Annotated in this window: 44 protein-coding genes, 7 tRNA genes, 6 rRNA genes and 1 riboswitch (2 of these 58 cut by a window edge); of the genes, 18 read left to right on the top strand and 39 right to left on the bottom strand. The window is 49.5% G+C overall.

The window, feature by feature from the left end:
- Window positions 1–304, bottom strand: the start of a protein-coding gene (locus CEQ48_RS19765; protein WP_089072355.1) for a sugar ABC transporter ATP-binding protein. The gene continues 1,178 nt to the left of window position 1, outside the view; the window shows 304 of its 1,482 coding nt (coding positions 1–304); its start codon is at window positions 302–304; its stop codon lies off the left edge, out of view.
- A 63-nt stretch (window positions 305–367) separates the two neighbouring features.
- Entirely contained in the window at window positions 368–1,447 is a 1,080-nt protein-coding gene (locus CEQ48_RS19760; protein WP_089072354.1) for a substrate-binding domain-containing protein, read from the bottom strand.
- 287 nt (window positions 1,448–1,734) lie between these two features.
- Here CEQ48_RS19760 and CEQ48_RS19755 point away from each other — a divergent pair, with 287 nt between their 5' ends.
- Window positions 1,735–2,523, top strand: coding sequence for a helix-turn-helix domain-containing protein (locus CEQ48_RS19755; protein ID WP_089072353.1), 789 nt, complete (start codon window positions 1,735–1,737; stop codon window positions 2,521–2,523).
- A 41-nt stretch (window positions 2,524–2,564) separates the two neighbouring features.
- Here the strand turns inward: CEQ48_RS19755 and greB are convergent, their stop codons facing one another.
- On the bottom strand, window positions 2,565–3,047 hold the full coding sequence (gene greB, locus CEQ48_RS19750; RefSeq protein ID WP_000850497.1) for a transcription elongation factor GreB: 483 nt from the start codon (window positions 3,045–3,047) through the stop codon (window positions 2,565–2,567).
- A gap of 242 nt (window positions 3,048–3,289) precedes the next feature.
- Here greB and CEQ48_RS19745 point away from each other — a divergent pair, with 242 nt between their 5' ends.
- Window positions 3,290–5,611 (top strand): Tex family protein, encoded by a 2,322-nt coding sequence (locus CEQ48_RS19745; protein ID WP_089072352.1) that lies wholly within the window; start codon window positions 3,290–3,292, stop codon window positions 5,609–5,611.
- A 94-nt stretch (window positions 5,612–5,705) separates the two neighbouring features.
- Here CEQ48_RS19745 and CEQ48_RS19740 read toward each other — a convergent pair whose 3' ends face one another.
- Together CEQ48_RS19740 and bioH are read right to left on the bottom strand one after the other, a co-directional pair.
- Complete coding sequence (locus CEQ48_RS19740; protein WP_185835476.1) at window positions 5,706–6,176, bottom strand: ATP-dependent Lon protease; 471 nt, start codon at window positions 6,174–6,176, stop codon at window positions 5,706–5,708.
- A 161-nt stretch (window positions 6,177–6,337) separates the two neighbouring features.
- Window positions 6,338–7,099: a pimeloyl-ACP methyl ester esterase BioH gene (gene bioH / locus CEQ48_RS19735; RefSeq protein ID WP_181713439.1), complete on the bottom strand. Its 762-nt coding sequence runs from the start codon at window positions 7,097–7,099 to the stop codon at window positions 6,338–6,340.
- On the opposite strand from bioH, the gene CEQ48_RS20545 reads away from it, so the two are divergent.
- From CEQ48_RS20545 to cysQ, 4 genes are all read left to right on the top strand, one after another.
- The gene (locus tag CEQ48_RS20545) at window positions 7,035–7,895 is read left to right on the top strand and encodes a ComF family protein (protein ID WP_089072402.1); all 861 of its coding nucleotides are present in this window, start codon (window positions 7,035–7,037) and stop codon (window positions 7,893–7,895) included. The genes bioH and CEQ48_RS20545 overlap by 65 nt on opposite strands.
- An 87-nt stretch (window positions 7,896–7,982) precedes the next feature.
- Complete coding sequence (gene nfuA / locus CEQ48_RS19725; protein ID WP_089072349.1) at window positions 7,983–8,570, top strand: Fe-S biogenesis protein NfuA; 588 nt, start codon at window positions 7,983–7,985, stop codon at window positions 8,568–8,570.
- Between the two features lie 142 nt (window positions 8,571–8,712).
- Window positions 8,713–9,261 (top strand): ADP compounds hydrolase NudE, encoded by a 549-nt coding sequence (gene nudE / locus CEQ48_RS19720; protein ID WP_089072348.1) that lies wholly within the window; start codon window positions 8,713–8,715, stop codon window positions 9,259–9,261.
- Window positions 9,262–9,283: 22 nt separating this feature from the next.
- Complete coding sequence (gene cysQ, locus CEQ48_RS19715) at window positions 9,284–10,111, top strand: 3'(2'),5'-bisphosphate nucleotidase CysQ (protein ID WP_000106799.1); 828 nt, start codon at window positions 9,284–9,286, stop codon at window positions 10,109–10,111.
- Window positions 10,112–10,162: 51 nt separating this feature from the next.
- Here the strand turns inward: cysQ and CEQ48_RS19710 are convergent, their stop codons facing one another.
- The 12 genes from CEQ48_RS19710 to gspC are packed head-to-tail and all read right to left on the bottom strand — an operon-like array spanning window position 10,163 to window position 21,422.
- Window positions 10,163–10,921: a type II secretion system protein N gene (locus CEQ48_RS19710; RefSeq protein WP_089072347.1), complete on the bottom strand. Its 759-nt coding sequence runs from the start codon at window positions 10,919–10,921 to the stop codon at window positions 10,163–10,165.
- Between the two features lies 1 nt (window position 10,922).
- Window positions 10,923–11,420 carry a type II secretion system protein M gene (locus tag CEQ48_RS19705; RefSeq protein WP_198301311.1) on the bottom strand — a complete coding sequence of 166 codons (498 nt, stop codon included), beginning with the start codon at window positions 11,418–11,420 and terminating at the stop codon, window positions 10,923–10,925.
- Between the two features lie 9 nt (window positions 11,421–11,429).
- Window positions 11,430–12,641, bottom strand: a complete 1,212-nt coding sequence (gene gspL / locus CEQ48_RS19700; protein ID WP_182910824.1) for a type II secretion system protein GspL — start codon at window positions 12,639–12,641, stop codon at window positions 11,430–11,432.
- Window positions 12,610–13,620, bottom strand: coding sequence for a type II secretion system minor pseudopilin GspK (gene gspK, locus CEQ48_RS19695; RefSeq protein ID WP_001201883.1), 1,011 nt, complete (start codon window positions 13,618–13,620; stop codon window positions 12,610–12,612). Before gspK ends, gspL begins: the two co-directional genes overlap by 32 nt.
- The gene (gene gspJ / locus CEQ48_RS19690) at window positions 13,610–14,275 is read right to left on the bottom strand and encodes a type II secretion system minor pseudopilin GspJ (protein WP_000269337.1); all 666 of its coding nucleotides are present in this window, start codon (window positions 14,273–14,275) and stop codon (window positions 13,610–13,612) included. The genes gspK and gspJ overlap by 11 nt, the downstream gene beginning before the upstream one ends.
- Window positions 14,262–14,615, bottom strand: a complete 354-nt coding sequence (gene gspI / locus CEQ48_RS19685; RefSeq protein WP_000837699.1) for a type II secretion system minor pseudopilin GspI — start codon at window positions 14,613–14,615, stop codon at window positions 14,262–14,264. The genes gspJ and gspI overlap by 14 nt, the downstream gene beginning before the upstream one ends.
- Window positions 14,605–15,189, bottom strand: a complete 585-nt coding sequence (gspH, locus tag CEQ48_RS19680; protein WP_089072344.1) for a type II secretion system minor pseudopilin GspH — start codon at window positions 15,187–15,189, stop codon at window positions 14,605–14,607. The genes gspI and gspH overlap by 11 nt, the downstream gene beginning before the upstream one ends.
- 33 nt (window positions 15,190–15,222) lie before the next feature.
- A complete protein-coding gene (gene gspG, locus CEQ48_RS19675) occupies window positions 15,223–15,663 on the bottom strand; it encodes a type II secretion system major pseudopilin GspG (protein ID WP_089072343.1) in 441 nt (146 codons plus the stop codon).
- A gap of 40 nt (window positions 15,664–15,703) precedes the next feature.
- Entirely contained in the window at window positions 15,704–16,924 is a 1,221-nt protein-coding gene (gspF, locus tag CEQ48_RS19670) for a type II secretion system inner membrane protein GspF (protein WP_000718698.1), read from the bottom strand.
- The gene (gene gspE, locus CEQ48_RS19665; RefSeq protein ID WP_089072342.1) at window positions 16,924–18,435 is read right to left on the bottom strand and encodes a type II secretion system ATPase GspE; all 1,512 of its coding nucleotides are present in this window, start codon (window positions 18,433–18,435) and stop codon (window positions 16,924–16,926) included. The genes gspF and gspE overlap by 1 nt, the downstream gene beginning before the upstream one ends.
- Window positions 18,432–20,459 (bottom strand): type II secretion system secretin GspD, encoded by a 2,028-nt coding sequence (gene gspD, locus CEQ48_RS19660; RefSeq protein WP_089072341.1) that lies wholly within the window; start codon window positions 20,457–20,459, stop codon window positions 18,432–18,434. Before gspD ends, gspE begins: the two co-directional genes overlap by 4 nt.
- A 45-nt stretch (window positions 20,460–20,504) precedes the next feature.
- Window positions 20,505–21,422: a type II secretion system protein GspC gene (gspC, locus tag CEQ48_RS19655; RefSeq protein WP_089072340.1), complete on the bottom strand. Its 918-nt coding sequence runs from the start codon at window positions 21,420–21,422 to the stop codon at window positions 20,505–20,507.
- 229 nt (window positions 21,423–21,651) lie between these two features.
- Here gspC and hslR point away from each other — a divergent pair, with 229 nt between their 5' ends.
- The 4 genes from hslR (at window position 21,652) to CEQ48_RS19635 (ending at window position 26,976) form a co-directional block, all read left to right on the top strand.
- Window positions 21,652–22,029 carry a ribosome-associated heat shock protein Hsp15 gene (gene hslR / locus CEQ48_RS19650; protein WP_089072339.1) on the top strand — a complete coding sequence of 126 codons (378 nt, stop codon included), beginning with the start codon at window positions 21,652–21,654 and terminating at the stop codon, window positions 22,027–22,029.
- A gap of 33 nt (window positions 22,030–22,062) precedes the next feature.
- Window positions 22,063–22,938, top strand: a complete 876-nt coding sequence (hslO, locus tag CEQ48_RS19645; protein ID WP_198301310.1) for an Hsp33 family molecular chaperone HslO — start codon at window positions 22,063–22,065, stop codon at window positions 22,936–22,938.
- Window positions 22,939–23,274: 336 nt separating this feature from the next.
- Window positions 23,275–24,903: a phosphoenolpyruvate carboxykinase (ATP) gene (gene pckA / locus CEQ48_RS19640; RefSeq protein WP_089072337.1), complete on the top strand. Its 1,629-nt coding sequence runs from the start codon at window positions 23,275–23,277 to the stop codon at window positions 24,901–24,903.
- A gap of 186 nt (window positions 24,904–25,089) precedes the next feature.
- Window positions 25,090–26,976: an AsmA family protein gene (locus tag CEQ48_RS19635; protein ID WP_089072336.1), complete on the top strand. Its 1,887-nt coding sequence runs from the start codon at window positions 25,090–25,092 to the stop codon at window positions 26,974–26,976.
- A gap of 41 nt (window positions 26,977–27,017) precedes the next feature.
- Here the strand turns inward: CEQ48_RS19635 and CEQ48_RS19630 are convergent, their stop codons facing one another.
- From CEQ48_RS19630 to CEQ48_RS19605, 6 genes are all read right to left on the bottom strand, one after another.
- Entirely contained in the window at window positions 27,018–27,944 is a 927-nt protein-coding gene (locus CEQ48_RS19630) for a bifunctional GNAT family N-acetyltransferase/hotdog fold thioesterase (protein WP_000475471.1), read from the bottom strand.
- 72 nt (window positions 27,945–28,016) lie between these two features.
- A complete protein-coding gene (gene dtd, locus CEQ48_RS19625; RefSeq protein ID WP_089072335.1) occupies window positions 28,017–28,451 on the bottom strand; it encodes a D-aminoacyl-tRNA deacylase in 435 nt (144 codons plus the stop codon).
- Window positions 28,423–29,352: a virulence factor BrkB family protein gene (locus tag CEQ48_RS19620; protein WP_089072334.1), complete on the bottom strand. Its 930-nt coding sequence runs from the start codon at window positions 29,350–29,352 to the stop codon at window positions 28,423–28,425. Before CEQ48_RS19620 ends, dtd begins: the two co-directional genes overlap by 29 nt.
- A 26-nt stretch (window positions 29,353–29,378) precedes the next feature.
- Window positions 29,379–29,909 (bottom strand): AAA family ATPase, encoded by a 531-nt coding sequence (locus CEQ48_RS19615; protein ID WP_198301214.1) that lies wholly within the window; start codon window positions 29,907–29,909, stop codon window positions 29,379–29,381.
- A 110-nt stretch (window positions 29,910–30,019) separates the two neighbouring features.
- On the bottom strand, window positions 30,020–31,849 hold the full coding sequence (typA, locus tag CEQ48_RS19610; RefSeq protein ID WP_000211151.1) for a translational GTPase TypA: 1,830 nt from the start codon (window positions 31,847–31,849) through the stop codon (window positions 30,020–30,022).
- Window positions 31,850–31,867: 18 nt separating this feature from the next.
- Window positions 31,868–32,191, bottom strand: coding sequence for a hypothetical protein (locus CEQ48_RS19605; RefSeq protein ID WP_089072332.1), 324 nt, complete (start codon window positions 32,189–32,191; stop codon window positions 31,868–31,870).
- A gap of 144 nt (window positions 32,192–32,335) precedes the next feature.
- Between CEQ48_RS19605 and glnA the strand changes: the two genes are divergently transcribed.
- From glnA to add, 6 genes are all read left to right on the top strand, one after another.
- Window positions 32,336–33,745, top strand: coding sequence for a glutamate--ammonia ligase (gene glnA, locus CEQ48_RS19600; RefSeq protein WP_000110149.1), 1,410 nt, complete (start codon window positions 32,336–32,338; stop codon window positions 33,743–33,745).
- A 177-nt stretch (window positions 33,746–33,922) separates the two neighbouring features.
- Window positions 33,923–34,513, top strand: coding sequence for a DUF4124 domain-containing protein (locus tag CEQ48_RS19595; RefSeq protein ID WP_089072331.1), 591 nt, complete (start codon window positions 33,923–33,925; stop codon window positions 34,511–34,513).
- 137 nt (window positions 34,514–34,650) lie between these two features.
- A complete protein-coding gene (gene glnL / locus CEQ48_RS19590; RefSeq protein ID WP_181710730.1) occupies window positions 34,651–35,709 on the top strand; it encodes a nitrogen regulation protein NR(II) in 1,059 nt (352 codons plus the stop codon).
- 9 nt (window positions 35,710–35,718) lie between these two features.
- Window positions 35,719–37,119 (top strand): nitrogen regulation protein NR(I), encoded by a 1,401-nt coding sequence (gene glnG, locus CEQ48_RS19585; RefSeq protein ID WP_089072329.1) that lies wholly within the window; start codon window positions 35,719–35,721, stop codon window positions 37,117–37,119.
- A 58-nt stretch (window positions 37,120–37,177) separates the two neighbouring features.
- Entirely contained in the window at window positions 37,178–39,709 is a 2,532-nt protein-coding gene (gene gepA, locus CEQ48_RS19580; RefSeq protein WP_181716680.1) for a phosphodiesterase GepA, read from the top strand.
- Between the two features lie 91 nt (window positions 39,710–39,800).
- The gene (gene add, locus CEQ48_RS19575; RefSeq protein WP_089072328.1) at window positions 39,801–40,805 is read left to right on the top strand and encodes an adenosine deaminase; all 1,005 of its coding nucleotides are present in this window, start codon (window positions 39,801–39,803) and stop codon (window positions 40,803–40,805) included.
- A gap of 285 nt (window positions 40,806–41,090) precedes the next feature.
- Here the strand turns inward: add and CEQ48_RS19570 are convergent.
- The 13 genes from CEQ48_RS19570 to CEQ48_RS19505 form a co-directional block, all read right to left on the bottom strand.
- Window positions 41,091–41,167, bottom strand: a tRNA-Asp gene (locus CEQ48_RS19570).
- Window positions 41,168–41,242: 75 nt separating this feature from the next.
- Window positions 41,243–41,358, bottom strand: a 5S ribosomal RNA gene (gene rrf, locus CEQ48_RS19565).
- Between the two features lie 129 nt (window positions 41,359–41,487).
- Window positions 41,488–44,374 (bottom strand): 23S ribosomal RNA (locus tag CEQ48_RS19560).
- A gap of 288 nt (window positions 44,375–44,662) precedes the next feature.
- Window positions 44,663–44,738: transfer RNA gene (locus CEQ48_RS19555), tRNA-Ala, on the bottom strand.
- A gap of 8 nt (window positions 44,739–44,746) precedes the next feature.
- A tRNA-Val gene (locus CEQ48_RS19550) sits at window positions 44,747–44,822 on the bottom strand.
- A gap of 30 nt (window positions 44,823–44,852) precedes the next feature.
- Window positions 44,853–44,927: transfer RNA gene (locus CEQ48_RS19545), tRNA-Lys, on the bottom strand.
- A gap of 19 nt (window positions 44,928–44,946) precedes the next feature.
- Window positions 44,947–45,022 (bottom strand) — tRNA-Glu (locus CEQ48_RS19540).
- Window positions 45,023–45,090: 68 nt separating this feature from the next.
- A 16S ribosomal RNA gene (locus CEQ48_RS19535) occupies window positions 45,091–46,633 on the bottom strand.
- A 360-nt stretch (window positions 46,634–46,993) separates the two neighbouring features.
- Window positions 46,994–47,109: ribosomal RNA gene (gene rrf, locus CEQ48_RS19525) — 5S ribosomal RNA — on the bottom strand.
- Between the two features lie 129 nt (window positions 47,110–47,238).
- Window positions 47,239–50,125, bottom strand: a 23S ribosomal RNA gene (locus CEQ48_RS19520).
- A gap of 288 nt (window positions 50,126–50,413) precedes the next feature.
- A tRNA-Ala gene (locus CEQ48_RS19515) sits at window positions 50,414–50,489 on the bottom strand.
- 8 nt (window positions 50,490–50,497) lie between these two features.
- Window positions 50,498–50,574 (bottom strand) — tRNA-Ile (locus tag CEQ48_RS19510).
- A gap of 62 nt (window positions 50,575–50,636) precedes the next feature.
- A 16S ribosomal RNA gene (locus CEQ48_RS19505) occupies window positions 50,637–52,179 on the bottom strand.
- The 16S, 23S and 5S rRNA genes sit together here with 7 tRNA genes alongside, the layout of an rRNA operon.
- 553 nt (window positions 52,180–52,732) lie before the next feature.
- Between CEQ48_RS19505 and CEQ48_RS19500 the strand changes: the two genes are divergently transcribed.
- Window positions 52,733–53,185, top strand: coding sequence for an RNA recognition motif domain-containing protein (locus CEQ48_RS19500; protein WP_089072327.1), 453 nt, complete (start codon window positions 52,733–52,735; stop codon window positions 53,183–53,185).
- Here the strand turns inward: CEQ48_RS19500 and murI are convergent.
- The 3 genes from murI to CEQ48_RS19485 are packed head-to-tail and all read right to left on the bottom strand — an operon-like array spanning window position 53,157 to window position 56,552.
- Window positions 53,157–53,954: a glutamate racemase gene (murI, locus tag CEQ48_RS19495; protein ID WP_089072326.1), complete on the bottom strand. Its 798-nt coding sequence runs from the start codon at window positions 53,952–53,954 to the stop codon at window positions 53,157–53,159. The genes CEQ48_RS19500 and murI overlap by 29 nt on opposite strands.
- Before the next feature lie 53 nt (window positions 53,955–54,007).
- The gene (locus tag CEQ48_RS19490) at window positions 54,008–54,676 is read right to left on the bottom strand and encodes a Dph6-related ATP pyrophosphatase (RefSeq protein ID WP_089072325.1); all 669 of its coding nucleotides are present in this window, start codon (window positions 54,674–54,676) and stop codon (window positions 54,008–54,010) included.
- Between the two features lie 43 nt (window positions 54,677–54,719).
- A complete protein-coding gene (locus CEQ48_RS19485; protein WP_089072324.1) occupies window positions 54,720–56,552 on the bottom strand; it encodes a TonB-dependent receptor domain-containing protein in 1,833 nt (610 codons plus the stop codon).
- A 44-nt stretch (window positions 56,553–56,596) separates the two neighbouring features.
- Window positions 56,597–56,799, bottom strand: a riboswitch (cobalamin riboswitch).
- A gap of 150 nt (window positions 56,800–56,949) precedes the next feature.
- Here CEQ48_RS19485 and trmA point away from each other — a divergent pair.
- Window positions 56,950–57,671, top strand: partial view of a tRNA (uridine(54)-C5)-methyltransferase TrmA gene (gene trmA / locus CEQ48_RS19480; protein WP_089072323.1) — the 5' portion only. It continues 388 nt past the right edge of the window; the window shows 722 of its 1,110 coding nt (coding positions 1–722); it begins with the start codon at window positions 56,950–56,952; the stop codon falls past the right edge of the window.

Below are 57,671 nucleotides of genomic sequence, written 5' to 3'. Positions count from 1 at the left end.
GAAAAATGTTGTCGGCGATGCTCAACGTCGGAACGAGGCTGAGATCCTGATAAACCATCGCAATCCCCGCCGCCTGCGCCGCTTTCGGTGATGAAAAGGTCACCGCTTGCCCAAAGAGACGAATTTCACCACCATCACGAGCATGGAAACCATTAATCAGCTTCACTAGGGTGGATTTCCCTGCTCCGTTTTGCCCCACTAGCGCATGGACTTCCCCCTGTTTTAAGGTGAAATCGACACCTTTCAAAACCGGAGTACCATCAAACCCTTTTTTAACGCCGCGGGCTTCAATTGCATTGCTCACATCGTCTCTCCCTGCCTTGAGTCAAACGCGGTCTGTCAGTAATCTGGCAGACCGCTGGTACACTTACTGCTTCAGCGCTTTTTGCACCGCTTCTGGCGCAGGACGACGCAGAGCCTGCTGCCAAGCCTCCAACAAGTTGTCACGCGTTACCGCACTCGCTCCTACGGTCACAAATGGTGGTGTGGGTTGTTCGAGCTTTGCTAATGCACCCATGCGCGCCAAGGTTTGGCCTAAGTCATAAGGCAAGTCAGTCACAATGCCCGCCACATTACGTTGCTTAGCCATGTCCAGCGCATTGGCTGCCCCTAAATCCATGGTGATCACTTTGATGTCTTTACGACCTGCTGCGCGAGTCGCCGCGACCACCCCTTCAGCAATGCTGTCCCAAGGGGCATAAATCGCTTTAATGTCAGGATATTGAGTAATCATGGCCGAGGCGATGACTTCGCCGTCGTTGGCGTTAGCAATGCCGCGTTTTGCGACCACTTCGATGTTCGGGTAACTCTGTTGCAAATTGGCCAATGCCGCTTGGTCACGTTGATTGGTCACGTAGTAGTTCGCTTCGTGGTAGATAAAACCGACTTTGCCTTTTTCATCCACCGCATCCGCGATGAGATCCGCCGCGATTTTGCCCATTTGCGATAAATCGTCGGTCACGATACCGGCGTAATCTTTGCCATGCTCAAAACCACTTGGCAGGTTACTGATCAGCACTAACTTACTGCCTTGCTCCACTGCCGGACGAAATGCCGCAGCACCGGAGACCGGATCCACCACTAAGGAGATCAAAATATCCGGCTTCATGGCCATCGTGGTTTCTACATCGGTTTTTTGTTTGTTGGCATTAAATTCCGCATCGGTCACCGCCACGACTTTAATGTTGAGATCGGCGAATTTGTCCTTAGCACCTTCAATCAACGCGCTCGACCAATCCGACGTACTGTGCATCAAAATCGCTGCGGTATAACCTGCCGCGCGCACTTGCTGCTCTTGTTCCGTCGATAACACCACATCGGTATACGGCGTTGCCGCTTCCCCCTTAGGGCCTTTGGTTTCTGTCACCGCCAGCGCATTGCTGCTTAACGCCATTAACAGACTGATACTTGCGACTCGACAGGTATTAACGATTGCTTGTTTGTTCATCTCTCTTCACCTTATTTAGGTATTAGGTGAGTATTAATATAGGTATTTTGTAGGTATTTAGTGCGATCAAGATCGCGACATGAAACGATCACAAAGTGATAACAATCACAACCCTGAGTAATAATTGAGCATTTTGTTGTTTGGACGCGGAGTATCAGCATGATGAATGGAATCACACCCCAAGCACTCAGAGTGAAAATCACAAAGCGCAAAAAGAAAGATGCTGACTAGGTAAAAGATAGGTATTATTTGCCAAGTCCCCTCACCCACAGAGACTATTTCGGTTTATGAGCGCCCTTGAAGTACAACGCATAAGTCTGACCAGCAGTATGTATCATCAACTGCTCGCGCAGCATGACATCTATTTTGTCGCGTTTGATGCCAAGGAGCAGATCGTTGCCAGCAACTACCCTGTCGCAACCTTAACCTTGGAAAGTCTGGATGATTTGGTGTTCTTGGTTGGCCCCATGTACAGCGCGCAAATTCGTGCTTTTTTGCGCCATGAGCGTGAAACACTGGAGTTTGATGTGGCCAATTTGCACTTCAGCATGTGCAAACTGAGTGATGCAGGACACCCCTTAATCTACTGCCTACAGATTGAGGCCAAAGAGAAACAGCCTATTGAACCGAAGCTCTCGGCGATCGAACAGGATTATCAGATCATCCATGAGCTTTCCGAGTCACTCAACCTGCTCAGTCAGGCCGGAGAAACTCAGCTTCCTGAGCATGTGCAGCAGGAAATTCGCGATAAACATTTGCCGGAAGTCGAAAAGCGCTGGCAACAGTTGCAGGATCCCAGCCTCAAGCTGTGCTTGGAAATCGTCAAATCCAATATGGAAAACTTGCTGGATGACCACAGCGGCATGAGCAGTCGTCTTCTGGAAGTTTTGACCCCATCCGAGCTGCAAGTGGCTGAATTTATTCGCAGTGGCATGTCGAGCCAAGAGATCGCCAGCACGCTCAATGTGGCGCGGAAAACGGTCGAAAATCATCGCAATAGTCTGCGTAATAAGCTGGGCATCACCAATCGCGGAGTGAACTTACGTAACTACCTACTGAGTCTGGAAAAGCGTTAATTACGCCTTTAACCTCTCAGCACACAAAAGAAAAAGGGGAATCACTCCCCTTTCTCGTACTCAATCGAATTGATAAACCACTCTTTCATGCCCGTTGGGGTGTGCACCTGAAACTCTTCATCCACTTGCTTTTTGAGTAGCGCACGCGCCATTGGGGAATCAATCGAGATGTAATCTTTGGCATCGCCGTAAATCTCTTCGGGGCCGACAATGCGAAACTTCTTCACTTCTCCGGCTTCGTTTTCAATTTCCACCCAAGCACCGAAAAACACTTTGCCTTCTTGCTGCGGTGAATAATCAACGATTTTCAGCTCTGGCAGCAACTTACTCAGGAAGCGTACACGACGATCAATCTGGCGTAGCAGGCGTTTGTTATAGGTGTAATCAGCGTTTTCTGAGCGATCGCCAAGGCTCGCCGCCCAAGAGACTTTTTGGGTGATCTCGGGACGTTGTTCTTTCCATAAATAGTCGAGTTCTTGCTTGAGCTTGTTATAGCCAGCTCGGGTAATCAACTTAGTTTTCACACGGGATTCTCAACAAAATAGGGTTGCGCGAAAAGTACCGATTTTTCGCGCGCTTTGCCAGTCAGGGCAAAAGATTTGACTGAAAGCTCTCAAAAGCCAGCGGTAGACATGGTATTAATAGCCGCCTGCTGCGCGCAGAGCGTGATCCATGGCTCAAACTCCTCGTCCATTCGAGCTTTGAGCTGGAGTCAGGCGTAACTGCCCCCATATAAACCGAAAATGTCAAAAAGAGACCACCACGGATGAGCAAAGCTATCTGCCACCAGATTGCTCAAGAACTGAATGTTCGCCCTGAGCAAGTTATCGCTGCCGTCACCCTGATCGACGATGGCAATACCGTTCCTTTTATCGCCCGTTACCGTAAAGAGGTGACGGGAGGATTGGATGATACCCAACTGCGCAACTTAGATAGCCGTCTTGCCTATCTGCGTGAGATGGATGACCGTCGCCAAACCATCCTCAAATCGATTCAAGAACAAGGCAAACTCACCCCTGAGCTGGAGCAGGCGATTTTAAGTGCCGACAGCAAAAACCGCCTTGAAGATCTCTATCTGCCTTACAAACCGAAACGCCGCACCAAAGGCCAAATCGCGATTGAAGCGGGTCTTGAGCCGCTGGCCGATACACTCTGGACGCAGCCTAACACTGACCCTGAAAGCGAAGCAGCAAAATACATTAATGCCGAGAAAGGCGTCGCCGACAGCAAAGCCGCACTGGATGGTGCACGCGCTATCGTGATGGAACGCATCGCGGAAGATGCCAACCTACTGGAAAAAATCCGCCAACATCTCAATCGCAACGCGGAAATTGTGTCGCGCGTGGTCGAAGGCAAGGAGCAAGCAGGCGAGAAATTTAAAGATTACTTTGATCACCGCGAACCGATCAGCAAAGCACCTTCGCATCGCGCATTGGCTATGCTGCGTGGCCGTAATGAGGGCTTCTTAACCCTGACGTTGAATGCCGATCCTGAATTGGAAGAGAGTGCGCGCCAATCTTACTGCGAAACTCTGATTGCCGAGCATTACGGCATTCATTTGAGCCAAGCAACGGCCGATGCGTGGCGCAAGCAGGTGATCAGTTGGGCATGGAAAATAAAAATCTCCATGCACATGGAAACCGAACTGATGAGCGCGATGAAAGAGCGCGCGGAAATCGAAGCGATTGAAGTCTTCGCCACCAACTTAAAAGATCTGCTGATGGCGGCACCGGCTGGCCCTCGTGCGACATTAGGCCTCGATCCGGGTCTGCGCACTGGCTGTAAAGTCGCCGTGGTTGATGCAACCGGTAAAGTGCTGGCAACTGACACCATTTACCCACATGCACCACAGCATCAGTACGATCGAGCTATGCAGTCCATCGCTCTGCTGGTGAAAAAGTTCAACGTGGATCTGATTGCGATTGGTAATGGTACGGCGTCGCGTGAAACCGATGCTTTTGCGGCGGATTTAATCAAGCGCGGCAACCTCAAAGTACAAAAGATCATGGTCAGCGAAGCGGGAGCATCGGTCTATTCGGCTTCAGAACTGGCGGCGAAAGAGTTCCCGAATCTGGATGTGTCACTGCGTGGCGCAGTCTCTATCGCGCGTCGTCTGCAAGACCCACTCGCAGAATTAGTGAAGATCGACCCGAAATCGATCGGGGTTGGCCAGTATCAACACGATGTGAGCCAAACCCTGCTCGCGAAACGTCTGGATGCGATTGTTGAGGACTGTGTAAACGCCGTCGGTGTGGATGTGAATACCGCCTCGGCAGCGCTACTGACTCGTGTTGCGGGCTTGTCTGCAGCACTCGCGCAAAACATTGTGGATTATCGTGATGAAAACGGTCGTTTTGAGTCGCGCAGCGCACTGAAAAAAGTGCCGCGTTTGGGGCCTAAAGCGTTTGAACAGTGTGCCGGCTTCCTGCGCATTATGGATGGCAAAAACCCGCTCGACGCTTCAGCGGTGCACCCAGAAGCGTATCCGGTGGTGAAAACTATCGCTGAGAAGAACAGCAAAGATCTGAAAGCGCTGATTGGCAATACCGAGTTCCTACGCACTCTGCGCGCGGTCGATTACACCGATGAAAACTTTGGTGTCCCCACCGTGACCGACATCATCAAGGAGCTGGATAAACCGGGGCGTGACCCGCGTCCGGAATTCAAAACCGCAACCTTTGCTGAAGGCATCCATGAGGTGTCGGATCTGGAAGTGGGTATGGTTTTGGAAGGCGTGGTCTCGAACGTCGCCAACTTTGGCGCGTTCGTGGATATCGGCGTCCATCAAGATGGCTTAGTGCACATTTCTGCGCTGACCGATCGCTTTATCTCGGATCCGCGTGAAGTGGTTAAAGCCGGTGACATCGTCAAAGTCAAAGTGATGGAAGTGGATGTACAGCGTAAGCGTATCGCCCTTTCGATGCGCTTAAACGATGAGCCGGGACAAGATAACCGCAGCCAGCGCAGCTCTGCGCCACGCGCAGGGCAAGAGCGTCGCGCTCCGCGCCGTGATGAGCCACAAGGCAATGCATTAGGCGGAGCCATGGGCGGTGCGTTCGCCGCCGCTTTCGCTAAAGCGAAGAAATAGCCAGCGATAGACACATATCATCATGACGTAACCGTTAGGCTGCATAAAAAAATCCCCACAGCTGTGGGGATTTTTATTGCGCGAGATAACTCACCTACAAAACCGCAATCACGTCTGAAGGTGTGTTGGGTGCCACTGCGTGACCATAATGGTATTTGATCACGACACGCCGGCGCGCCATTTTGCCTTCTGTTATCGCCGCATCAATGATGTGCTTAGGTAAGCGAAAACGCATCGCATAACCTTTGCCTTGCTCTTGGCTGTACGAAGCGAGTGCGAGCAGATCAAACAATCGCTCAAGCTCACTTTTCGGTTCATCGTGATGGGAGGTCTGCGCCTCCGCTTCGCCGCCGATATCATAACGTGGGTGTTCTGCTGGATCCCACGATGGTTGCTTGCGACGCTTATCATCCTCTTTGATCTTACGTTCAGCGTTCGATTTGGCCAGTTGTACGGTTGGCGTCACTGGCTCGCGAACACGATTGTCGCGTGCGGCCTGCTCCGTTTGCACGTTCACTGATGGGGCGATCAGCGGCACACTGACATTGGTCGGTGACACTAGCATAGCCGAAACCTCCTCAGCTTCGCCCACCCTCGGCTTTCACTCCGGGTTAGTCTATTTATCGACCTGTTCCGAAAATGATTGAGTCAAATGTTGGTCAGCGCGACAAAATTCACACTCCCCCAAACGACTTGGAGTGACAGCTTAAAGTAGGAAGGGGGGATCTAACGAGTCGCAAACTCGATAAGCTGCTGACAAAACGCCTCCGCCTCCGTCATAAACGGCGCATGAGAAGATTGGTCAAACATGAACGCTTCACTGTAAGGCGCTAAATGGTTCAAATCACGAGCAACTTTCGCGGGGACTAACCCATCCAACCGACCATACAAACGCAGCATGGGCACACTGATGTGTTGCAGCTCATCACGTAAATCGACTTCGGCGAGCATCGTCAGCCCCGCGAGCAATGATTGGGGATTAGGCATAGGGCGCGACAGCACCGCCTGTTTAAGCGCTTTCACATCTTGGCGTGCACTTGGGCTCCCCATGGCTTGCAGCGCCATAAAACGCTCAATGGTCAGTTGAAAATCGGCCACCAGCTGATCGGTAAACGCGGTCAGCACATCCGGTTGAATACCACGCCAGTTTCCCTGCGCCGCAAATTTAGGCGAAGAAGCGACTGTCACCAATTTGCTGACATAGTCTGAATGATGCAGCGCCATGTGCGTGGCGACTAAGCCGCCCAGTGACCAGCCCACCCAAATGGCGTTGCGCGGTGCATTCTCTAGCAAGGCTTGAGCAATCTCTTCTAAGCTCGCAGCATGTTGTTCGGCACTATGACCATAACCGGGTAAGTCCACCACATGTACTTGAAAGTGGTCACTTAAGGCTTCCGCCGTTTGCTGCCACACCGCGCCATTCATGCCCCAGCCATGTACCAATACCAGATCTTGCCCTTGTCCACTGACTTGCCAATACAACGCCATGGTCACAGTTTCTCCGTCTATTTCCATCTTCATCCACTCTGCCAATTGGCAAGATGAAGCACATTACCTTGATTCTTGGCTCGCTATGTTAACCCATTGGCTCAGAAAAACTACTGCACCGCTGCTCACCCCGGAATGTCATCTCTGCCGACTGGCACTCGATACAAATTCGCCGTTTGGCGTCTGCTCTGCCTGCCAAGCTTGGCTTGAGCACGGCTATCGCTGCGCACGCTGCGGTTTACCGACTCTTACCCCAGTTGACCAGTGCGGGCAGTGTTTGAGTCAGCCTCCGCCGTGGCGAAAACTGATGTGTGTCGGCGATTACCGCTTTCCACTCAGTGATGCGGTGCATCAACTCAAATACCAACGCCAGTTTTGGCAAGCGCCGCGCTTGGCTAAGCTGCTCACCACCCAGATTAATGAGCCAGCCCCGTTACTGTGCAGTGTACCGCTGCATTGGAGGCGACGTTGGCTACGCGGCTTTAATCAAAGCGATCTGCTGGCGCGCGAATTAGCCGATGTGCTGAACATTGAATATGACCACCAACTCTTTGCACGTCGCCGAGCCACACCGCATCAACAAGGACTCAGCAAGGCGCAGCGCATACACAACCTACGCGATGCGTTTGTGCTGAATCATCCGCCAAACCAACCACATGTTGCGATTGTGGACGATGTGGTGACCACAGGCAGTACGATCCGACATTTATGTGATTTACTGCTTGATGTCGGTGTGCAAAGCATTGATATTTACTGCATATGCCGCACTCCCGAGCCGAAAGATAGCCACGGTTGACGTTTTTTAACGCAAAAGGGCTGGATCATCGCTAACTCAGGAGTAGAATGGTGAGCAATAACCTATTCTTTTACTCAGGTATTCGTCGTGTCAAATCCAATTACTATTACTGAATCTGCCCAATCTCACTTCGCTAAGCTGCTGGCTCAGCAGCCTGAAGGCACCAATATTCGTGTGTTTGTGGTTAACCCTGGCACCCCAAATGCCGAGTGTGGCGTCTCTTACTGCCCACCGGAAGCGGTAGAAGCGACTGATACGGAATACCCTTTCAGTGGCTTTTCTGCCTATGTTGATGAACTTAGCTTGCCCTTTTTGGAAGAGGCGGTGATTGACTTTGTCACCGACAAAATGGGTTCACAACTGACCCTGAAAGCCCCTAACGCGAAAATGCGCAAAGTTTCGGACGATGCCTCGCTGATGGAGCGCGTAGAATACGCCCTGCAAACCCAAGTCAACCCTCAATTGGCCGGCCATGGTGGCCACGTTCGTCTGATCAGCATTTCGGATGATGGTGTGGCTCTGGTGCAATTTGGCGGTGGCTGTAACGGCTGCTCTATGGTCGACGTTACGCTTAAAGAAGGCATTGAGAAAGAGCTGCTGGCTCAATTTGCCGGTGAACTGACTGCGGTACGTGACTCCACCGAGCACGATCGCGGTGAGCACTCTTACTACTAACGCTCAATCTGCATAACCTTCCTATTTGATTTGAAGCTGATGTCTCCGCATCAGCTTTTTTATTGGTGTCTGCATATTGAGCGTTTCAAACTGCGATTATTTCTCATATATTAAGAAAACTTTTTTGCTCAGGAGTCTGCGTATGTCATCCAAATCTTTACCAGAAATTCTGGATCGTGAAACGGTCGCCAAATCGCGTCTGTTTACTATTGAAGCTTTGGATCTGCGTTTCTCAAACGGTGAACAAAGAACCTATGAACGCATGAAGCCGAGTGGCCGCCATGCGGTGATGATGGTGCCTGTCACCGCGCAAGGTGATTTACTCCTCGTGCGCGAATACGCCGCCGGAACGGAGCGTTACGAATTAGGCTTTCCAAAGGGCTTGGTCGATCATGGTGAAACTGCTGAACAAGCGGCCAATCGTGAGTTAAAAGAAGAAATTGGTTTTGGCGCGCACCAGTTAACCCCACTCAAAGAGGTGGTGCTGGCTCCCTCTTACTTCTCGAGCAAAATGGTTCTTTTTGTTGCTCAGGATCTATACTCAGAGCAATTAGAGGGGGATGAGCCAGAGCCGTTGGAGATCATTCGCTGGCCTTTAGCACAAGCAGAAGATCTGCTGACCCATCTCGATTTTTGTGAAGCGCGCAGCATCACAGCCTTGCTGTTGGCTCTGCGTTTTCTTCAGGCGTGAATCGCGCGCCTTCGGAGTCACTATGTCTACACCACAGGATCTCTCGCACCTACTGCCGGATGTCATTAACATCGCGCGAGCGGCAGGGCAACTTATCCTCGATATCTATCAAAATAAATCTTATGAAGCCTTCACCAAAAGTGATTCAACGCCCGTCACCAGCGCCGATTTAGCCGCACATAAGTTTCTGTGTGAGCAGTTGCGCGAGCTGACCCCTGATATTCCGATCCTCTCGGAGGAAGAAGCGAATATCGACCTTGCTACTCGCGAAACATGGCAGCGCTATTGGCTGGTGGATCCGCTGGATGGCACTCAAGAATTCATCGCACGTAGCGGCGACTTCGCGACCATCATTGCGCTCGTGGAAAATAACCATCCGGTGATGGGAGTGGTGTATGGCCCCGTTTCTGGTGTGACTTACTACGCTTACGCAGGCAAAGGGGCGTGGAAGATCCCCGACATGGCGCAGAGCCTCAAAATTCAGACTCACAAACATGAGCTGCCGAGCAGCTCGATCGCGATTGCCATCAGCCGTCGCCAAGACATCAACAAGATCACGCGCCGTTTAAGCAGTGCTTGGAATTATGACTTGGTGCCACTGGGCTCTGCAGCACTGAAAGCCTGCTTAGTGGCAGAAGGTGCAGTAGATTGCTATCTGCGCCTTGGTCCAACTGGCGAATGGGATACCGCCGCAACCCAGTGCATTGTCGAAGAAGCGGGTGGGCGCATTCTGAGCACTCAATTATCGCCCCTCTCGTACAATGAGCGGGAAACCTTGGAAAACCCGAACTTCATCGTGCTCGGTGATGCGGATTTACCTTGGAATGAGATCTTAAAAATCAAAGACTAGCCGATAAAATTTCACGCCCAGTTGGGCTTGAAATGAATGAGATAACACATCCTAGAGCTGACCTTGTTGATTGAACGGATAGCGACCTTGCCCATCAGGCTGCGGTAGCCAGCTCAACTGCTCCTTTAAACTCTCAGGAAATTCCGCTTCTGGTTTAAACCACGCTTGCGCTTGATAGCGATTGTCCGGCTGTAAACTGAGGTTAAATTCACTGCTCACCTGCGCGGTTTTTTGGCCACCTTTCAGGGTCACAACGCTCTCTTGGCAAGTAAAATCCGACACGACAGTACCAAGCTGCAGCGCACCAAGCGGCGATTCTAGCTGCGCAGCTGACCAAGCTAAGCTGCCTTCGGCTTGCTGGCAGTAAGGCTCACCAAAGCGGTACTGTTTGACAGCCATCTCCAACTGCCCTTGCGCCATCAGTGGTACGGGTAGCGGTAGCCAAGTAATGGCTTGCGCAGCCGGTAAGGAGAGTAAAAAATCATCGGCATAGGGACCACTCAAACCGATCCCCACGACACCTTTCCCTCTTAGTTGTGTGCTGCTACCGCGGCCAAAGCGGATATCCGCCTCCAACTTCCCCAACAGTAACGCCGAGAGGTGGAGATCCCAGTTGAGATCGCCTAGGTTCATGCCTTGCCAACGAACTTGCGCGGCTTGACCTTGCCACAGAGAGCCCTCTATGCCGGTGAGTTCTAAACCTTCAGGCAGAGGCAGCGGGCTAAGCGCCACTTGGGCAGGCAAATGCACGACCACGCTGGTGATTAACACGGTGGAAAATAACAGACCATAGCCAACAGCACGCTTCATATCAGCCTCCACGCTTCAGTTGCAGACGTTTCACTTCCACAACGCCGTTCACTTTACCACGGTCAATATCCATCGCATCCACGCTCACCCCTTGGCGCTCTTGCAAATACGCAATCCATGAGACCAATTGCGAAAACGGTAGCGGTTGGATCCAGACCTGCATCATTTCACCGCGCGGCTGCACGCGGATCAGCTCAATATTGAACTGACGCGTCGAGTTAGTGATCACCTGATTGAGTGGTTGATCGCTTGGCGCATCACTGCCCCCTTGCGCACGGAGCGTTACGATGTCGTTGGCGTTTTCACTCACCCAACTCAGTAGCTGTTTTTCGGTTTGTAATCGTGCTTGAGCTTGGGCGGTACGCTCACTCAAAGGCTGCCATATGCCCCAATAAACGATAGCGAGTACCGTCAGCACGCCCATGCCCATTACCATCTTTTGCTCACGAGGGGTGACACTTCGCCACCAAGCCTGCACAGGAGCCAATAATTCTTTCATCATTTCTCCTTACTTGGGCTTCACCACAAACACGCCAAACACTTGCTCGCCATTTTTATTGAGCTGCCCCTGTTCAACAGCAAAATACTGCTCAAGCTGAGTACGAGCTTGTTCAAAACTTTGGAAATCACGGCTGGTCGCTTCTAGGCGAATCTCACTACGGTTACTGTCAAATTTGATGCTTTGCAGTTGTAGATTGACCCCTTTCAAAGCCTCAGGCAACGGGCTTAGCCACTTCAAAACGCTGCCCACACTGGCACCGCCAGATAAACGCGCCATCTCATCACTCATCTGTCTTTTCAAATAAGTCACGGTCGGGATTTTCTGTTTATCAGGGAAGATACTGCGGAAAATCCGCTCACTTTCCGCACGGTAAGCGTCCGCTTGTGCTTCGTATTGATGTGCCTGAAACAGCGAATAACTGATTGAAACCGCGACAAATAGCCCAGCAGCGATCGCCACTTTGCGCCATATTTGCCAATACCGCAGCCAAGAAGACTTGAGTTTAAAACTCCCCGTCAGCAAGTTGAACTTGCTGGTTAACGCCTCCTGAGTCAGCAGTTGCATGACTAAACCGCTCGGCTCATAACGCCACACTTGGGTTTCGGCTAAGCTCAGCTCAGGAAGCGGCGTGAGCGCTTGTAAAGGCAAATACTCACTCTCATTCTGCACCCAATCGGAAGCGGCCAGTAAGCTTAACCACTGCGCGTCCACTGCCATCCCTTGCGTAGTGCTTTTACGCACTAACCACTCATCACCCAATTGCAGGGCGGCTAAACCGTGCTCTGGGCGAGGGATCGCCAGTACATCAGGCAATACGCGCTTCACATCAAAACCGCACGCTTTGAGATGATCTAGACAAGCGCGCAGCCAAAGACGATCGACACCGACCACATCCGCCGTTTCTCGTCCTTTACTCAGCACACAAAAGTGCACATCTTCCACATCTTGGGCGATTTCATCTTCTAACAAATACGGCAGCATATTTTCAAGCTGACGAGAAGCGCCGGGCGGGATCTCCACTGACGTTAAAATCAAATCACTCGCCGCCAGTAATACCACTACGCTGCGCTGATCGGCATAAGGCTCAATTTCATGCAAGGCTTCCCAGCCAGCCACTTGACCGCTGGCAATCACTTCTTGCTGCTCGGCAGACCAAACCAGCCAAGGGATATCGGCCTCTTTTTGACTACTCAGTCGAACGGTCAGAAACTCGCTCACTGATCCCTCCAAAGCGGCGGCGTATCACCGTCGCAGTTTTCTTATCGTTACTGTAAAACAGGCTGCGGATCCGCACGCGAGACGTATCGACCAGCACCTGTGCATCTAATTCAAAATAATGGCTATCTACACTGAGGTATTTCTTCGCTTCCTCACGCACCGCGTTATCCACTCCGGTGAGTGCCGATTGGGCAAGAAAATCATCCACACTCGCCCAACCATCGAAAGGTCGCCCTTCGAGCAAGGTTTTTGCGCTTTCCGTACTCAATGTTGGGCTAAACATGGCCGCCAGCAGTGCCGCTTGCTCAGCGGGTAACGTGTTCACATTCAAGCGCCATTGATCGGTTGGCAACGCACACACATAAGGTAAGGCTTTATTCATCGTTTCCCCCCCCACCTGTTGTACAGCACGCCACTCGCTCGCATCGGCCAACCAAGTATCCGCCGCCATATAGGCCGGGATCATCGATTCATAGTAACTGTCTTCCACCCCATAAGCGGTGCGTACAGAGTCATCTTTATCAATAAACTCTAACGTCGAATCGGCAATCACTTCCGCTTGATAACTCTCCACTTCCAGCCCTTCAAGCAGCGCTTGCAGCACCGTCAGCAAATACGGTTTTTTCACGCTGTCTGGCGTGAGCTTTACCCCCGCGAGTGCATTGAGATTAAAGCAAGCTTGCATATCGCGGATTTTGCCGCGCACCTGTCCGTAATCGAGCGGATAGGTTTGCTCTTTCAAAGCCCAAGGCTGGCTCAAATTGATGGTTTCACTGTCTTGGTAGCTCTGCTCAATGCCTTTTTTGGCTAGCGCTTCGACGCCAAGACTGTACCAATAAGCCTGCTGATAGTTGAGCTGATGCGTGGCACGCTGAAACTGGCTAAACAGACGTTCGGCCATGGTCGCAGCAATCGAGACCATCACCGCCAGCAGGAGCAGAATCACAATTAACGCCACGCCGCGCTGTTTAGCCCGCATTTTCAACACTCTCTTGCGTCATATTGAGTGAGCCGCCCCCTGTAAGGTATATCCGCTCAATCTCACCGTAATCTTTTAGGCGCAAGGTCACTTTCACGGCTTCAGGCAAGGCGTTAGTGGGCACCCACTCCTTACTCCATTCACCTTGCAAATAAAACTGTACTGTCCAATCTTCCACCCCAGTTAACAGCGGAGAGATCAGCCCTTGCTGCCCCGCTGGAGTATCTGGATAGCGCCACCAGACCCGCTCTAAGCGGTTTTCAAACAGGCGGTAACCGACTTTCGCCACTTCACCGCGTGGAAATTGTTGCTGTGGGTTATGCCAACCCAAGCGTACAAACAACAAACCGTGCTGATCCGAATCGAGCAGCGATTCTTTCCATTGTAGGATTTGCTCGCTCGGCGCTTCGCCATCGGTACGAAATTGGCGCAGAGCCATCTGCCGAAAATCGGCATCCATGATCACCATGGCGCGTTGCAATTCAGCCAAACGCGCGGTGCGCTCGGCAGAAATTTCATTGCTGCGTTGGACTTGATTGAGCACCTGATAGGCGCCCACACTCAAGCTCGCGAAAATCGCAATCGCCACCAACACTTCAATCAAAGTAAAGCCCGCCATATTCTGGCGAGAGGATGCTTGGTTAGTTCGCCACATAGCTGCGCACCGTCACGACTGGGGTCGCGCCTTTTTCTGTGGCGACACTGACATCAAAGGCTTTGAGCAGATTGTCGGCGGTTTTGACTGGACTCAGCTTCCAGTACCAAGTCCGTCCGGCCATCTGCTCACTTCCCTCACGCGCCGCTAAAGATTGCGGATTGAGCATCACTTGCGCCATTTGGTTATCCACGACCATGGCCGCAAACATCTTCTCTTCAAGATAATTGACCGTATTGATGTGTTGACTGACCGAGCGGATCACACTGATCGCCGCGGTAGCAAAAATTGCCAGCGCGACCAGCACTTCAAGCAAAGTAAAACCGCGTTTACTCTTCATCACTTTCTCCCGGAGCCAGTAGACGCAGAGTGCCATTTTCTTGCGCGGTCACTCGCCACTGCTCATCGGGCTCCTGCCCTTTAGGGAAAATGCTCAGCGTAAATGGGGTCACTTCGCCACTCGATAGCACAAACAGTTGCGGAGCCGGTTCCTGCTTTTGCTCTTTTTTCTCATCGGCAAACATCTCTTCATCAAACAGAGAGCCGGGATTAAACAGACGATCGTCTTTTTGCCAAGCGCCACCACCGAGTTCAAAGTCGAGCTGTAACCCTTCTTTAAGGGTGGTTTGGTTGGTCATCTTGTCGTTTTGCCACTTTTGCCAGCCTTGGTCGGCGGTCAGTTGCAAAAAAGTGAGACGGCGCGTATCGACATCGATCCGCACGCCAAAATCTTGCCCGCTGAGAATCGCTTCCTCATTGAGCAGCAACAGACGCTGATAAAAACTCTGCGCACTGATTTTGGCTTCATCTTTCACGGAAACCGGAAAGGTGGCGATGACCGCCACCGCACTGACCGAAACCAGCACCAGCACCAGCAAAATTTCCAACAAAGTAAAACCGCGTGTCGCTGTCATAAGGTTTCGTCTGTTACCGCTGCTTAGCCAAGCTTATTGAAAATCTTGGATATTCCAGTTACCGATATCGGCACCGGTACCTTCGCCACCTTCTTGACCGTCCGCACCTAAGGTGAACACGTCAATCGTACCTTTATCGCCTGGGCTCAAGTATTGGTAGTCGTTACCCCAAGGATCTTTAGGCAGACGCTTGATGTAACCACCTTCGCGATAGTTACGCGGCTCTGGATTGTTTGGCTTAGTCACTAACGCTTCCAAACCTTGATCGGTCGTCGGGTAAACGCTGTTGTCGAGCTTGTACATATCCAACGCATTTTCCAGCGCAACGATATCGGTCACCGCTTTCTGTTGATCCGCTTTCTCTTTGTTACCCAAGAGGTTGGGGACAACAAAGCTGGCCAGAATGCCCAAAATCACCACAACCACCATTACTTCGAGCAGGGTAAAGCCCGTTTGTTTACGCATTTTTTTCATAGTTACTCCACACTATGTCGTTTTCGCCGCGCGTGACGACTTAACGACTCATTAAGTTATTCATTTCCAAAATCGGCATCAGGGTCGCCATCACAATAAACAGCACCATCCCCGCCATCAAGGCAATCAAGGCCGGGGTAAAAATGCCAAGCGCGATGTTGACCGTTGATTCAAAACTGTTGTCTTGGTTATCCGCAGCGCGCGTCAACATGCCTTCCAATTCTCCACTCTGCTCACCACTGGCAATCATGTGCAGCATCATGGGAGGAAAGAGCTTGGTCTGCTCTAGCGCTTTGCGCAGGCTAGAGCCTTCGCGTACGTTTTCGGCCGCAGCCAACACTTGCTGTTTCACAAACTGATTGGTCATCACATCTACCGCAACGCGCATACCATCCAGAATCGGGATTGCACTTGAGGTACAGATCGACAGCGTACGCGCAAAGCGCGCAGTATTCAGACCGCGCGCAATCTTGCCAATCACAGGCAAGGAAATCACTCGGCGATCCCAACGCAAACGAATATCTGGCTTGGTCAGCAACCAGCGCACCAGATAAATCAGCATCAAAAGACCAACCAGCAGCGAAATCCCCCAATGTTGCAGGAAATCGCTGGCATCAAGCAGAAACTGAGTCGATGCCGGCAGGGCTTGCCCCATTTGCACAAACTGCCCCACGATTTTCGGTACTACCGCTGCCAACAAAAACGCCACGATACCGACTGCAAACACCACCAGCACCACAGGGTAAATCATGGCCTGTTGCAGTTTCGAGCGCATTTTCTGGCGGTTTTCGGCGTAATCCGCTAAACGTTCGAGAACGGAATCGAGGTGGCCAGACTTTTCGCCCGCCGCAACCATAGAGCGAAACAGCTCATCAAACACGTGCGGATAATCGCCAAGACTATCAGAGAGGGTGTAACCTTCGGTCACTTTAGCGCGCACCGCCACCAACATGGTGCGAATTCGCGGTTTTTCCGACTGCTCGGCAACCGCGCGTAAACACTCTTCCAGTGGCATACCCGATTGCACCAAGGTCGATAATTGGCGAGTGATCAGCGCCAGATCCGGCGTACTGATCCCGCGCTTAAACGCAAAACCTTGACTGCGACTGCGTGCGGCTTTGACTTGAGTCTCCACCACTTCCATCGGCACTAGGCCTTGCTCTTTCAGGCGCTGACGCACCTGACGTGCATTATCGCCCTCAATTACGCCTTTTTTATGGCGTCCTTTGGCATCCAGCGCTTTGTATTCAAACGCGGCCATTAGGACTCCTTAGTCACCCGCATCACTTCTTCTAGCGAAGTAATGCCTTGGCGCACCTTATCTAGACCATCATCACGAATGCTCGGCGTGGTCGCGCGAATGTGTTTCTCCATCGCCTGTTCGCCCGCCTCGCTATGGATCAGCTCCTGCAACGCGTCATCCACCAGCAGCAGCTCGTGGATACCGGTTCGGCCACGGTAACCTTTGTGGTTACATTTAGGGCAGCCCGTGGCTCGATAAAGGATCAGCGGTTCTTTTTTCTTACTATCAAACAGTTTGCGCTGCTCTTTGTCCGCCTCGTAAGGTTCTTTGCAATCTGGGCATAAGGTGCGCACCAAGCGCTGAGCCAGAACACCGAGCAGTGAAGAAGAGATCAAAAAAGGCTCGATGCCCATATCGCGCAGCCGAGTCACCGCCCCAACGGCCGTGTTGGTGTGCAGAGTCGACATCACTAAGTGACCGGTTAGCGAGGCTTGCACTGCAATTTGCGCCGTTTCCAAATCACGAATTTCCCCCACCATCACCACATCCGGGTCTTGACGCAAAATAGCACGTAGCCCCCGCGCGAAGGTCATGTCTACCCTTGGGTTGACTTGGGTCTGACCGATACCATCAATATCAAATTCGATCGGATCTTCTACGGTTAAAATATTGCGCTCACTACTGTTGAGCTCTTGCAAACCCGCGTACAAGGTGGTCGATTTACCCGAGCCGGTTGGGCCAGTCACCAGAATGATCCCATGCGGCCGCTTAATCAAACGGCGGAAGTTATCATGGTTATGTGCCGTCATACCCAAACTGTGCAGATCAAGGCGCGTCGCGTTTTTATCCAGCAAACGCATTACCACTCGCTCACCATGTGATGAAGGCATGGTTGAAACCCGCACATCGACCGCGCGACCACCGATACGCAGCGAAATACGGCCATCTTGCGGCACACGTTTTTCGGCAATGTCGAGCTTGGCCATCACCTTGACCCGTGAAACGAGCAGCGATGAGAGTTTGCGGCTGGGTGCCAGTACTTCGCGCAGCACGCCATCGACTCGAAAACGGATCGACAGCGTTTTTTCAAAAGTTTCAATGTGAATATCTGACGCGCCTTCTTTGATCGCTTCGCCCAACATGGCATTGATCAGTTTGATGATCGGCGCATCATCTTCACTTTCTAGCAAATCTTCGTTTTGAGGCAGCTCTTCCGCCAGTGAGAAGAAGTCATCACTGTCGGCACCAATGTCTTCCATCAATTGACGCGCTTCTGAAGAATCACGCTGATAGACTTGGGTTAGCTTGCTTTCAAACTCCGCTTGAGAGAGCTCAATCAGTTGGAAAGCGTGCTTAACCACCCGCTTGGTTTCGACGAGCGCCTCCATCGACAACGGCGCTAAGTAGTAAATGCTGGCTTGGGAGAAATCCTCATTCCAATCCAGCAACAACTTAAAGCGATTGGCGAAGCTAAAGGGCAGTCGACGAATCGACTGCCGCTCAGCAGGAGAGATCACCATTTCGGTCATTGCTTGGCTTCCATCTGCTCAATAAAGGCTTGAATTTCAGGTGAATGGCGGCGGTCATCGCCAAATTTCGGCAACACAGGCACGCTAGCATCATCCAGCAGACGTAAACCTTTTTCGGCGCGGAACAGTTGCTCGGCGCGGATGTAGTTGTATTTACGTTGGGTGATGCCATCGGCCGTCATGCCATCACGAATAATGGTCGGCTTGATAAACACCATCAGGTTTTTCTTTTCCACTTGCGAGCTGGTTGAGCGGAACAGTTGACCCAGCAGAGGAATATCCCCCAGGAGCGGGACTTTCGATTCACTCTCGAGAGCTCGCTCATCAATCAAACCGCCGAGCACCAACATCTGCCCATCTTGCACCATCACAGAAGTGTTGAGCTGACGCTTAGCAAAACGCACGTCTACCGCACCATTGGCACCCAACACGTTTGAGACTTCTTGCTCAATCTTGAGCTGGACTGAGTTGCCTTCGTTGATCTGCGGCACCACTTTGAGCTTGATACCGACTTCTTTACGATCCACGGTTTGGAATGGGTTATCGTTATTGGAGCCAGCGGAAGAACCGGTAATAACAGGAACCTCTTCACCAACAATGAAGGAGGCTTCACCGTTATCCATCACCGTAATGCTGGGTGATGACAAAATATTCGAGCTGGAATCATTAGAGACCGCGTTGATTAAGGCCGTCCAGTCGCCCAGCGCGATGCTGACCGCAGCACCTTGCAAACCCGACAACGCGGATGCCAACTTCGAGTAATCGCCTTTGGTGGTGGTCTCTTCGTAGTATTTGATCTCACCCGTTTCACTATTACGGATCGGTTTTTTCTCCGTGGTGTCTTTGGCTTCTTCAAGGCCGATCATCACATTGCCAATCGACGCGCCAGTGTTGCCATATTGGATGACTGAACCACTTTCCAGCGAGCCCCACTGCACACCAAGGTTGATCCCATCGCCCTCTGCCATTTCGACAATCAGCGCTTCAATCAACACTTGCGCGCGGCGAATATCTAGCTGACCAATCACTTCCAGCATCGCATTCATAATGTCTTGCGGCGCAGTCAGCACTAACGAGTTGGTATCAGCGTGCGCGGCAATCATCACTTCATTACGTTTTGAAGTGGTCGGCTGCCCGGTGCCTTTTTCCGCTTGCAGGTTCTCAGACACCCCTTTCAGTACTTCGACCAGATCTTCGGCTTTGGCGTATTTCAAATACACCACGCGGTTATTGCCTTTGGCCGCCATCTCGACATCCAACTGATTGATCAGACGCTTGAGGCGCTCACGCACTTTCGGATCGCCAGAAATCAAAATCGAGTTGGTCCGCTCGTCTGCCACAAACTTGGGCTTTAAGAATTCAGGTGTGTTTTGCGCGTCTGTCGTTTTGTTGAGCGCTTCAACAATCCGCACCATTTCAGCAGCCGATGCATTATTAAGCTCAACCACTTCAATCTCTTTGTCACCGGCTTGGTCAACGCGACGAATAATTTCCGCTAAACGGTTCACTACCGCAGCTCGCCCCGTGATCAAAATGATGTTCGCCGGATCGTAGTGCACTACGTTACCCGCTCCTGCGTTATCAATCAGTTGGCGCAGCAAAGGGGACAACTCACGTACGGAAACGTTTTTTACCGCGACCACTTGGGTAATGACTTCATCGCCATTGGCGCGCTCTTCACCACTCAACACCGGAATGGCTGAGGTCTTTGCATCTTTCGATTTGATGACTTTCAGTACGCCATTATCCATTTCAACGACGGCGAAACCGTACACTTCGAGCACACTGAGGAAGAAACTGTAATATTGCTCTTCGTTTAAGGTATCAAAACTGCGCACATCGACTTTGCCGCGCACCGAAGGGTCGACAATGATGGTTTTCTCAAGATTGCGTCCCACAATATTGATAAATTCTTGAATGTCGGTGCCTTTAAAGCTGGCGCTAAACTCGTTTGCCATCGCTAGAGGGGAAGACAGCAAACTGCCCGCCAACAGCCATGAACTTTTTTTCAGCCAAAATTTCACTGGGAACTCCCTTGCCTCACTAAGGCGTCGTTACTCGCCTTAGCGTTAAAATTGAATATATACATCATGTTGTTGACCATCACGTTCAACGGTCAGATTCATTTCAGTCATGTCATTCATCGACTGAAATAGGGTGTTCATCACATTGGGATCGGTCAGATCTAGGCCATTCAGCGCCACTGCCATATCGCCATCTTGTAAGCCTATTGATTCAAACAGAACCGGATCTTTACCGGGACTGACGCGATAACCGAGTACTTTGTCATCGCGTTTTACCTGAGATAGGCGTACGTATTGAAAAATTTCCTGCGGATTTCGTGCGATTGCTTCACGAATTGCATCCACTTTTCCTTCAAACTGCGGCGCAGCGTTAGGTTGATTAGAAGTTGGGCGTACGGTATTGGCCACCGGAGTCGCGGAGGGGGCGGAATAGTCCAATCCTTCGAGCATCAAAGTTTCATCACGTCCTGAGTTGCTGATGATGACTCTATCTGGCATCACGGCTTTCAGCTTGGCTTGGGTACCTTCAATCACCTCATTAATGCCATACGTCGCTTGCACACCACGATTGGCGATAACAGCCAAACTTTTTTGCGCATCGTTACTCGCCACCACACCAGACAACACTAAACTCAAGCGCGTTTTCGGTGCATCCACCACCACAGGCTGTTCAACGGCGGGAGCTTCTTTCGGCTCAGTAAACACGCCAAACAGCTCGCCTTTTTGTAATACACTGATGTCGAGTGGCTGACGATCCGCTTTGAGCCCAGATAACGTGGGGCTCCAAGCCGGCACTTGCGTTTGCTCAGCCAAGATAAACCAGACCATCTTGCCCAGCGTCCAAGCCGAAGCAACCAATAAGAGTAGCGTTAACCCTTCGCTGATCGGCTTTTGCCACCGCTGAGCATTTTGGCTAATCAAACGCGGCCACGTTGCCAACGGAGGAAGTTGTTTAAATTCCATAAATTTCCACGTTAATCCTTTCTGTACTTTTACGCTTCATTTTGCGCAAATTCGCCTGTACAGATGTTTTTCAATACTTTATGCAGGCATCGCAATATAGCACAAGCCTTATTAAGAGATCCGTCTCAAACGTTAAATTGTCGACTTGCTTGAAAAACTGCCCCGCAAACACCATTGTTAATCAAGAAAATTGGCCAAAACGTAACAAGGTTAGAGAGGAAAACGGGCAATGAGTTCCAGTGCAGATGACGTAAGGCTGGATAAATGGTTGTGGGCAGCAAGATTTTACAAAACTCGCTCGCTCGCGCGAAATATGGTCGAAGGGGGCAAAGTCCACTATAATGGCCAGCGCACTAAACCCAGTAAATCGGTAGAACTTGGAGCACAGATCACGCTACGTCAGGGACATGACGAGAAAACGGTCATTATCGAAAAGATCTCAGACCAACGCCGTGGAGCACCTGAAGCACAACAGCTCTATCGTGAAACGGCTGAAAGCATCGCTAAGCGTGAGCGTAATGCCATTATGCGCCAACTCAACCCGAGTCCGGATCGACGTCCTGACAAGAAACAGCGCCGAGATCTACTCAAATTCATTCATCAGTAAATAGCCGGACAATTCCTTATGACGACACAATCAATGGCGAACAACATGCTACATCGCTATCTATTTGAAGACCTTTCTGTACGTGGTGAGTTGGTTCAACTGAACGACACTTACCAACAGATGATTTCCAGTCAGGAATACCCCACTGCCGTACAATACTTAATCGGTGAATTGCTGGTCGCCACCTCACTGTTGACAGCCACGTTGAAGTTTGAAGGATCGATCACCCTGCAACTGCAAGGCAATGGCCCAGTATCTCTGGTGGTCATCAACGGCGATAACAACCAACAAGTGCGTGGTGTCGCTCGCTGGCAAGGCGATATTGCTGATAATGCCAACCTACATGACATGCTCGGTAAAGGTCATCTGGTCATCACGATTGAACCTAAGCAAGGCGAACGCTATCAAGGTGTCGTCGGCTTGGAAGGTGACACTCTGACTGAAGTACTGGAAGGTTACTTCCTACGCTCTGAGCAACTTAAGACCCGTTTGTGGATCCGCGTTGGCGAGCATGATGGTAAAGCTTGTGCTGCTGGCATGCTGCTGCAAATCATGCCTGATGGTAAAGGTTCAGCCGACGATTTTGAGCATTTAGAGCAGTTAACTCACACTATCAAAAACGAAGAGTTGTTTGCTCTACCAGCAGAAGAGCTGCTGTATCGTCTTTACAACCAAGAGAAAGTACAACTGTTCACACCACAACCAGTCAATTTCCGTTGTGGCTGTTCACGCGAACGCAGCGCAGCCGCCATTATGACAGTCGCACGTGAAGAGATTAATGACATCCTTGCTCAAGATGGTGCCGTGGCGCTTCACTGCGATTATTGTGGCACCACCTACTCGTTCGATGCAGCGCAAGTTGCTGAATTGTATGCACCCTCATCAGCTAACGATTCAACCTTGCATTAATTCGCTACGTTTAACAAGCACGTAAAAACCGCCAAAAAGCCAGCTAAACGCTGGCTTTTTCATTATAAAAAATCAATAAAATCAACGCCAAACACAACAGTACGCCATACTTAATTTCCGCAAAGTATTAATCTTGTGCTACTGGCGCAAAGGTTTGCGTGCACGATAAAATAGCCATGCCAATATATGTGACGAGTTACCTAAAACCACAGAAACTTGGTGGGCAATATTTGAGCTGCCTCCCTGTTTTGTCTCTGGTCCGTTGCTAGCATGGTCTATAGATAACAATTACACAAATTCTTACAAAATCCCTACAAAATCCTACAAGGAGCACCTATGACCGTTATGGAACATACCAAGGCTGCACAAATCGACTTAGCCCAATATGGGATCACCGGCGTAACTGAACTGGTTCGTAACCCGAGCTATGAAATGTTATTCGCTGAAGAAACCCGTTCAGACCTCGAAGGTTATGAACGCGGTGTGGTCACTGAATTGGGTGCTGTTGCGGTTGATACTGGCATCTTCACTGGCCGCTCACCTAAAGATAAGTTTATCGTTAAAGATGATACCACCCGCGATACGCTGTGGTGGACGTCAGACAAAGCGAAAAACGACAACAAACCCATTACTCAAGGGGTCTGGAATGATCTGAAAGCCTTGGTGACCAAGCAGCTTTCAGGTAAACGCGTATTTGTATTGGATGGCTACTGTGGTGCCAACGCCGATACTCGCCTAAGTGTTCGCTTCATCACGGAAGTGGCATGGCAAGCGCACTTTGTGAAAAACATGTTCATTCGCCCAAGCGAAGAAGAGCTGGCGCACTTTAAACCAGACTTTGTCGTAATGAACGGCGCAAAATGCACTAATGCGAAGTGGAAAGAGCACGGTCTGAACTCAGAAAACTTCACTGTGTTTAACCTGACCGAGCGCATGCAGCTCATCGGCGGTACTTGGTACGGCGGCGAGATGAAAAAAGGCATGTTCGCGATGATGAACTACTTCCTGCCACTGCAAGGCATCGCCTCTATGCACTGCTCTGCCAACATGGGTAAAGCGGGTGATGTCGCGATCTTCTTCGGTCTTTCTGGTACGGGCAAAACGACCCTATCCACCGATCCAAAACGTGCGTTAATCGGTGACGATGAGCATGGCTGGGATGATGATGGCGTGTTCAATTTTGAAGGTGGCTGCTACGCAAAAACCATCAAGTTGTCGAAAGAAGCAGAGCCGGATATCTATAACGCGATCCGCCGTGATGCTTTACTGGAAAACGTGACCGTTCGTAGCGATGGCTCGATTGATTTTGATGATGGTTCAAAAACTGAGAACACCCGTGTTTCTTACCCTATCTACCACATCGATAACATCGTAAAACCGATTTCCAAAGGCGGTCATGCAACTAAAGTGATCTTCCTGTCTGCCGATGCGTTTGGCGTATTGCCTCCCGTATCCAAACTCACTCCTGAGCAAACTAAGTACCATTTCTTGTCTGGCTTTACGGCTAAACTGGCGGGTACTGAGCGTGGCATTACTGAACCTACCCCAACCTTCTCCGCCTGTTTTGGCGCAGCGTTCCTCACTCTGCACCCAACTCAATATGCAGAAGTGCTGGTAAAACGTATGGAAGCGGCGGGCGCGGAAGCGTATCTGGTCAACACAGGTTGGAACGGCAGTGGCAAACGTATCTCAATTAAAGATACGCGCGGTATCATCGATGCGATTTTGGATGGTTCGATCGAAAATGCAGAAACCAAACATATCCCAATCTTTAATCTGCAAGTGCCAACCGCACTACCCGGCGTTGATCCTATGATCCTCGACCCACGTGATACTTATGTTGACCCACTGCAGTGGGAAAGCAAAGCCAAAGACTTGGCAACACGCTTTATCAACAACTTCGACAAATACACTGATAACGCCGAAGGTAAAGCACTGGTCGCCGCGGGTCCAAAGCTCGACTAAGCACAAACTGACTGAAAAGTGATAACTGAGTAGCAAGCCCCTCTTTCGAGGGGCTTTTTTTGTTGCTGTCTCTCATGCTTTACTCCAAGCTGAGGATGAGAATACGGTACAATTTAGCAACTCAGGCTGCCAGCCACTCCGTATCTTCTGTGCTGGCAAAATTTTGATGATGGCAACGCAGGGACTATGAGAAAAATACTGGCGATTGGTGTCGCAGGCATCGCACTACTACTGATTTTAGTCTTAGCGGGATTTGGCATTATGCATACTCGCTACTTCACGCCTTCCGCACAATGGATTGTGCAGCAATTGTGGCCGGAAACGCTGCGTTTTGCCAAAATCGAATATCTTTATCCGTTTAAACTGCGCTTGAGTGGGGTGCAAATCGCCAGCGAACCCGCCATTGAATTACAGCAAATGGATTTGTGGGTGAACCCTTATGGATTACTTGAAAAAAAGCTCGAAATCGACAGTGTTTTGATTGATGGAGCTAACCTCGCCCACGGTTTACCCAATTTTACCTTGCCGGAATCTGTCCATCTCAACCAACTGGCGCTGCACAATATTGACTGGGCTGACCAAGGGATTATCGCGCGTGGCGTCAGCTTACAGATCAAGCAGCCAGTTTGGGACTCACCCCAACAGCAGTTACCGTACGGAAAAATTCAGCTCGCTGCCGACCAAATCACTATCGATGGTGAAGCATTTAACCAAGTGCTGGTTGATGCCAATTACCAAGCCCAAGACAGTACCGTGTACGGGTTTTCATTCAACTGGCACAATAGCCCCATTTCAGGACAAGCGGAACAGTATCCACAAGGCTGGTCGCTGATCAATGTGACTCTCAGTCGTCTTAACCTCAATCTCGATGAGTGGCGTCACCACTCGTTGTGGCAAAAAATTGCGCCCAGTATTTATCACATCAACAGTTTAGATCTGCTCAATAGCCAACTCACTCTCAACGGTGTGGCGTGGGAGAACCTCAATCTCTCTGTAGAAGACTATGATTTGCGGCACAGTCTCTGGCAACAGCAGCAAGCTTACCTCTCCTTGAATGCGGATTCAGCGCAGTGGCTTGCTACGCAATGGGTCGAACCGAGTGCTGAACTGACCCTTACCCCGCAAGGAATAGAGCTTGATGGGCATAGCCAAGTTTGGCAAGGCGATGTACAGGTCAAAGGCCATATCACGAAAATGAGCCTCAACCTTGCCCAATTAACCATCACTGGGGTGAAATGGATTGCAGAACAGCCGCAAGATCTCTTACCTTTCTCCCAACCGCTCCCCGCTTGGCAAAACTTGCAAATTGAGCATTTGGATATCAATAACCTACAGATGATTCAAACCGTTAATCGGCCATTTTGGCAAGCCTCGGGGCTGAATGCCGATGGAAAAAATCTGCAATGGGTGAAAGAGAGTCAATGGGGCTTTTGGCAAGGCCAACTCTCAGTGACCGCCAACAGCGCCAGCTATGCAGGCGTTCTGAGTACACAAGGTGTGCTCAATATGCGCAGTGAGCAAGGCGTATGGCAGCTTACCCGCGCCTTTCTGCCGCTTGAGCGAGGCTATGTAGAAGCACATGCAAAATGGGACTTAACCTCGCTCAGCGCCCCGTGGCAGCTCTCTCTTGATGCCGATTCTCTGCCGATAGGTCCGCTACAATCTTGGTTCAAGCTGCCGTTTGGTTTGGAAGCGCTGGCCGACATTAGCTTGACCGCGCAAGGCATAGCGGGAGATCGCACCATGCTGGCGCATTCGCTTGATGGCCAACTACAACTGAATCTGCGTCAAGGCTTACTCTCACTGCGCAGTGATAACACGCTGATCATCCAGCCTTTCGAGCTAGACGATCTCTCGGTAAGCGCCGACAGAGGACGCATAACCATCACACCAACGCCGCTTAGAGGGCCAAATTTAAACGCTCAGTTAGGGGGAAGTACCGACCTATTAGAGCCAGAGCAAGGCCAATGGCAATTGACGATCCAACAAGCGTGGGCCGATCAGTGTTTGGGGTTAAGCTGGGATTTCCAACAAGCGGAATTAGTCAGTCAAGACTGTCGCAGCGCGCCATAATGCGCTGCGAACTTGCACTGGAAGCGATGAACGCAGTCAAGCTATGACGATTTTTGCGCCACCAAGGCTTTGTAGTTCGGGATCAGCATGTAGGTCCCGATAAACTCAATCGCTTCAACCTCTCCGCTGGAGATGATAACCCGCACGACAATACGTGCTTTGCGTCCCGACTCTAAGCGATCTAAATCGCCACTTATCCCATCAAGTGAAGTCGATGCCACCGGATTTTGCACTACAGGGTGGCGATAGCGAATATGACTATCCACCAACACAATATCCCCCTGCAGATCGCGCTCGCGCATTAATAGCCACGCCATTCCCCAACCAGTCAAGGTTGCGAGGGTAAAGGCTGAGCCAGCAAATAAGGTGTTATGTGGGTTGAGATTCGGATTAAGCTGCGCGCAGCACTGGAATTGGTAGCCCGTGTATTGCTGGATCTTGATCCCCATCTTATCGCTGATCGGAATATGCTTGCCCCAGCGATCTTGCAGTTCCGTACACCACTCCGGCTTACGCAGCACATTGGCCATCGGGTCGAGGGTTTTCACCATTTGTTGATGGCGCACCGGGCCACGTTCATCGGTTAATTCCCCCCGACGCTCAAAACCATTTTTAGCATAAAACGGAATCGCATCTTCACGGGCATTACACACTAAACGCTTGGCGCCTTCTTGGCGCGCTAAGGACTCCAAAGCGACCAAAATCAAAGACCCCATACCTTTAGAGCGGCGATTGGCTTTCACCGCCATATAGCGGATCTGCCCTTCACAATCGGGGGTAATGTAGAGACGACCAATCGCCATCGGATAGCCACGGCTGTCGACAATCATCCGGTGGTGACTCATCGAATCGTATTCATCACGCTCAGAACCGATCGGCATCCGCCACGGCTCGCGCAACATTTGCCAACGAAAATGGAAGTACTTATTGAGCTGATTATCCGTGGTCGGCGTAATAAGTTTGAACATACTCAATCCCTGAACAGGTGCCTTGCCTTACGCAAGACACGCTTGGTTATTCATTTGGTAACACGAGGCAAATTAAGCCTGTAGCCAAAACGTCACTGGCCCATCATTGATCAGTGACACTTTCATATCCGCCGCAAAACGGCCGCGCTCGGTTGGCAAAATCTGGGCACACAGGTCAGAGAAATAATCATATATCCGCTCAGCCTCTTGTGGGGCAGCGCCGCGCGAAAATCCAGCACGAGTCCCTTTTTTGGTGTCAGCTGGCAGCGTAAATTGCGACACCACTAACACACGGCCACCGACATCTTTCACACTCAAATTCATTTTGCCTTCGCTATCTTCAAACACTCGATAACTGGTCACGCGTTCAACTAAGCGTTTGGCTTTGGCTTCATCATCTTCACGTTCGACACCGAGTAGCACTAAAAGTCCCTTATCAATTGCGCCGACCACTTCACCATCAACCCGTACTGCGGCTTCACTTACTCGTTGGATCAGTGCTATCACTCTGTTTTTCCTCTACTTCATTTTTTTGTGATGCCGCAAAGTGTAGCATGCCTTGTGAGTCACTCCAGTGCTCACGCTCGCCCAGAGCAGCTGTCACCTCTGCGCCCACCAACACAATGAACCAACATAAATACACCCAAACAAAGAGAATGGGAATTGCGGCAAGCGCTCCGTATATCAACTGATAAGAAGGAAACTGAGTAATGTAGGCGGCAAAGCCTTTTTTGCTCAGCTCAAACAAGACGGCGGCAATCAAAGCTCCCATCATCGCATGTCGTACATAAACCTTTTTGTTAGGAACTAGCACATACAAACCAACAAATGCACAAAATGAGAGCACAAAGGGCAGCCAACGCAACAGTAGGTGATAAGCCCCAGAAAGTGCTTCATGATCTAGGATCATGAGCGAAGTGATGTACGACGTCGCAGCAATACTTGCACCAACTAAAATCGGACCGAGCGTCAAAATCATCCAGTACATGGAAAACGAAAACACCGCGCGACGTTTTTGCTGCACTCGCCAAATGTAGTTCAAATTTTTGTCGATATTGGAAATCAGCATGACGGCAGCAACAAACAAAAACGCGCCGCCCACAGCGGTCATCTTGCCGGTATTAGCCACAAATTCGGTTAACGCGGTTTTGACTACCTCCCCTGCCGCGGGCACAAAATGGGTGATCACAAAATCTTGGATTACTTCTCCAGCGTTCGCAAAAAGAGCAAAGGAAGAGAGGATCGACAGCAGCACGGTAAGCATTGGCACCATTGATAATAACGTGATGTAAGCCAGATAGCCCGCATTCACATTGACTCGGTCATGGTTCATCCGAGACAGTAGATAGCGGGAAAAGTGCAGCCCTCTCCGAGCCTGCTGCTTCATAAAAGAGTGAGTCAATTTCATAGCTCATCCTTGTCAGTTGATTGAGATTATCCTGCCACGGATAAGGTGGTTAACACAAATGCCACGCGATGCTCAACACTCGCCATTGGCACCTCAATACATTCATAACCTAGCCCTGAGTAAGTCTTCACTAACTCGTGATGAATGTGCACGGCTTCTTCGAGCGAGTATGGTCGTACTTCATCTTGTTGATAAGTGATTGCGCTGGGTTGACACATCAACACTTGTGGATGATAGCCCGAGCTCGCTGACCAATATTTGGCAGGCACCGCCAACTCTGCGCCCAATAAGTACGCACAAATATCGGGGATCGCGCGATCCAAAAACGCTATCGACGCACTCTGCGCAGACTGTTTTTGCACCAACATGGCGTCATAGCAGAGTTCGGCAAAGGCGGGCAAATCATGCCAAGGCAAAATGCCATCCTGTTTTAAGCTTTCTTGCTCAATTAATTGGCGAGGTATTTCTGGATAGGTGGCATAACCACGCTCTGTCAGCGCATTCAACAAAGTGGTTTTTCCAGCACCCGGACCGCCAGAAATAATCACGATCGACATACGATTCCTTCCCTCCGGAGTCAATTCTCTCGCAGTAAAAATAAAGCCCCTAACTGGTGACAGCTAAGGGCTTACATAACTTATCTAGCAGAAGAAGCTAGAGTCAGTGATTATTTCGCATCACGAGAAGCACGCTTACGATCGTTTTCGGTCAGGAAGCGTTTACGGATACGGATGCTCACTGGCGTTACTTCTACCAGCTCGTCGTCATCGATAAATTCCAGAGCTTGCTCAAGAGACATAATGATTGGCGGCGTTAGAACCTGCGCATCATCAGTACCCGAAGCACGAACGTTGGTCAGCTGCTTACCTTTCAGTGGGTTTACTGTCAGGTCGTTATCACGGCTGTGAATACCGATCACCATACCTTCGTAAACTTCCACACCGTGACCAATAAACATACGGCCACGCTCTTGCAGGTTGAACAGCGCGTTCGTTAGCGCTTTACCCGTACCGTTAGAAACCAGAACACCGTTCACACGCTGACCGATTACGCCGCCTTTGTGTGGACCGTAGTGGTCAAATGAATGGTACAGCAGACCTGAACCTGACGTCAGAGTCATGAATTCAGTTTGGAAACCGATCAGGCCACGAGAAGGCATCACAAAATCCATACGGATACGGCCTTTGCCATCTGGAGACATGTCTTTCAGCTCGCCTTTACGCATGCCGATTTTCTCCATGATGCCGCCTTGGTGCTCTTCTTGCACGTCGATGGTGACCGTTTCAAACGGTTCCATCAGTTGGCCGTCTTCGTGCTTCAGAATAACTTCTGGACGAGATACTGCCAGCTCAAAGCCTTCACGACGCATGTTTTCGATCAGGATCGATAGGTGAAGTTCACCACGACCTGAAACGCGGAATTTGTCTGGATCTTCCGTTTGTTCAACACGCAGTGCTACGTTATGTACCAGCTCTTTTTCCAGACGCTCAAGGATGTTACGTGAAGTCACGAACTTACCTTCTTTACCCGCGAATGGAGAGGTGTTTACTTGGAAGGTCATGGTTACGGTTGGCTCATCTACGCTCAGTGGTGGTAGCGCTTCTAGAGCATTCACATCACAGATAGTGTCAGAGATTTTCAGCTCACCCAGACCGGTTACCGCAACGATGTCACCAGCGGTGGCTTGGTCAGTTTCAGAACGTTGCAGACCAAGGTAGCCCAGAACCGTACCGATTTTGCCGTTACGTTTCTTACCATCCGCACCGATAACGGTCACTTGTTGGTTTGGTTTTACTTTACCGCGCTTGATACGACCAACACCGATAACACCTACGTAAGAGCTGTAATCGAGCTGAGAAATTTGCATTTGCAGTGGGCCATCAAGGTCAACTTGTGGCGCAGCAACGTTATCCACGATCGCTTGGAACAGCGGTTCCATGTTCTCGCCCGTTTCGCCTTCAACCAGAGTTGCCCAACCGTTCAGCGCTGAAGCATATACCACTTGGAAGTCAAGCTGTTCGTCCGTCGCACCTAGGTTGTCGAACAGGTCAAATACCTGATCCATAACCCAATCAGGACGTGCGCCCGGACGGTCAATTTTGTTAATAACAACGATTGGCTTCAAACCGTGCGCAAACGCTTTTTGGGTTACGAAGCGAGTTTGTGGCATCGGGCCATCTACTGCGTCAACGATCAGCAGAACTGAGTCTACCATCGACATAATACGCTCAACTTCGCCACCGAAGTCCGCGTGTCCTGGGGTGTCTACGATGTTGATACGGTAATCATTCCAGTTGATGGCGGTGTTTTTCGCCAAAATGGTGATACCACGCTCTTTTTCAATGTCGTTCGAGTCCATGACTCGCTCTTCAACATCACCGCGAGACTCTAACGTGCCGGATTGCTGGAGCAGTTTGTCAACCAGGGTGGTTTTACCGTGGTCAACGTGCGCGATAATCGCGATGTTTCTTAATTTTTCAATTTGCGGAGTGGTCATCGGGGTTTGCTTCACTTTTCATTGAGGCTGACTGCTTAAAGCAGTCGCCGAACATGGTTCAAAAACGGCCAATAATGTACCAGATTTTAGCGGAAAACCTAGAAATATGTGATCTGTCGCGCTGAAATCGTCGACTTTTTCTTCATTTCGCTCGCCATCTTTACTTATCTCTAACTTTTCCGGCTTAACAGCCATTGACATCCCCAGTGATTGAGCGCGAAATAGCAAACGTTTTGGTAAAACATGGTGCAGAGCAATCGCATACGCACCACAATAGTGCAACTGAGGATCTTTTTGGTGCACAAGCTCATCAAAAAGCAAACCTTCCAGCACCAAAACCATGAATTATATTGGATTTATAAACATGGCACGCTTTTCGCTTTATTAATTTCAGCATCGGTTACCCATAGTACAACGCAGTAATCTTTGCCGACTTTATTTAAGACTCGAGCCCATACCGCTTATTAACACCGGAGGTTATCCAAGATGTCAGTAGAAAATGTTTTATCGCTGATCCAAGAAAACGAAGTTAAGTTTGTTGACCTACGCTTCACAGACACCAAGGGTAAAGAACAACATATCTCTATCCCTGCTCACCAAATTGATGCTGACTTCTTCGAAGACGGTAAAATGTTCGATGGTTCTTCTGTGGCTGGCTGGAAAGGTATCAACGAATCCGACATGGTGATGATGCCAGATCCATCTTCCGCTGTGCTCGACCCATTCACTGAAGATGCTACGCTGAACATTCGTTGTGACATCTTAGAGCCTGCGACTATGCAAGGTTACGACCGTGACCCACGTTCTATCGCAAAACGCGCAGAAGAATACATGCGCTCTACAGGTATCGCAGACACGGTTCTTGTTGGTCCAGAGCCAGAGTTCTTCCTGTTTGACGATGTGAAGTTTGCCACCAACATGTCTGGTTCATTCTTCAAGATTGACGACGTTGAAGCGGCATGGAACACAGGTACTGAATACGAAGATGGTAACAAAGGTCACCGTCCAGGCGTAAAAGGCGGTTACTTCCCAGTTGCTCCCGTTGACTCATCACAAGACATCCGTTCAGCCATGTGTCTAATCATGGAAGAAATGGGTCTGGTTGTGGAAGCGCACCACCATGAAGTAGCAACTGCGGGTCAGAACGAAATCGCGACTCGCTTTAACACGCTCACCACGAAAGCAGACGAAATCCAAATCTACAAGTACGTGGTTCACAACGTGGCTCACGCATTTGGTAAAACTGCGACTTTCATGCCTAAACCACTGGTTGGCGACAACGGCTCAGGTATGCACGTTCACCAATCTCTGGCGAAAGATGGCGTTAACCTATTTGCGGGTGACAAGTACGGCGGCCTCTCTGAAATGGCGCTTTACTACATCGGTGGTGTTATCAAGCACGCTCGCGCGCTGAATGCTATCACAAACCCATCCACCAACTCATACAAGCGCCTGGTTCCTCACTATGAAGCACCAGTAATGCTGGCTTACTCTGCGCGTAACCGTTCGGCATCTATCCGTATCCCAGTGGTACCTAGCCCGAAAGCACGCCGTATCGAAGTTCGCTTCCCAGATCCAGCGGCTAACCCATACTTGGCATTTGCTGCACTGCTGATGGCTGGTCTTGACGGTATCAAGAACAAGATCCATCCAGGAGAAGCGATGGACAAAGATCTGTATGACCTACCAGCAGAAGAAGCGGCAGAGATTCCAAAAGTAGCAGAATCACTACAACAAGCTCTGCAGTACCTTGATGCAGACCGTGAGTTCCTCACTGCCGGTGGCGTATTCTCTGACGATTTCATCGATTCTTACATCGAGCTGAAAACCAAAGATGTAGAGCGTGTGAACGTTGCTGTACACCCACTTGAGTTTGAGCTGTACTACTCAGTTTAATTCTCAGTCTGTGTAAAAAGTAACTTAGATTACATCAATATTAAGGCTCGCCTCGCAGGCGAGCCTTTTGCATATTCAGTCCTTTGAATATTCGTTTTAACATGTGGCTTACAATTCCAACCATGAGCATAAGCTCATGATCCATAACGTGAATCATTAATGTCATTGAGGTGATATATGCCATCGTCTCGTCTTCTATGGCTACTCATTAGTTTGCTTTGGGTGCCACAGATCACTGCGCAAAATGTCTACACTTGGGTCGATGAAAAAGGGGTTCTGCACTTTAGTGACAGTCCGCAAAGTGACAAAGCAAAATCCATCCATCTACCGGATTACGAAGCGCAAGCTCCAGCCCCTAGCTTCGACTCAACTCAGCCTGTCACAACAGAAACGGAGGCTAAAACAGGACTTAGTAATGTAGCTGCCTCTAAAACGGAACCAACCGATTCGACAGCGTCTCCCGTACCTGAAACTCTTGAGCCGCTAAAAATTAGTTTAGTCTCACCCAAACATGACGATACAGTACGCAGTAACAGCGGCACTATCATCATTCGCTCTGAACTCAACCGAAAACTCTCTATTGGTGAGCAATTGCAATTGATGATGGATGGTCGACCTTATGGTGCCCCCACCAACCAAGCGGTATGGGAATTAAAGAATGTCGATCGCGGTACTCATACCTTTACCATCCAAGCGATTGAAAGCGGCAAGATAATTGCATCTTCATCGATTATCACGGTGCATTTGCATCGAGCCACGGTGAAATAACCGCAGGATGTGACCGTTAGCTCGATCGCCTAGGGGAATGTTCTTTTTGTTTGCCCCCCCTTGCGCCATACTTGTTGAGTGATGCACCAATTTTGTGCATCACTCAACAAGCCTAAGATCATCGAGCGAGAATGAGTGTGAGTGCAGAATTAAGCCAAACCATCATTAATAATCAGGTCACATCAGTGCTCATTTTGGATGAGTCATTGATGATTCGCTACGCCAACCCTGCCGCTGAACAGTTATTTTCACAAAGCGCCAAACGCTTGATGAATCAAAGTTTAAATCAATTGGTGCAACATTCGTCTCTCGATTTACAACTGCTCACGCAACCACTACAGAGCGGACAGAGCATTACTGACAGCGATGTCACTTTGGTGATTGATAGCAAACCCTTAATGCTCGAAGTCACCGTCAGCCCAATTTCGTGGCACAAAGAGCTGCTCTTACTGGCCGAAATGCGCACGATCGGCCAACAACGCAGACTCACCCAAGAACTCAACCAACACGCTCAGCAACAAGCGGCTAAGTTATTGGTCAGAGGATTGGCTCATGAAATCAAAAATCCCTTGGGCGGTTTAAGAGGTGCGGCTCAGCTTTTAGAGCGTATGCTTCCCGATCCCGCCCTTATTGAATATACCCAAATCATCATCGAACAGGCAGATCGCTTGCGGGGTTTGGTTGATCGCTTACTCGGCCCGCAACGACCGGGGGAGAAAAAATGGGAAAACCTTCACCTGATTTTGGAGAAGGTGCGTCAGTTGGTCGAGTTAGAAGCGGGAGCTAATTTGGTCTTTGAGCGCGATTATGATCCGAGTCTGCCCAACATCTTGATGGACACAGATCAAATCGAACAAGCCTTATTGAACATTGTCAGTAATGCGGCGCAAATTTTGGCTAACCAAACGCACGGCGTGATCACCTTGCGCACCAGAACAGTGCATCAAGCCAATATCCATGGTCAACGCCATAAGCTCGTCGCCAGCATCGAGATTATCGATAACGGCCCCGGTATCCCTCCCGAACTGCAAGATACGTTGTTTTATCCCATGGTGAGTGGCCGCGAAGGAGGCACAGGCTTGGGGTTATCCATTTCACAAAACCTGATCGATCAACATCAGGGAAAAATAGAGGTGCAAAGCTGGCCAGGACGCACCGTGTTTACCATTTATTTGCCAATTTTGAATTGCTGTTAAGGATTGTCTATGAGTAGAGGATACGTCTGGGTTGTCGATGATGATAGTTCCATTCGCTGGGTGATGGAGAAAACGCTCTCTTCAGCCCATATAAAATGCGAAACATTCGCAGATGCGGAAAGTGTACTGCTGGCACTGGAGCGTGAAACTCCCGACGTTCTCGTCTCAGACATTCGCATGCCAGGGATGGATGGTATTGCTCTGCTCAATCAAGTGCACCAACGCACCCCTGAACTTCCGGTGATCATTATGACCGCGCATTCGGATCTGGATGCCGCCGTCAATGCCTACCAACAAGGCGCATTCGAATATCTTCCCAAGCCTTTTGATGTTGATGAAACCCTCACCTTAGTCGAGCGTGCCATCGCTCACGGCCAAGAACAGCGCAAGACATCTCATCGCCCCAGTGAAAACTATTCGGCTCCTGAAATCATTGGTGAAGCGCCAGCTATGCAAGAAGTGTTTCGCGCAATTGGTCGCTTATCACGCTCTTCGATTTCGGTATTGATCAACGGTGAATCTGGAACCGGTAAAGAATTGGTCGCTCATGCTCTGCATCGACACAGCCCTCGTGCCCAAAAGCCGTTTATTGCCCTCAACATGGCGGCGATTCCTAAAGATCTCATCGAATCTGAACTGTTTGGCCATGAAAAAGGCGCGTTTACTGGTGCCAATACGGTGCGCCAAGGTCGCTTCGAACAAGCCAATGGCGGCACTTTATTTCTTGATGAAATTGGCGATATGCCGCTCGATATTCAAACTCGGTTACTACGCGTATTGGCGGATGGTCAGTTTTATCGCGTTGGCGGTCATGTCGCGATAAAAGTCGATGTACGAATCGTCGCGGCCACTCACCAAAATCTTGAAAAACTGGTTCATCAAGGCAAATTTCGTGAAGACTTATTCCATCGTCTGAACGTCATTCGTATCCATATCCCGTCACTGCGTGAACGTCGACAAGATATCGAAAAGCTGACTAAGCACTTTTTAGCGCTGGCAGCCAAAGAGCTCGGGGTGGAGATGAAAACGCTCAATCCACGCACCGTTGATATTCTGACCAAGCTCGATTGGCCGGGCAACGTTCGTCAACTCGAAAACATGTGTCGCTGGCTCACGGTGATGGCAAGTGGTAGCGAAGTGCTGCCAAGTGATCTTCCTTCCGAATTATTATCAGAAAAAAAAGCCAGTCATTTTGATAATGATATAAGTTGGCAGAAACAGTTAGAAATATGGGCAAAGTCTGCGCTGGCCTCCGGTGAAACCGAGTTGCTCGCCTACGCACTCCCAGAATTTGAACGTATACTTTTAGAAGCGGCACTTCACCACACCAATGGGCATAAGCAAGAAGCCGCCAAAGTATTGGGCTGGGGACGGAATACGCTAACACGCAAACTCAAAGAGTTATATTAAGTGTCAGCTTAACGACCTACCCAACTTGACTGCACAGGAAGTGAGATTAGAGAAGGGTATGCCTTTAAAACGCCAAATTCGCTTAAAAACCGCCATTATACTGCCTTTTGTCTCGATCTTTCTGTTCATGATTCTGGCTATGGCAGCTGTTCAAACTTATCGTTATGAGCAGACGATAAAAGAACTTAGCTCTAAGCAGTTATCTTATCTGACCGATAGTATCTCGCAGCGCTTGTCAGACTTTCTACATCGACCTTTTTTTGCCAATCAGATGATTGCCTACAATGTAGGCTTTCATCATCTCTATCAACCCAATGACGTTAGTCGAATTGAAGACTTCATTCGTGCGGCTGCCAATCCCATAGGTAAAAATATCCAACAAATCGATGTAATCGGTTTTGGTGGAATGAATGGGGAATATGTGGGGCTACGTAGAGATGCACCTGAGCAATACAGCTTAATGCTCAAGGATGCGCGCACTAACGACAAACTGGTTATTTATCAAACATCTGCAATGAATGATCAGCTACGTACAGTTATCGATGGCTATGACCCACGCATTAGGCCTTGGTTCGCTCCCGTCGCGCAGAAGCCATCGTCACAATGGTCTTCCGTTTATACCAACATGGATGAGAAGCAGGAAATCACCCTCTCCGCACTCAGCCCAGTTTTTCAAGATAAAACGTTTATTGGCGTCATGGTTGCTGATGTCAAACTCAATACTTTTAACTTTTTTCTCTCTGAGCTCAAACAGCGTATGAATGCTGACGTTTATGTGATGGACAATCAGCACCGCTTGATTGCCCACTCCAGTGATGGCAGCGTGGTTTCTTGGGGAACATCGTTAAGCCCGAAAGGCGAAAGGCTGCTCGCAAGCGAGAATCGTAATCCGATCATTCGCAGCAGCGCCGAACAACTGGGTTTGCAAGGTCTAAATGCGGGTATTTTTACCACCTACGTCAATCAACAGCGCTATTTCAATCAAGCATCTGCTTTTACCGATCAATATGGCCTCACATGGCATATCAATGTTTCAATAGCGGAAGGGGATCTCTTAGGCAGCTTACCTGAAAACCAAAAAACCAGCTGGGCGATTGGTTTGTTAGTGAGTTTAGCGGGTTTAGTACTCGGTTTGGTGGCATTAAACCGCGTCGCCAACCCGATCATTTCTACTGCCTCAGCGGCCCGACAACTCGCCAATGGTGACTGGACGGCCAACATGCCCAAGCCAGGTAAGATCTATGAGACCAGTTTGCTTGTCCAAGCCTTTATTGAAATGACCAATAGCCTCAAAGCCTCATTCAAAGCATTACGCTCCCAGTTGGTGTACGATTCTCTTACCCAACTCCTAAGTCGAGAGGGGTTAGTTGAACATTGCAATCAAATCCCGCAATTGAATGGTGGCCTGATTCTGATCGGGATTGATAAATTCCGCGATATTAACGACAGCTTAGGTCACCATCAGGCCGATCAACTGCTGATTGCCATTGCTCAAAGACTGAAAGTGACGTTTCCCGAGCCCGCTCTTATTGCTCGGATTGGTGGCGATGAATTTGCTATTTATCTACCTGATGTGAACCAGCAAGATGATTTAAAAAGTTTGGCTACCGATATTCTTAAGCTGTTTTCGTCTCCATTTAGCATGCCAAGCGACAACATTGCCGTGAATGTGTCGATCGGAATTGTGTACCTTGAAGAGCCGAATATGACCGTTTGGCTACGTAATGGCAGCATCGCTCTCAGTAACGCAAAAGCAGAACATACCCATATCAGTTTTTACTCACCAGAGATGGCGAATGCCTCACGTAAAAGAATGCTCATGGTCACGCAGATAAAACTGGCACTCGATAATCGAGAGTTCGTTCCCTTCTATCAGCCAATCGTCGATTTAAATAGTGGTGAAGTATTAGGCGCTGAAGCGCTTGCTCGTTGGATCTCGCCAGAATTCGGTTTAATCCCACCTATGGAATTTATTCCGATTGCAGAAGAGAGCGGATTGATTAATGCCATTGGTGAGCAGATCTTACGTCAAGCCTGTGCTGATACCGTTCGTGGCATTGCAGAAAATAAGTGGCCATCAGCTTTCCATATGCATGTCAATCTATCGGTTAATCAGCTCTCTCACCCGGATTTTATCGCTCAGTTACATAGTGTGCTAGGCGAGTCAGGTTTACAGCCCGCCAACCTTACTCTCGAAATCACCGAATCGCGTATTGTCGATAACGACCCCGTTATATTGCACAATATGCTTGAGTTGAAAAAAGCAGGAATACACATTGCAATCGATGATTTTGGTACGGGCTATAGCTCTCTCGCCTACTTACACAAACTCCCTTTCGATTGCCTAAAAATTGATAGGGAATTTGTCTCTCAACTCAATGCTTACAATATCGAAAACAGCGTTGTTGCCGCGATCGTTAACATGACTCGCGGTTTCAAAGTAGAGCTAGTCGCAGAAGGAATAGAGACTCAAGAACAGGTTGATTTACTGAATCAACTAGACTGTCCACGTGGGCAAGGCTTCTTATTCAGTAAACCTATAGCTTATCAGGATTGGCCAACAGATCTGGTTAACATGAAGCAAAGTTAAACAAAATAAGTCCTTTTCTTTCTTTTGCTTAGCTGACAGCCCGTGGATTGGTTTTTATACTTAACGGCAAATACTGATAAGGACAACAATAATGATAACTTCATCGCTCCCTTTAACTGATTTGCATCGTCACCTTGACGGTAATATCCGCACCCAAACCATTTTGGAATTAGGGCAAAAATTCGGTGTTAAGCTACCTGCAAACACGGTAGAAACTCTCACCCCTTATGTACAAATTGTCGAAGCAGAGCCCTCACTGGTTGCCTTCTTATCGAAACTGGATTGGGGTGTAGCGGTACTAGGCGATCTTGATGCTTGCCGTCGTGTTGCCTACGAAAACGTCGAAGATGCACTTAACGCCCGTATTGACTATGCAGAACTACGTTTCTCTCCTTATTACATGGCCATGAAACACGGCTTACCGGTTGCCGGGGTAGTAGAAGCCGTTGTCGATGGAGTACGCGCTGGTGTGCGTGATTTTGGCATTCAAGCCAACCTTATTGGCATTATGAGCCGCACCTTTGGCACCGATGCTTGCCAACAAGAACTCGACGCCATTCTAAGCCAGAAAAATCACATTGTAGCTGTCGATCTCGCAGGAGATGAATTGGGGCAACCCGGCGACCGCTTTATCCAACATTTTAAACAAGTCAGAGACGCTGGGATACATGTGACTGTTCATGCAGGTGAAGCTGCGGGGCCAGAAAGCATGTGGCAAGCGATCAGAGATCTAGGCGCAACCCGGATTGGCCATGGAGTCAAAGCCATCCATGACCCGAAACTGATGGACTACCTCGCCCAACACCGGATCGGTATCGAATCATGCCTGACTTCCAACCTGCAGACGAGCACGGTGGATAGCCTAGCCACACATCCTCTTAAGCGTTTCTTAGAGCATGGTATTTTAGCCTGCATTAACACCGACGACCCTGCTGTAGAAGGTATTGAACTACCTTACGAATATGAAGTCACAGCTCCTCAAGCAGGCTTAAGCCAAGTGCAGATCCGCCAAGCTCAGCAAAATGGTCTAGAACTCTCCTTCCTCTCTGATTCAGACAAAAAAGTCCTCCTCGCCAAAGCTGCTCTGCGCGGCTAATGACAAAACTCTCCAAACTCTAAGCCGATGCACAGCATCGGTTTTTTTATTGCTCGATCTAGCGATACGACAAGACGACAAACTAGAGCTGTTAAATAGAGAGTCGGCAAAACTCAGCCGTAACAGAATGAATAGAGAGAGGAACGATAAGAGTCAGACTTTATGGATGATTGAAAGCGTAAGAAGTGAACTCGATGACAGGCGATAAGCGGTGATTAAAATCTGGCTTTCAATGATTTCCAGAAAGCAAAAAACCCAGTCCTAAGACTGGGTTTCTCAAATAAGTGGCGGAGCGGACGGGACTCGAACCCGCGACCCCCGGCGTGACAGGCCGGTATTCTAACCGACTGAACTACCGCTCCGCTGTCTGGTTAGACGTTTCGTCTACTTTTTTTTGCCTTTAGATTTTTCTTAAAATCTAAAAACAACAAGTTAAAGCCTGGCGATGTTCTACTCTCACATGGGGAGACCCCACACTACCATCGACGCTGTTTCGTTTCACTTCTGAGTTCGGGATGGGATCAGGTGGGTCCAAAACGCTATGGCCGCCAAGCAAAATTCTGTTTTTGATTTCACTTTTTCTTAAAAAGTGATAACCAACAATTCTGGAAAGCTGTCTTCGTTCTCAACACATTCTTATGCGCTTAACTTTGAGTCCACTACAAAACCCCTTGGGTGTTGTATGGTTAAGCCTCACGGGCAATTAGTACAGGTTAGCTCAACGCCTCACAACGCTTACACACCCTGCCTATCAACGTTCTAGTCTCGAACAACCCTTTAGGACGGTTAAACCGTCAGGGAAGACTCATCTCAGGGCTCGCTTCGCGCTTAGATGCTTTCAGCGCTTATCAATTCCGAACTTAGCTACCGGGCAATGCGTCTGGCGACACAACCCGAACACCAGAGGTTCGTCCACTCCGGTCCTCTCGTACTAGGAGCAGCCCCCTTCAATCTTCCAACGCCCACGGCAGATAGGGACCGAACTGTCTCACGACGTTCTAAACCCAGCTCGCGTACCACTTTAAATGGCGAACAGCCATACCCTTGGGACCGACTTCAGCCCCAGGATGTGATGAGCCGACATCGAGGTGCCAAACACCGCCGTCGATATGAACTCTTGGGCGGTATCAGCCTGTTATCCCCGGAGTACCTTTTATCCGTTGAGCGATGGCCCTTCCATACAGAACCACCGGATCACTATGACCTGCTTTCGCACCTGCTCGAACCGTCATTCTCGCAGTTAAGCGGGCTTATGCCATTGCACTAACCTCACGATGTCCAACCGTGATTAGCCCACCTTCGTGCTCCTCCGTTACTCTTTGGGAGGAGACCGCCCCAGTCAAACTACCCACCAGGCACTGTCCTCAACCCAGATAATGGGTCTAAGTTAGAACATCAAACATACAAGGGTGGTATTTCAAGGACGGCTCCAACGCAACTGGCGTCACGTCTTCATAGCCTCCCACCTATCCTACACATGTAGGTTCAATGTTCAGTGCCAAGCTGTAGTAAAGGTTCACGGGGTCTTTCCGTCTAGCCGCGGGTACACTGCATCTTCACAGCGATTTCAATTTCACTGAGTCTCGGGTGGAGACAGCGTGGCCATCATTACGCCATTCGTGCAGGTCGGAACTTACCCGACAAGGAATTTCGCTACCTTAGGACCGTTATAGTTACGGCCGCCGTTTACCGGGGCTTCGATCAAGAGCTTCGCTTACGCTAACCCCATCAATTAACCTTCCGGCACCGGGCAGGCGTCACACCGTATACGTCATCTTGCGATTTTGCACAGTGCTGTGTTTTTAATAAACAGTTGCAGCCACCTGGTATCTGCGACTCTCGTCAGCTCCATCCGCGAGGGACTTCACCATCAAGAGCGTACCTTCTCCCGAAGTTACGGTACCATTTTGCCTAGTTCCTTCACCCGAGTTCTCTCAAGCGCCTTGGTATTCTCTACCCGACCACCTGTGTCGGTTTGGGGTACGATTCCTGACTATCTGAAGCTTAGAGGCTTTTCCTGGAAGCATGGCATCAATGACTTCACTGCCGTAGCAGCTCGACGTCGTGTCTCAGCCTTAAAGAGAGCCGGATTTACCTAACTCTCAAGCCTACGCACTTGAACCAGGACAACCGTCGCCTGGCCCACCTAGCCTTCTCCGTCCCCCCATCGCAATAGTCAGAAGTACGGGAATATTAACCCGTTTCCCATCGATTACGCCTTTCGGCCTCACCTTAGGGGTCGACTCACCCTGCCCCGATTAACGTTGGACAGGAACCCTTGGTCTTCCGGCGGGGAGGTTTTTCACCCCCCTTGTCGTTACTCATGTCAGCATTCGCACTTCTGATACCTCCAGCAAACCTTACGATTCACCTTCAACGGCTTACAGAACGCTCCCCTACCCAATATCTAAAAGATATTGCCGCAGCTTCGGTGTATTGCTTAGCCCCGTTACATCTTCCGCGCAGGCCGACTCGACTAGTGAGCTATTACGCTTTCTTTAAATGATGGCTGCTTCTAAGCCAACATCCTAGCTGTCTGAGCCTTCCCACATCGTTTCCCACTTAGCAATACTTTGGGACCTTAGCTGGCGGTCTGGGTTGTTTCCCTCTCCACGACGGACGTTAGCACCCGCCGTGTGTCTCCCGGATAGTACTTACTGGTATTCGGAGTTTGCAAAGGGTTGGTAAGTCGGGATGACCCCCTAGCCTTAACAGTGCTCTACCCCCAGTAGTATTCGTCCGAGGCGCTACCTAAATAGCTTTCGGGGAGAACCAGCTATCTCCGAGTTTGATTGGCCTTTCACCCCTAGCCACAAGTCATCCGCTAATTTTTCAACATTAGTCGGTTCGGTCCTCCAGTTGATGTTACTCAACCTTCAACCTGCCCATGGCTAGATCACCCGGTTTCGGGTCTATATCCAGAGACTGAGCGCCCAGTTAAGACTCGCTTTCGCTACGGCTCCCCTATACGGTTAACCTTGCCACTGAATATAAGTCGCTGACCCATTATACAAAAGGTACGCAGTCACACCACGAAGGTGCTCCTACTGCTTGTACGTACACGGTTTCAGGTTCTATTTCACTCCCCTCACAGGGGTTCTTTTCGCCTTTCCCTCACGGTACTGGTTCACTATCGGTCAGTCAGGAGTATTTAGCCTTGGAGGATGGTCCCCCCATATTCAGACAGGATATCACGTGTCCCGCCCTACTCGATTTCACGCTCGATGAAGCGTCGGTTACGGGGCTATCACCCTGTATCGCCAAGCTTTCCAGCTTGTTCACCTACTTCACCGAGCGCTTAAGGGCTAATCCAGGTTCGCTCGCCGCTACTACCGGAATCTCGGTTGATTTCTTCTCCTCGGGGTACTTAGATGTTTCAGTTCCCCCGGTTTGCTCTGTTAACCTATGGATTCAGTTAACAGTAACTGCTTATGCAGTTGGGTTTCCCCATTCGGAAATCGCAGACTCAAACGGCTCTTACTGCCTTATCTGCGCTTATCGCAAGTTAGTACGTCCTTCATCGCCTCTGACTGCCCAGGCATCCACCGTGTACGCTTAGTCACTTAACCATACAACCCGAAGGAGTTTCGGGTTGTTGTTTAAACAACCTAAGTTGTCTCGCGTTTAATTTACATGAGTGCGAGACAGATTTTGCCGGACTCAAATTTTGAACAAGACCGAAGTCTTATTCGATACCAAGCACACTTGAATGTGTTGTTGGTGTTTATCTTTCGATAAACATTGAGAACTTTACAAACAACAATAATTTGTTGTTTTGTCAGCTTTCCAAATTGTTAAAGAGCAAGATTTTCTAATGAAAACCATTTTTAAACATTCTCAGCGAAAACGCTTAAAGATGGTGGAGTTATGCGGGATCGAACCGCAGACCTCCTGCGTGCAAGGCAGGCGCTCTCCCAGCTGAGCTATAACCCCATCGTTAGTGGTGGGCGATACCGGGTTCGAACCAGTGACCCCCTGCTTGTAAGGCAGGTGCTCTCCCAACTGAGCTAATCGCCCACATGTTTTACTTCCTGTGGAGGAAGGAAATGGTGGGTCGTATAGGATTTGAACCTATGACCAATTGGTTAAAAGCCAACTGCTCTACCACTGAGCTAACGACCCATTAACTTCTCAAGGGAAGTGGTATCCCGTAGGGGAGTCGAACCCCTGTTACCGCCGTGAAAGGGCGGTGTCCTAGGCCTCTAGACGAACGGGACACTAAGATACTCTTCTCTAATCTAAACCGAATCAATCTGTGTGGACACTCATCACGATAACCATCGTGTAAGGAGGTGATCCAGCGCCAGGTTCCCCTAGCGCTACCTTGTTACGACTTCACCCCAGTCATGAACCACAAAGTGGCAAGCGTCCTCCCGAAGGTTAAACTACCTGCTTCTTTTGCAGCCCACTCCCATGGTGTGACGGGCGGTGTGTACAAGGCCCGGGAACGTATTCACCGCAACATTCTGATTTGCGATTACTAGCGATTCCGACTTCATGGAGTCGAGTTGCAGACTCCAATCCGGACTACGACGTACTTTGTGAGATTCGCTCCACCTCGCGGTATCGCTGCCCTCTGTATACGCCATTGTAGCACGTGTGTAGCCCTACTCGTAAGGGCCATGATGACTTGACGTCGTCCCCACCTTCCTCCGGTTTATCACCGGCAGTCTCCCTGGAGTTCCCACCATTACGTGCTGGCAAACAAGGATAAGGGTTGCGCTCGTTGCGGGACTTAACCCAACATTTCACAACACGAGCTGACGACAGCCATGCAGCACCTGTCTCAGAGCTCCCGAAGGCACTCCAGCGTCTCCGCTAGATTCTCTGGATGTCAAGAGTAGGTAAGGTTCTTCGCGTTGCATCGAATTAAACCACATGCTCCACCGCTTGTGCGGGCCCCCGTCAATTCATTTGAGTTTTAATCTTGCGACCGTACTCCCCAGGCGGTCTACTTAACGCGTTAGCTCCGAAAGCCACGACTCTAGGTCACAACCTCCAAGTAGACATCGTTTACGGCGTGGACTACCAGGGTATCTAATCCTGTTTGCTCCCCACGCTTTCGCATCTGAGTGTCAGTATCTGTCCAGGGGGCCGCCTTCGCCACCGGTATTCCTTCAGATCTCTACGCATTTCACCGCTACACCTGAAATTCTACCCCCCTCTACAGTACTCTAGCTTGTCAGTTTCAAATGCGATTCCTAGGTTGAGCCCAGGGCTTTCACATCTGACTTAACAAACCACCTGCATGCGCTTTACGCCCAGTAATTCCGATTAACGCTTGCACCCTCCGTATTACCGCGGCTGCTGGCACGGAGTTAGCCGGTGCTTCTTCTGTAGGTAACGTCAAATGATTAAGGTATTAACTTAACCACCTTCCTCCCTACTGAAAGTACTTTACAACCCGAAGGCCTTCTTCATACACGCGGCATGGCTGCATCAGGCTTGCGCCCATTGTGCAATATTCCCCACTGCTGCCTCCCGTAGGAGTCTGGACCGTGTCTCAGTTCCAGTGTGGCTGATCATCCTCTCAGACCAGCTAGGGATCGTCGCCTTGGTGAGCCCTTACCTCACCAACTAGCTAATCCCACCTGGGCATATCCGGTAGCGCAAGGCCCGAAGGTCCCCTGCTTTGCTCTTGCGAGGTTATGCGGTATTAGCCATCGTTTCCAATGGTTATCCCCCTCTACCGGGCAATTTCCCAGGCATTACTCACCCGTCCGCCGCTCGCCACCCAAGGAACAAGTTCCTCTGTGCTGCCGCTCGACTTGCATGTGTTAGGCCTGCCGCCAGCGTTCAATCTGAGCCATGATCAAACTCTTCAATTAAAAGTTTTTTTGAAGCTTTCGCTTCGGCTCAATGAATACTGATTACATTCTTTGCTTAATAAAAAGCGAAGTAATGTTGAATTGACTGTGCTGAATGATTGCTCATTCAAATGGTCACTCAGTTCATTGATAAATCTTTTTTGATTATCATCAACGAGTGCCCACACAGATTGATTGGTTTATATTGTTAAAGAGCTTGGCTTTCAGTACCTTAGCACGTCAGCGAGGTGCGTATAATACGCTTCCCACTTTGAAAGTCAACATAAAACTCTAAAATTTTTAGAACTTTATGGTGACTCGTCTATTGCTAGACCAGTCGGACCTTTTGTCTTCACTTTTTAAAAGTGAAAATAAATAGGAGCCTGGCGATGTTCTACTCTCACATGGGGAGACCCCACACTACCATCGACGCTGTTTCGTTTCACTTCTGAGTTCGGGATGGAATCAGGTGGGTCCAAAACGCTATGGTCGCCAAGCAAAATTCTGTTTTTGATTTCACTTTTTCTTAAAAAGTGATAACCAACAATTCTGGAAAGCTGTCTTCGTTCTCAACACATTCTTATGCGCTTAACTTTGAGTCCACTACAAAACCCCTTGGGTGTTGTATGGTTAAGCCTCACGGGCAATTAGTACAGGTTAGCTCAACGCCTCACAACGCTTACACACCCTGCCTATCAACGTTCTAGTCTCGAACAACCCTTTAGGACGGTTAAACCGTCAGGGAAGACTCATCTCAGGGCTCGCTTCGCGCTTAGATGCTTTCAGCGCTTATCAATTCCGAACTTAGCTACCGGGCAATGCGTCTGGCGACACAACCCGAACACCAGAGGTTCGTCCACTCCGGTCCTCTCGTACTAGGAGCAGCCCCCTTCAATCTTCCAACGCCCACGGCAGATAGGGACCGAACTGTCTCACGACGTTCTAAACCCAGCTCGCGTACCACTTTAAATGGCGAACAGCCATACCCTTGGGACCGACTTCAGCCCCAGGATGTGATGAGCCGACATCGAGGTGCCAAACACCGCCGTCGATATGAACTCTTGGGCGGTATCAGCCTGTTATCCCCGGAGTACCTTTTATCCGTTGAGCGATGGCCCTTCCATACAGAACCACCGGATCACTATGACCTGCTTTCGCACCTGCTCGAACCGTCATTCTCGCAGTTAAGCGGGCTTATGCCATTGCACTAACCTCACGATGTCCAACCGTGATTAGCCCACCTTCGTGCTCCTCCGTTACTCTTTGGGAGGAGACCGCCCCAGTCAAACTACCCACCAGGCACTGTCCTCAACCCAGATAATGGGTCTAAGTTAGAACATCAAACATACAAGGGTGGTATTTCAAGGACGGCTCCAACGCAACTGGCGTCACGTCTTCATAGCCTCCCACCTATCCTACACATGTAGGTTCAATGTTCAGTGCCAAGCTGTAGTAAAGGTTCACGGGGTCTTTCCGTCTAGCCGCGGGTACACTGCATCTTCACAGCGATTTCAATTTCACTGAGTCTCGGGTGGAGACAGCGTGGCCATCATTACGCCATTCGTGCAGGTCGGAACTTACCCGACAAGGAATTTCGCTACCTTAGGACCGTTATAGTTACGGCCGCCGTTTACCGGGGCTTCGATCAAGAGCTTCGCTTACGCTAACCCCATCAATTAACCTTCCGGCACCGGGCAGGCGTCACACCGTATACGTCATCTTGCGATTTTGCACAGTGCTGTGTTTTTAATAAACAGTTGCAGCCACCTGGTATCTGCGACTCTCGTCAGCTCCATCCGCGAGGGACTTCACCATCAAGAGCGTACCTTCTCCCGAAGTTACGGTACCATTTTGCCTAGTTCCTTCACCCGAGTTCTCTCAAGCGCCTTGGTATTCTCTACCCGACCACCTGTGTCGGTTTGGGGTACGATTCCTGACTATCTGAAGCTTAGAGGCTTTTCCTGGAAGCATGGCATCAATGACTTCACTGCCGTAGCAGCTCGACGTCGTGTCTCAGCCTTAAAGAGAGCCGGATTTACCTAACTCTCAAGCCTACGCACTTGAACCAGGACAACCGTCGCCTGGCCCACCTAGCCTTCTCCGTCCCCCCATCGCAATAGTCAGAAGTACGGGAATATTAACCCGTTTCCCATCGATTACGCCTTTCGGCCTCACCTTAGGGGTCGACTCACCCTGCCCCGATTAACGTTGGACAGGAACCCTTGGTCTTCCGGCGGGGAGGTTTTTCACCCCCCTTGTCGTTACTCATGTCAGCATTCGCACTTCTGATACCTCCAGCAAACCTTACGATTCACCTTCAACGGCTTACAGAACGCTCCCCTACCCAATATCTAAAAGATATTGCCGCAGCTTCGGTGTATTGCTTAGCCCCGTTACATCTTCCGCGCAGGCCGACTCGACTAGTGAGCTATTACGCTTTCTTTAAATGATGGCTGCTTCTAAGCCAACATCCTAGCTGTCTGAGCCTTCCCACATCGTTTCCCACTTAGCAATACTTTGGGACCTTAGCTGGCGGTCTGGGTTGTTTCCCTCTCCACGACGGACGTTAGCACCCGCCGTGTGTCTCCCGGATAGTACTTACTGGTATTCGGAGTTTGCAAAGGGTTGGTAAGTCGGGATGACCCCCTAGCCTTAACAGTGCTCTACCCCCAGTAGTATTCGTCCGAGGCGCTACCTAAATAGCTTTCGGGGAGAACCAGCTATCTCCGAGTTTGATTGGCCTTTCACCCCTAGCCACAAGTCATCCGCTAATTTTTCAACATTAGTCGGTTCGGTCCTCCAGTTGATGTTACTCAACCTTCAACCTGCCCATGGCTAGATCACCCGGTTTCGGGTCTATATCCAGAGACTGAGCGCCCAGTTAAGACTCGCTTTCGCTACGGCTCCCCTATACGGTTAACCTTGCCACTGAATATAAGTCGCTGACCCATTATACAAAAGGTACGCAGTCACACCACGAAGGTGCTCCTACTGCTTGTACGTACACGGTTTCAGGTTCTATTTCACTCCCCTCACAGGGGTTCTTTTCGCCTTTCCCTCACGGTACTGGTTCACTATCGGTCAGTCAGGAGTATTTAGCCTTGGAGGATGGTCCCCCCATATTCAGACAGGATATCACGTGTCCCGCCCTACTCGATTTCACGCTCGATGAAGCGTCGGTTACGGGGCTATCACCCTGTATCGCCAAGCTTTCCAGCTTGTTCACCTACTTCACCGAGCGCTTAAGGGCTAATCCAGGTTCGCTCGCCGCTACTACCGGAATCTCGGTTGATTTCTTCTCCTCGGGGTACTTAGATGTTTCAGTTCCCCCGGTTTGCTCTGTTAACCTATGGATTCAGTTAACAGTAACTGCTTATGCAGTTGGGTTTCCCCATTCGGAAATCGCAGACTCAAACGGCTCTTACTGCCTTATCTGCGCTTATCGCAAGTTAGTACGTCCTTCATCGCCTCTGACTGCCCAGGCATCCACCGTGTACGCTTAGTCACTTAACCATACAACCCGAAGGAGTTTCGGGTTGTTGTTTAAACAACCTAAGTTGTCTCGCGTTTAATTTACATGAGTGCGAGACAGATTTTGCCGGACTCAAATTTTGAACAAGACCGAAGTCTTATTCGATACCAAGCACACTTGAATGTGTTGTTGGTGTTTATCTTTCGATAAACATTGAGAACTTTACAAACAACAATAATTTGTTGTTTTGTCAGCTTTCCAAATTGTTAAAGAGCAAGATTTTCTAATGAAAACCATTTTTAAACATTCTCAGCGAAAACGCTTAAAGATGGTGGAGTTATGCGGGATCGAACCGCAGACCTCCTGCGTGCAAGGCAGGCGCTCTCCCAGCTGAGCTATAACCCCATCGTTAGTGGTGGGTCTGAGTGGACTCGAACCACCGACCTTACGCTTATCAGGCGTACGCTCTAACCACCTGAGCTACAGACCCACTTAATGCTCAAATCTAAACCGAATCAATCTGTGTGGACACTCATCACGATAACCATCGTGTAAGGAGGTGATCCAGCGCCAGGTTCCCCTAGCGCTACCTTGTTACGACTTCACCCCAGTCATGAACCACAAAGTGGCAAGCGTCCTCCCGAAGGTTAAACTACCTGCTTCTTTTGCAGCCCACTCCCATGGTGTGACGGGCGGTGTGTACAAGGCCCGGGAACGTATTCACCGCAACATTCTGATTTGCGATTACTAGCGATTCCGACTTCATGGAGTCGAGTTGCAGACTCCAATCCGGACTACGACGTACTTTGTGAGATTCGCTCCACCTCGCGGTATCGCTGCCCTCTGTATACGCCATTGTAGCACGTGTGTAGCCCTACTCGTAAGGGCCATGATGACTTGACGTCGTCCCCACCTTCCTCCGGTTTATCACCGGCAGTCTCCCTGGAGTTCCCACCATTACGTGCTGGCAAACAAGGATAAGGGTTGCGCTCGTTGCGGGACTTAACCCAACATTTCACAACACGAGCTGACGACAGCCATGCAGCACCTGTCTCAGAGCTCCCGAAGGCACTCCAGCGTCTCCGCTAGATTCTCTGGATGTCAAGAGTAGGTAAGGTTCTTCGCGTTGCATCGAATTAAACCACATGCTCCACCGCTTGTGCGGGCCCCCGTCAATTCATTTGAGTTTTAATCTTGCGACCGTACTCCCCAGGCGGTCTACTTAACGCGTTAGCTCCGAAAGCCACGACTCTAGGTCACAACCTCCAAGTAGACATCGTTTACGGCGTGGACTACCAGGGTATCTAATCCTGTTTGCTCCCCACGCTTTCGCATCTGAGTGTCAGTATCTGTCCAGGGGGCCGCCTTCGCCACCGGTATTCCTTCAGATCTCTACGCATTTCACCGCTACACCTGAAATTCTACCCCCCTCTACAGTACTCTAGCTTGTCAGTTTCAAATGCGATTCCTAGGTTGAGCCCAGGGCTTTCACATCTGACTTAACAAACCACCTGCATGCGCTTTACGCCCAGTAATTCCGATTAACGCTTGCACCCTCCGTATTACCGCGGCTGCTGGCACGGAGTTAGCCGGTGCTTCTTCTGTAGGTAACGTCAAATGATTAAGGTATTAACTTAACCACCTTCCTCCCTACTGAAAGTACTTTACAACCCGAAGGCCTTCTTCATACACGCGGCATGGCTGCATCAGGCTTGCGCCCATTGTGCAATATTCCCCACTGCTGCCTCCCGTAGGAGTCTGGACCGTGTCTCAGTTCCAGTGTGGCTGATCATCCTCTCAGACCAGCTAGGGATCGTCGCCTTGGTGAGCCCTTACCTCACCAACTAGCTAATCCCACCTGGGCATATCCGGTAGCGCAAGGCCCGAAGGTCCCCTGCTTTGCTCTTGCGAGGTTATGCGGTATTAGCCATCGTTTCCAATGGTTATCCCCCTCTACCGGGCAATTTCCCAGGCATTACTCACCCGTCCGCCGCTCGCCACCCAAGGAACAAGTTCCTCTGTGCTGCCGCTCGACTTGCATGTGTTAGGCCTGCCGCCAGCGTTCAATCTGAGCCATGATCAAACTCTTCAATTAAAAGTTTTGTGAAGCTTTCGCTTCGGCTCAATGAATACTGATTACATTACATAGTAATGTTGAATTGACTGTGCTGAATGATTGCTCATTCAAATGGTCACTCAGTTCATTGATAAATCTTTTTTGATTATCATCAACGAGTGCCCACACAGATTGATTGGTTTATATTGTTAAAGAGCTTTGCCTATCGAATTCATTTTAAGCTTCGTTCGCTAGGGCTGCGTATACTACGCTTATTCATTTGAGTGTCAAACGTTATTTCTAACTTTCTCTTCTCTTCTGATTTCACCTTGTGATTTGAATCTCACGCCGTGTCAGTGAGGGCGCATTATAGGGAGGCTGAGTTATATGACAAGCTTTTTTTTGACAAACACATTCGTTCGCTCAAAAAGTCAACAACGGGGTGTTTTTCGAATAAAATTTCAACATTTGAGGGGGGTCACACCATTCGATTGGAAAAATATCAAGCATATACGTAAGATTCCTGTGTCTACTTTGTTAATTCATCTATAGACCGTGAATCTTCTTTCTCTCTGATGCGTAGTAATTCAATATGAAATCTGACAAATCGATGTTATGGATTGCCCTGCTTGCCGTTATTGGTGCCGGGTTTTTATCGCAATTGACTCTACACTCTTCTTTCGCTTTTCTAATTGGTGTGGTTGCAACGGCTTTAATTTGCAAACTTTCTACTCACCCCACTCTTTCATCAAGCGAAGATGAAGAGGCGTCTTCCACCACGAAAACACTCTATGTGGGCAATCTGCCCTATAAAGCCAATGAATCGCACGTTAAAGAGCTGTTCGCCGAGTTTGGCGAGGTTTTTGCGGTGCGTTTAATGAAAGACAAACGAACAGGTAAACGGCGAGGGTTTGGATTTGTGGTGATAGCCGCAAGCCAAGCTCAAACAGCCATTGATGCACTCAACGAAAAGGAATATATGCAGCGAACGTTAAAAGTTCGCATTGCGAATGATCCTAAATCGGATGAAGAAATGGCTGAATAGGATTAAAACCTAACTGTTCAAGCTTTATGTTCAGCGCACTTTCCTCCCATGGTGGTGCGCTTGCATAAATTCGATGCTTTTGCTTTGCACCAACCGCTTGATCTATTCCCAGCAACTCCTGCACTCTACGCGCAATGGCCAAACCAGAATCAATCAGTTGCACTTGCTCTCCAAGTACTTGCTGGATCTCTTCTTTAATCAGGGGAAAGTGAGTACAGCCTAAAACGGCGACATCAATCGTGTTCTTCAGGGGTTGCAATATGCTGGCTAATTCTTCGAGATCGAGAGGCTTACCACGCAATTTCTCTTCAGCCATATTAACCAAACGTGTAGACCCCAATAGCTCAACGTTTTTGTTGGCGGAAAAGTCACGGATCAGTTCTTGAGTGTATTGCCGTTTCACTGTGGCTGGGGTCGCGATAAGCCCAATCGCCTTGCTAGCAATAAGTGAGGCGGGTTTGATCGCCGGCACAACCCCGACCACGGGTATCGTGAGTTTGGCACGTAATACAGGAAGCACTATGGTGCTCGCGGTATTACAAGCGATGACCACAAGATCGATCCGCTCTTGCTCAACCATTCGAGTAACCAAAGTATCGACTCGTGCGATCAGTGTTTCTTGGGTCAGCTCTCCATAGGGATATGCCGCGTTATCAAAGAGATAGATATAGTTTAATTGCGGCAAGCGGGCTTCAATTTCTCGATATACGGAAAGACCACCCACACCAGAATCGAAAATCAGTACACGAGGAAAAGATTGAGATGACACGAATGCAACAACCTAACTAGAAAAAACCGAGAGATCATACTCTCTCTGCCAAATTAGGCAATCCACGCACGGTACCTTTGGTAGCAGAAGCGCTCGGTTTGGCTTTTTGCTTCAAGCATCAGTTCCAAACGACCTGACATGCTGGGCGATTGCGTCACTAAAGTGTGAAATTCTCCATTTTCCCCGCATGGGTCAACGTTGAGTGGCAGTGCTTGTAAAAATTCCGCGGTATACCATTGCCCACAATAGTCCGAACTGAGCTGCTCACCATCCGTGGTCACGACCAAGGTTTGAATACCTCGGCGAAGAATTTCTTGTGCCAGAAGAATTGAACTCTCCCCCATTAGAGGAAAAAGGCATTCCCAACCCGCAGGCTCGATATAGCTTTTGCGATACTCAGCGATGCCATTACAAAACAGATCACCAAAAGCGATGGCATCAAATCTCACACCTGAGTTCTGTAATCCTTCCACGACTCGGCTTTGATAAATAGGATTGGCAGGAAAAACCTCGGGCAGTTCAATTTTAAATAAAGGAAGGCCGACGAGTTGAGCTTGCAGCTCAAGCACCTCAATAGGTGTCGCTTGGAAAGGCACTTCGTTACCGACATAGGTGGTAAAGAGGCCAACAACTTCAACATCCGACCTTTCACGCAACCGCTCTAAGCTGAGTGTAGAGTCTTTGCCGGATGACCAGCTAATAATGACTTTCTTTTTCTTCACCGTGGTTACCCAAAAACAAAACCGCCCGAAGGCGGTTTAAAAACTAGAACTGATAAGCGACATTGAAATAGTAGGCACGTTCAGGCGCCTTGTAGCCAATCGCACTTTCATATTGCTCATTGAATACGTTTTCAATTCGGCCGCGAAGCGTCACATCTTCATTCACCCAATATCCGATTGACATATCCCACAGATTGGTTGCTGGAATAAAGTCATCCGCTTTTGGCGCTGCCGTAGGAAGGTCTAAACGCTTACCGGTAAGGGTATAAGTCGCATTTAAATCAAATTGTCCCACAGTCAATGAACTAATCCATTTGTAATTTTGCTCAGCGCGGCGCGCTAGCTGGACATTATTATCATCTTTATGATCTTTAAATTCAGCCACCAACATATGGTTCACTGGGCCTGTATTGAAGTTCACATCAAACTCAAGCCCCTTAATGCGAGCATCTGTGTTATCGGAATACCAATTGCCTGACGATAATGCCGGCTTATACCAAATGATCAGATTATCCACTTTATTGTCGTAGATAGAGGCATTCCAGCTTGCGAATGAGTAAACCCCAGATACGCCAAATTCAATGTTCTTTGACTCTTCTGGTTTCAAATCAGGTGTGGTGCTGAGATCGGAATAAGTCGGAGCTTTGAAAGCCGTACCATAGACGGCACGTAGACGATGTTGATCGTTGAGTTGATAGCCCGCCGCCACTGACCATGTTGTGTAGTGATCATACTTATCATGTTTGTCATAACGGATGCTGGATTCAAATGTCCAACTATCAACATACACTCGACCAGAAGCAAAGACGCCGCGTGTATCTAGACTTTCACCTGCCAACTTATGGGAGGAACCATAGTTTTTTGCATCATCGGCAAGACTCTCTCGACGAGCATCCACTCCCGCACCAATTTCAGCATTCTCTGTTAGCTGATACAAGTTCGCCCATTGCAATTGAGTCAGGCTGATGTTGGCTTTCGTGCTTGCGTTCGCTTTACCTTCTGAGAGTGAGTAATCCAAATTTTCCGTTTGTTGGTAATTCAGACTCACTAAACTTTTCAGTTGCTCACCTTGGTAATTCAGTTGTCCCGTGAAACTTTCATTTTCTGAGTAACCGTGATTTACCGAACCGTAATTATCATACTCCGCATCACTGTCAAACCAACTCGCCGAAACATAACCAAGCCATTGATCATTGAGTTGATGCTCATAACCCGCCATTAGATTTTGGCTGTCAAAACCATACTGAGTGCCTTTTCCTGACTTCTTAATATCATAGCCATCGGTTTGCTCAAGACCAGCAGCGACTTGGAGATGCCCCTTCTGCTCTACATCAGCCTTAGCGATCACATCCGCTTTTTTGGAAGCGAGACTACCGACGCCAAGAGTCACTTGTTTATCATCATCCCCACGGTGCGAACGAGTAATAATATTGATCACACCGCCAATCGCATCTGAGCCATACATAGAAGCATTAGGCCCACGGATCACTTCTAAACGCTCAACAAGGCCAATCGGAAAACGGTTAATGGCTACACCACCCGCAGAGGAGTTAATGCGAATACCATCCACCAGAACCAAAACATGATCACTGTTTGTTCCGCGCATAAAAATAGAGGCGTTATGTCCACGCCCACCATTTTGGGCGATCTCGACACCAGGCACTCGGCGCAGCACTTCAGTTAAAGAATTCGCTTGATAAGCTTCAATTTCCTGACGAGAGACAACCGTCACCGAAGAGAGAACCGATGATTCTGCTTGCTCAAAACGATTTGCCGTCACCACCAGAGTTTCTTGAGGTTGTGCTTCGTTAGCATGTAAATAAGAGATAGGGGTAAGCAGCGATGCTAGAGTGATCGCTAAAAGAGACTTTTGCATTATGTTGTCCTAAGTCGCGTAAATCCTACTGAGTGCAATACCACTGCATCACTCAGCTGCTGGCAGGTCTTCGGACTTGAGAGCACTATTGGCCTACTGGCTCGACTTCCCACTCGAAAAGCAGTGTCGTTTGAGCGTTCGTTCTCTCTTACCGCTGCGCGTCAGTTCCGGATTTACACCGGATTCCCTTTTCAGCCATTTTTAGCCATCCAGGCATCTAAATAGCACCAGCTTGGCGCTGATAGTATTGAGTGAATGAAAAATTGTCCAGTACAGATTCAGATCCGCTATATTTTACAGAGAAGATCCAGCCTAAAGTAGGGGCAAAACTGGACAAGCAGCCGAGATTGAATAAAATCTGCGCTCTTTCTGAAATAGCCCATAAAAAGGTACCCCAATGGCGACTCTTGATGTAAACCCTGAACTCTACCAAGCTCAATTGGCAGACAAAATCGCCCGTTTAAAAGCGATGTTTGTTGATTACTCCATGCCTGAGCTGGAAGTGTTTGAGTCACCGGTGGCGAACTATCGTATGCGTGCTGAATTTCGGATTTGGCATGAAGGCGATGACATGTACTACATCATGTTTAATCAAGAGACGCGCGAAAAGTACCGCGTGGATCAATTTCCAGCGGCGAGCCGCCTGATTAACGATTTGATGCCTCTGCTGATGGATGCCATGAAAGGCAGCCCTATTCTGCGCCATAAACTGTTTCAGGTTGATTTCCTCTCAACCCTCAGTGGCGAGATTTTGGTTTCACTGCTGTACCATCGACAGCTCAGCGAAGAATGGATCACTGCGGCGCAAGCACTCAAACAGCGCCTAAACGATGAAGGGTTCAACCTGAACTTAATCGGCCGTGCTCGCAAAATGAAAGTAGTGCTGGATCGTGATTACGTGGTGGAGAAATTACAGGTCAACGGCCAGCCTTATGTATATAAGCAAGTCGAAAACAGTTTTACCCAACCTAACGCGAAGGTCGCCGAAAAAATGTTGGAGTGGGCGGTCGATTGCACTCAAGAGAGCAAGGGTGATTTGCTTGAACTGTATTGCGGAAACGGCAACTTCTCACTGGCCCTAGCCCAAAACTTCGATCGCGTATTGGCAACCGAACTTGC

It is taken from the genome of Vibrio tarriae (assembly GCF_002216685.1).
Classification (GTDB): Bacteria; Pseudomonadota; Gammaproteobacteria; order Enterobacterales; family Vibrionaceae; genus Vibrio; species Vibrio tarriae.
Note: the sequence above shows the minus strand (reverse complement) of the source record. Positions and strands in the feature narration are given on the sequence as shown.

Bases quoted from the DNA above. Each gene is read 5' to 3' on its own strand.
- CEQ48_RS19705 (WP_198301311.1), bottom strand. From the start codon at position 11,420: ATGAAAGAATTATTGGCTCCTGTGCAGGCTTGGTGGCGAAGTGTCACC.
- CEQ48_RS19745 (WP_089072352.1), top strand. From the start codon at position 3,290: ATGAGCAAAGCTATCTGCCACCAGATTGCTCAAGAACTGAATGTTCGC.
- gspE (WP_089072342.1), bottom strand. From the start codon at position 18,435: ATGACCGAAATGGTGATCTCTCCTGCTGAGCGGCAGTCGATTCGTCGA.
- gspI (WP_000837699.1), bottom strand. From the start codon at position 14,615: ATGAAGAGTAAACGCGGTTTTACTTTGCTTGAAGTGCTGGTCGCGCTG.
- gspK (WP_001201883.1), bottom strand. From the start codon at position 13,620: ATGCGGGCTAAACAGCGCGGCGTGGCGTTAATTGTGATTCTGCTCCTG.
- CEQ48_RS19740 (WP_185835476.1), bottom strand. From the start codon at position 6,176: ATGCTAGTGTCACCGACCAATGTCAGTGTGCCGCTGATCGCCCCATCA.
- gepA (WP_181716680.1), top strand. From the start codon at position 37,178: ATGCCTTTAAAACGCCAAATTCGCTTAAAAACCGCCATTATACTGCCT.
- gspJ (WP_000269337.1), bottom strand. From the start codon at position 14,275: ATGTGGCGAACTAACCAAGCATCCTCTCGCCAGAATATGGCGGGCTTT.
- CEQ48_RS19760 (WP_089072354.1), bottom strand. From the start codon at position 1,447: ATGAACAAACAAGCAATCGTTAATACCTGTCGAGTCGCAAGTATCAGT.
- glnG (WP_089072329.1), top strand. From the start codon at position 35,719: ATGAGTAGAGGATACGTCTGGGTTGTCGATGATGATAGTTCCATTCGC.
- CEQ48_RS19595 (WP_089072331.1), top strand. From the start codon at position 33,923: ATGCCATCGTCTCGTCTTCTATGGCTACTCATTAGTTTGCTTTGGGTG.
- pckA (WP_089072337.1), top strand. From the start codon at position 23,275: ATGACCGTTATGGAACATACCAAGGCTGCACAAATCGACTTAGCCCAA.
- CEQ48_RS19710 (WP_089072347.1), bottom strand. From the start codon at position 10,921: ATGAAGCGTGCTGTTGGCTATGGTCTGTTATTTTCCACCGTGTTAATC.
- hslR (WP_089072339.1), top strand. From the start codon at position 21,652: ATGAGTTCCAGTGCAGATGACGTAAGGCTGGATAAATGGTTGTGGGCA.
- CEQ48_RS19635 (WP_089072336.1), top strand. From the start codon at position 25,090: ATGAGAAAAATACTGGCGATTGGTGTCGCAGGCATCGCACTACTACTG.
- add (WP_089072328.1), top strand. From the start codon at position 39,801: ATGATAACTTCATCGCTCCCTTTAACTGATTTGCATCGTCACCTTGAC.
- CEQ48_RS19630 (WP_000475471.1), bottom strand. From the start codon at position 27,944: ATGTTCAAACTTATTACGCCGACCACGGATAATCAGCTCAATAAGTAC.
- glnA (WP_000110149.1), top strand. From the start codon at position 32,336: ATGTCAGTAGAAAATGTTTTATCGCTGATCCAAGAAAACGAAGTTAAG.
- gspG (WP_089072343.1), bottom strand. From the start codon at position 15,663: ATGAAAAAAATGCGTAAACAAACGGGCTTTACCCTGCTCGAAGTAATG.
- gspF (WP_000718698.1), bottom strand. From the start codon at position 16,924: ATGGCCGCGTTTGAATACAAAGCGCTGGATGCCAAAGGACGCCATAAA.
- CEQ48_RS19605 (WP_089072332.1), bottom strand. From the start codon at position 32,191: ATGGTTTTGGTGCTGGAAGGTTTGCTTTTTGATGAGCTTGTGCACCAA.
- CEQ48_RS19620 (WP_089072334.1), bottom strand. From the start codon at position 29,352: ATGAAATTGACTCACTCTTTTATGAAGCAGCAGGCTCGGAGAGGGCTG.
- gspH (WP_089072344.1), bottom strand. From the start codon at position 15,189: ATGACAGCGACACGCGGTTTTACTTTGTTGGAAATTTTGCTGGTGCTG.
- CEQ48_RS19615 (WP_198301214.1), bottom strand. From the start codon at position 29,909: ATGTCGATCGTGATTATTTCTGGCGGTCCGGGTGCTGGAAAAACCACT.
- cysQ (WP_000106799.1), top strand. From the start codon at position 9,284: ATGTCTACACCACAGGATCTCTCGCACCTACTGCCGGATGTCATTAAC.
- CEQ48_RS19500 (WP_089072327.1), top strand. From the start codon at position 52,733: ATGAAATCTGACAAATCGATGTTATGGATTGCCCTGCTTGCCGTTATT.
- CEQ48_RS19485 (WP_089072324.1), bottom strand. From the start codon at position 56,552: ATGCAAAAGTCTCTTTTAGCGATCACTCTAGCATCGCTGCTTACCCCT.
- CEQ48_RS19755 (WP_089072353.1), top strand. From the start codon at position 1,735: ATGAGCGCCCTTGAAGTACAACGCATAAGTCTGACCAGCAGTATGTAT.
- typA (WP_000211151.1), bottom strand. From the start codon at position 31,849: ATGACCACTCCGCAAATTGAAAAATTAAGAAACATCGCGATTATCGCG.
- hslO (WP_198301310.1), top strand. From the start codon at position 22,063: ATGGCGAACAACATGCTACATCGCTATCTATTTGAAGACCTTTCTGTA.
- bioH (WP_181713439.1), bottom strand. From the start codon at position 7,099: ATGGCGTTGTATTGGCAAGTCAGTGGACAAGGGCAAGATCTGGTATTG.
- nudE (WP_089072348.1), top strand. From the start codon at position 8,713: ATGTCATCCAAATCTTTACCAGAAATTCTGGATCGTGAAACGGTCGCC.
- CEQ48_RS20545 (WP_089072402.1), top strand. From the start codon at position 7,035: ATGCCCCAGCCATGTACCAATACCAGATCTTGCCCTTGTCCACTGACT.
- gspC (WP_089072340.1), bottom strand. From the start codon at position 21,422: ATGGAATTTAAACAACTTCCTCCGTTGGCAACGTGGCCGCGTTTGATT.